The sequence below is a fragment of the Streptomyces sp. NPDC006687 genome, from assembly GCF_040636215.1.
GTDB lineage: Bacteria > Actinomycetota > Actinomycetes > Streptomycetales > Streptomycetaceae > Streptomyces.
Map to the genome: position 1 here is coordinate 1 of NZ_JBEYJJ010000023.1, position 57,671 is coordinate 57,671.

The 57,671-nt window shown below is 73.6% G+C and carries 46 protein-coding genes (1 of these 46 running past the window's edge); 25 read left to right on the forward strand and 21 right to left on the reverse strand.

The genetic code is table 11. The annotated features are described in order from the left end of the window. Window positions 1–167: 167 nt before the first annotated feature. The gene (locus tag ABZ716_RS22905; protein ID WP_358961295.1) at window positions 168–2,624 is read right to left on the reverse strand and encodes an HAD-IC family P-type ATPase; all 2,457 of its coding nucleotides are present in this window, start codon (window positions 2,622–2,624) and stop codon (window positions 168–170) included. 54 nt (window positions 2,625–2,678) lie between these two features. Beyond that, window positions 2,679–3,008 carry a DUF2530 domain-containing protein gene (locus ABZ716_RS22910; RefSeq protein ID WP_358961297.1) on the reverse strand — a complete coding sequence of 110 codons (330 nt, stop codon included), beginning with the start codon at window positions 3,006–3,008 and terminating at the stop codon, window positions 2,679–2,681. A 153-nt stretch (window positions 3,009–3,161) separates the two neighbouring features. Here ABZ716_RS22910 and ABZ716_RS22915 point away from each other — a divergent pair, with 153 nt between their 5' ends. Further along, window positions 3,162–4,589 carry an NCS2 family permease gene (locus tag ABZ716_RS22915; protein WP_358961300.1) on the forward strand — a complete coding sequence of 476 codons (1,428 nt, stop codon included), beginning with the start codon at window positions 3,162–3,164 and terminating at the stop codon, window positions 4,587–4,589. Here ABZ716_RS22915 and ABZ716_RS22920 read toward each other — a convergent pair. Beyond that, window positions 4,582–4,764: a ribbon-helix-helix protein, CopG family gene (locus ABZ716_RS22920; RefSeq protein ID WP_351892497.1), complete on the reverse strand. Its 183-nt coding sequence runs from the start codon at window positions 4,762–4,764 to the stop codon at window positions 4,582–4,584. The genes ABZ716_RS22915 and ABZ716_RS22920 overlap by 8 nt on opposite strands. 124 nt (window positions 4,765–4,888) lie before the next feature. On the opposite strand from ABZ716_RS22920, the gene ABZ716_RS22925 reads away from it, so the two are divergent. The 4 genes from ABZ716_RS22925 (at window position 4,889) to ABZ716_RS22940 (ending at window position 7,556) form a co-directional block, all read left to right on the forward strand. Further along, complete coding sequence (locus ABZ716_RS22925) at window positions 4,889–5,326, forward strand: MarR family transcriptional regulator (RefSeq protein ID WP_351892495.1); 438 nt, start codon at window positions 4,889–4,891, stop codon at window positions 5,324–5,326. Window positions 5,327–5,351: 25 nt separating this feature from the next. Next, entirely contained in the window at window positions 5,352–6,710 is a 1,359-nt protein-coding gene (locus ABZ716_RS22930) for an MFS transporter (RefSeq protein WP_358961302.1), read from the forward strand. A 97-nt stretch (window positions 6,711–6,807) separates the two neighbouring features. Then, a complete protein-coding gene (locus tag ABZ716_RS22935) occupies window positions 6,808–7,116 on the forward strand; it encodes a hypothetical protein (protein WP_358961304.1) in 309 nt (102 codons plus the stop codon). Next, window positions 7,113–7,556, forward strand: coding sequence for a hypothetical protein (locus ABZ716_RS22940; RefSeq protein WP_358961306.1), 444 nt, complete (start codon window positions 7,113–7,115; stop codon window positions 7,554–7,556). Before ABZ716_RS22935 ends, ABZ716_RS22940 begins: the two co-directional genes overlap by 4 nt. A 13-nt stretch (window positions 7,557–7,569) precedes the next feature. Here ABZ716_RS22940 and ABZ716_RS22945 read toward each other — a convergent pair whose 3' ends face one another. The 3 genes from ABZ716_RS22945 to serC all read right to left on the reverse strand — a co-directional run bounded on the left by ABZ716_RS22945 (window position 7,570) and on the right by serC (window position 12,612). Then, on the reverse strand, window positions 7,570–10,698 hold the full coding sequence (locus ABZ716_RS22945; RefSeq protein WP_358961309.1) for a molecular chaperone Hsp90: 3,129 nt from the start codon (window positions 10,696–10,698) through the stop codon (window positions 7,570–7,572). A gap of 96 nt (window positions 10,699–10,794) precedes the next feature. Further along, a complete protein-coding gene (locus ABZ716_RS22950) occupies window positions 10,795–11,220 on the reverse strand; it encodes a hypothetical protein (protein ID WP_358814051.1) in 426 nt (141 codons plus the stop codon). A 273-nt stretch (window positions 11,221–11,493) separates the two neighbouring features. Beyond that, a complete protein-coding gene (serC, locus tag ABZ716_RS22955; protein ID WP_358814050.1) occupies window positions 11,494–12,612 on the reverse strand; it encodes a phosphoserine transaminase in 1,119 nt (372 codons plus the stop codon). Window positions 12,613–12,798: 186 nt separating this feature from the next. Between serC and ABZ716_RS22960 the strand changes: the two genes are divergently transcribed. After that, a complete protein-coding gene (locus tag ABZ716_RS22960; protein ID WP_358961373.1) occupies window positions 12,799–15,816 on the forward strand; it encodes an FAD-linked oxidase C-terminal domain-containing protein in 3,018 nt (1,005 codons plus the stop codon). A gap of 47 nt (window positions 15,817–15,863) precedes the next feature. Next, a complete protein-coding gene (locus ABZ716_RS22965; protein WP_358961311.1) occupies window positions 15,864–16,787 on the forward strand; it encodes an EamA family transporter in 924 nt (307 codons plus the stop codon). An 18-nt stretch (window positions 16,788–16,805) separates the two neighbouring features. On the opposite strand, the gene ABZ716_RS22970 is transcribed toward ABZ716_RS22965, so the two are convergent. Further along, window positions 16,806–18,422, reverse strand: a complete 1,617-nt coding sequence (locus ABZ716_RS22970; RefSeq protein ID WP_358961314.1) for an alpha/beta fold hydrolase — start codon at window positions 18,420–18,422, stop codon at window positions 16,806–16,808. 342 nt (window positions 18,423–18,764) lie between these two features. On the opposite strand from ABZ716_RS22970, the gene ABZ716_RS22975 reads away from it, so the two are divergent. The 7 genes from ABZ716_RS22975 to ABZ716_RS23005 all read left to right on the forward strand — a co-directional run bounded on the left by ABZ716_RS22975 (window position 18,765) and on the right by ABZ716_RS23005 (window position 27,525). Continuing rightward, entirely contained in the window at window positions 18,765–19,565 is an 801-nt protein-coding gene (locus tag ABZ716_RS22975) for a TIGR03084 family metal-binding protein (protein WP_358961316.1), read from the forward strand. Next, a complete protein-coding gene (locus tag ABZ716_RS22980) occupies window positions 19,562–21,319 on the forward strand; it encodes an acyclic terpene utilization AtuA family protein (RefSeq protein WP_358961319.1) in 1,758 nt (585 codons plus the stop codon). Before ABZ716_RS22975 ends, ABZ716_RS22980 begins: the two co-directional genes overlap by 4 nt. After that, window positions 21,316–22,914, forward strand: a complete 1,599-nt coding sequence (locus ABZ716_RS22985; RefSeq protein ID WP_358961321.1) for a carboxyl transferase domain-containing protein — start codon at window positions 21,316–21,318, stop codon at window positions 22,912–22,914. Before ABZ716_RS22980 ends, ABZ716_RS22985 begins: the two co-directional genes overlap by 4 nt. An 8-nt stretch (window positions 22,915–22,922) precedes the next feature. Further along, on the forward strand, window positions 22,923–24,911 hold the full coding sequence (locus ABZ716_RS22990; protein ID WP_358961323.1) for a biotin carboxylase N-terminal domain-containing protein: 1,989 nt from the start codon (window positions 22,923–22,925) through the stop codon (window positions 24,909–24,911). Next, window positions 24,908–26,101, forward strand: a complete 1,194-nt coding sequence (locus ABZ716_RS22995) for an acyl-CoA dehydrogenase (protein ID WP_358961326.1) — start codon at window positions 24,908–24,910, stop codon at window positions 26,099–26,101. Before ABZ716_RS22990 ends, ABZ716_RS22995 begins: the two co-directional genes overlap by 4 nt. A gap of 102 nt (window positions 26,102–26,203) precedes the next feature. Further along, window positions 26,204–26,944, forward strand: coding sequence for an enoyl-CoA hydratase family protein (locus tag ABZ716_RS23000; protein ID WP_358961328.1), 741 nt, complete (start codon window positions 26,204–26,206; stop codon window positions 26,942–26,944). After that, window positions 26,932–27,525, forward strand: coding sequence for a TetR/AcrR family transcriptional regulator (locus tag ABZ716_RS23005; RefSeq protein WP_358961330.1), 594 nt, complete (start codon window positions 26,932–26,934; stop codon window positions 27,523–27,525). The genes ABZ716_RS23000 and ABZ716_RS23005 overlap by 13 nt, the downstream gene beginning before the upstream one ends. 115 nt (window positions 27,526–27,640) lie before the next feature. Here the strand turns inward: ABZ716_RS23005 and ABZ716_RS23010 are convergent, their stop codons facing one another. Continuing rightward, entirely contained in the window at window positions 27,641–28,747 is a 1,107-nt protein-coding gene (locus ABZ716_RS23010; protein ID WP_351891174.1) for a citrate synthase 2, read from the reverse strand. Window positions 28,748–28,985: 238 nt separating this feature from the next. Between ABZ716_RS23010 and pdxH the strand changes: the two genes are divergently transcribed. Together pdxH and ABZ716_RS23020 are read left to right on the forward strand one after the other, a co-directional pair. Beyond that, entirely contained in the window at window positions 28,986–29,609 is a 624-nt protein-coding gene (pdxH, locus tag ABZ716_RS23015) for a pyridoxamine 5'-phosphate oxidase (protein WP_351891199.1), read from the forward strand. Window positions 29,610–30,032: 423 nt separating this feature from the next. Next, window positions 30,033–31,343, forward strand: a complete 1,311-nt coding sequence (locus ABZ716_RS23020) for a PAS domain-containing protein (protein ID WP_358814040.1) — start codon at window positions 30,033–30,035, stop codon at window positions 31,341–31,343. 121 nt (window positions 31,344–31,464) lie between these two features. Here ABZ716_RS23020 and ABZ716_RS23025 read toward each other — a convergent pair whose 3' ends face one another. After that, entirely contained in the window at window positions 31,465–32,220 is a 756-nt protein-coding gene (locus ABZ716_RS23025; protein ID WP_351891170.1) for an SIS domain-containing protein, read from the reverse strand. Between the two features lie 270 nt (window positions 32,221–32,490). Between ABZ716_RS23025 and ABZ716_RS23030 the strand changes: the two genes are divergently transcribed. Both ABZ716_RS23030 and ABZ716_RS23035 read left to right on the forward strand, forming a co-directional pair. After that, entirely contained in the window at window positions 32,491–33,183 is a 693-nt protein-coding gene (locus ABZ716_RS23030) for a metal-dependent transcriptional regulator (RefSeq protein ID WP_351891168.1), read from the forward strand. Window positions 33,184–33,507: 324 nt separating this feature from the next. Beyond that, complete coding sequence (locus tag ABZ716_RS23035; protein WP_358961332.1) at window positions 33,508–34,431, forward strand: alpha/beta hydrolase; 924 nt, start codon at window positions 33,508–33,510, stop codon at window positions 34,429–34,431. A gap of 93 nt (window positions 34,432–34,524) precedes the next feature. Here ABZ716_RS23035 and ABZ716_RS23040 read toward each other — a convergent pair whose 3' ends face one another. The 9 genes from ABZ716_RS23040 to ABZ716_RS23080 all read right to left on the reverse strand — a co-directional run bounded on the left by ABZ716_RS23040 (window position 34,525) and on the right by ABZ716_RS23080 (window position 46,066). Then, the gene (locus ABZ716_RS23040) at window positions 34,525–35,433 is read right to left on the reverse strand and encodes a hypothetical protein (RefSeq protein ID WP_358961335.1); all 909 of its coding nucleotides are present in this window, start codon (window positions 35,431–35,433) and stop codon (window positions 34,525–34,527) included. 74 nt (window positions 35,434–35,507) lie between these two features. Beyond that, a complete protein-coding gene (locus ABZ716_RS23045) occupies window positions 35,508–36,572 on the reverse strand; it encodes a hypothetical protein (RefSeq protein WP_358961337.1) in 1,065 nt (354 codons plus the stop codon). A 78-nt stretch (window positions 36,573–36,650) separates the two neighbouring features. Beyond that, window positions 36,651–36,995, reverse strand: a complete 345-nt coding sequence (locus tag ABZ716_RS23050; RefSeq protein ID WP_358961339.1) for a hypothetical protein — start codon at window positions 36,993–36,995, stop codon at window positions 36,651–36,653. Between the two features lie 39 nt (window positions 36,996–37,034). Next, entirely contained in the window at window positions 37,035–41,633 is a 4,599-nt protein-coding gene (locus tag ABZ716_RS23055) for a putative T7SS-secreted protein (RefSeq protein WP_358961341.1), read from the reverse strand. Then, a complete protein-coding gene (locus ABZ716_RS23060; RefSeq protein WP_358961343.1) occupies window positions 41,630–42,214 on the reverse strand; it encodes a hypothetical protein in 585 nt (194 codons plus the stop codon). The genes ABZ716_RS23055 and ABZ716_RS23060 overlap by 4 nt, the downstream gene beginning before the upstream one ends. Further along, the gene (locus ABZ716_RS23065; RefSeq protein ID WP_358961346.1) at window positions 42,211–42,663 is read right to left on the reverse strand and encodes an SseB family protein; all 453 of its coding nucleotides are present in this window, start codon (window positions 42,661–42,663) and stop codon (window positions 42,211–42,213) included. The genes ABZ716_RS23060 and ABZ716_RS23065 overlap by 4 nt, the downstream gene beginning before the upstream one ends. Window positions 42,664–42,797: 134 nt before the next feature. Continuing rightward, window positions 42,798–44,402 carry a transporter gene (locus ABZ716_RS23070; RefSeq protein WP_358814032.1) on the reverse strand — a complete coding sequence of 535 codons (1,605 nt, stop codon included), beginning with the start codon at window positions 44,400–44,402 and terminating at the stop codon, window positions 42,798–42,800. Further along, complete coding sequence (locus ABZ716_RS23075) at window positions 44,399–45,256, reverse strand: ABC transporter ATP-binding protein (protein ID WP_358814031.1); 858 nt, start codon at window positions 45,254–45,256, stop codon at window positions 44,399–44,401. The genes ABZ716_RS23070 and ABZ716_RS23075 overlap by 4 nt, the downstream gene beginning before the upstream one ends. 132 nt (window positions 45,257–45,388) lie before the next feature. Then, a complete protein-coding gene (locus ABZ716_RS23080) occupies window positions 45,389–46,066 on the reverse strand; it encodes a bifunctional DNA primase/polymerase (protein ID WP_358814030.1) in 678 nt (225 codons plus the stop codon). A gap of 219 nt (window positions 46,067–46,285) precedes the next feature. Here ABZ716_RS23080 and ABZ716_RS23085 point away from each other — a divergent pair, with 219 nt between their 5' ends. Then, window positions 46,286–47,677 (forward strand): transcriptional regulator, encoded by a 1,392-nt coding sequence (locus tag ABZ716_RS23085; protein WP_358814029.1) that lies wholly within the window; start codon window positions 46,286–46,288, stop codon window positions 47,675–47,677. A gap of 90 nt (window positions 47,678–47,767) precedes the next feature. Further along, window positions 47,768–49,630 (forward strand): hypothetical protein, encoded by a 1,863-nt coding sequence (locus ABZ716_RS23090; protein ID WP_358961348.1) that lies wholly within the window; start codon window positions 47,768–47,770, stop codon window positions 49,628–49,630. Window positions 49,631–49,652: 22 nt separating this feature from the next. Here ABZ716_RS23090 and ABZ716_RS23095 read toward each other — a convergent pair whose 3' ends face one another. Beyond that, complete coding sequence (locus ABZ716_RS23095; RefSeq protein WP_358961350.1) at window positions 49,653–50,909, reverse strand: ABC transporter substrate-binding protein; 1,257 nt, start codon at window positions 50,907–50,909, stop codon at window positions 49,653–49,655. Window positions 50,910–51,227: 318 nt separating this feature from the next. Between ABZ716_RS23095 and ABZ716_RS23100 the strand changes: the two genes are divergently transcribed. Next, complete coding sequence (locus tag ABZ716_RS23100) at window positions 51,228–51,674, forward strand: hypothetical protein (RefSeq protein ID WP_351891197.1); 447 nt, start codon at window positions 51,228–51,230, stop codon at window positions 51,672–51,674. Window positions 51,675–51,700: 26 nt separating this feature from the next. Then, a complete protein-coding gene (purU, locus tag ABZ716_RS23105; protein WP_358814026.1) occupies window positions 51,701–52,579 on the forward strand; it encodes a formyltetrahydrofolate deformylase in 879 nt (292 codons plus the stop codon). Between the two features lie 88 nt (window positions 52,580–52,667). Here the strand turns inward: purU and ABZ716_RS23110 are convergent, their stop codons facing one another. Continuing rightward, window positions 52,668–53,183, reverse strand: a complete 516-nt coding sequence (locus ABZ716_RS23110; RefSeq protein ID WP_351891141.1) for an EF-hand domain-containing protein — start codon at window positions 53,181–53,183, stop codon at window positions 52,668–52,670. A 291-nt stretch (window positions 53,184–53,474) separates the two neighbouring features. Here ABZ716_RS23110 and ABZ716_RS23115 point away from each other — a divergent pair, with 291 nt between their 5' ends. Continuing rightward, on the forward strand, window positions 53,475–54,053 hold the full coding sequence (locus tag ABZ716_RS23115) for a sigma-70 family RNA polymerase sigma factor (protein ID WP_042816979.1): 579 nt from the start codon (window positions 53,475–53,477) through the stop codon (window positions 54,051–54,053). A gap of 32 nt (window positions 54,054–54,085) precedes the next feature. Continuing rightward, on the forward strand, window positions 54,086–55,306 hold the full coding sequence (locus ABZ716_RS23120) for a zf-HC2 domain-containing protein (RefSeq protein ID WP_358814061.1): 1,221 nt from the start codon (window positions 54,086–54,088) through the stop codon (window positions 55,304–55,306). A 31-nt stretch (window positions 55,307–55,337) separates the two neighbouring features. Here ABZ716_RS23120 and ABZ716_RS23125 read toward each other — a convergent pair whose 3' ends face one another. Beyond that, entirely contained in the window at window positions 55,338–56,930 is a 1,593-nt protein-coding gene (locus tag ABZ716_RS23125; protein ID WP_358961352.1) for an AMP-binding protein, read from the reverse strand. 144 nt (window positions 56,931–57,074) lie between these two features. On the opposite strand from ABZ716_RS23125, the gene ABZ716_RS23130 reads away from it, so the two are divergent. After that, on the forward strand, window positions 57,075–57,671 hold the 5' portion of the coding sequence (locus ABZ716_RS23130) for an amidohydrolase family protein (RefSeq protein ID WP_358814024.1). It continues 597 nt past the right edge of the window; 597 of the gene's 1,194 nt are visible here — the first part of the coding sequence; the start codon lies at window positions 57,075–57,077; its stop codon lies beyond the right edge, outside the window.

The following is a 57,671-nucleotide window of genomic DNA, read 5'->3' on the forward strand; positions in this document are numbered from 1 at the left end:
CTCAGGTTGGGCCGCTCGTTCGGCGTGAAGGTCGTAGCATCCCCGCCGGCGATTGAGGCGCGGGGTCCGGGGCGGAGCCCCTGGGGCACCTCCCAGCGGTAGTTGGGGGAGGAACGGGTGAAGGGCGGGGCGGGGAGTCGGCCCGCGCAGCGGCGCACGCCTCGGGGCTACGCCGGGAAGCGGCGGTCCACCCAGCGGAAGGCCACTTCGATCAGCGCCGCCGCCCCGGCCGCGATCGCGACGGCGATCCACGGCATCGTCACCCCCTCCAGCCGCAGCTGGAAGAAGTGCTGGAGCCACGGCACCGCCAGGACGACGAGGAAGGCGCCGCCCATCGCCGCCACCAGCGCCACCCGCCACCACGTGTACGGCCGCGCGATGATCGCCAGCACCCACAGCGAGGTCAGGAACAGCGTCAGCGTCGCCGCGCTGGTCTCCGAGGTCAGGGCGTCCGGGCCGGTGTAGTGCGCCCGCGCGACGAGGTACGAGGCGAAGGTGGCCACCGCCGCGACCGCCCCGCCGGGCAGGGCGTAGCGCATGACCCGCCTCACGAAGTGCGGCCGCGCCCGCTCCTTGTTGGGGGCCAGCGCCAGGAAGAACGCCGGGACGCCGATGGTGAGGGTGGACAGCAGGGTCAGGTGGCGGGGCAGGAAGGGGTACTCCACCTGGGAGCAGACCACCAGGATGGCCAGCAGCACCGAGTACACCGTCTTGACGAGGAACAGGGTCGCCACGCGCGTGATGTTGCCGATGACCCGGCGGCCCTCGGCGACCACCGACGGCAGGGTGGCGAAGCTGTTGTCGAGCAGGACGATCTGCGCCACCGCGCGGGTGGCCTCGGAGCCCGAACCCATGGAGACGCCGATGTCGGCGTCCTTGAGGGCGAGGACGTCGTTGACCCCGTCGCCGGTCATGGCGACCGTGTGGCCGCGGGACTGGAGGGCGCCGACCATGTCCCGCTTCTGCTGCGGGGTGACCCGGCCGAAGACGGCGTTGCCGTCGAGGACCTCGGCCATCGCGTCCCGTTCGGCGGGCAGGTGCCGGGCGTCGACGGTGTTCTCGGCGCCGGGCAGGCCCAGCTTCCCGGCGACCGCCCCGACGGAGACGGCGTTGTCACCGGAGATGACCTTCGCCTTGACGTCCTGGTCGTCGAAGTACCGCAGGGTGTCGGCGGCGTCGGGCCGCAGCCGCTGTTCGAGGACGACCAGGGCCGTGGGACGCACCCCGTCGGCCACCGCCGGGTCGTCCAGCTCACGGGCCGAGCGGGCCAGCAGCAGCACCCGTAGCCCCTGTTCGTTCAGGCCGTCGATCTCCTCCAGCGCCGGGTCCCCGCCGGGCAGGAGCACGTCGGGGGCGCCGAGCAGCCAGGTGGTGTGCTCGCCGTCGCCCTCGCTGAAGCTGGCGCCGCTGTACTTGCGGGCGGAGGAGAAGGGCAGCGACTCGGTGCAGCGCCAGTCGGCGCTGTCGGGGTAGGCGTCGACGATGGCCTGGAGGCTGGCGTTGGGCCGCGGGTCGGACTCGCCGAGGGCGCCGAGCACCTTTCCGACGTACTCCGGCTCCGCTCCGCCGAGCGGCCGGACCTCGGTGACGTCCATGCCGCCCTCGGTGAGGGTGCCCGTCTTGTCGAGGCAGACGACGTCCACGCGGGCGAGGCCCTCGATGGCGGGCAGCTCCTGGACGAGGCACTGCTTGCGGCCGAGCCGGACGACGCCGACGGCGAAGGCGACCGAGGTGAGCAGGACCAGGCCCTCGGGGATCATCGGGACGATACCGCCGACGGTGCGGGCGATGGCGCCCTTGAGGTCGTCGCCCTTCACGACGAGCTGGCTGATGATCAGGCCGATGGAGGTCGGGACCATCATCCAGGTGACGTACTTGAGGATCGTGGAGATGCCGCTGCGCAGCTCGGAGTGGACGAGGGTGAAGCGGGCCGCCTCCTCGGCGAGCTGGACGGCGTACGCCTCGCGGCCGACCTTCGTCGCGGTGAAGGCGCCGCCGCCGGCGACGACGAAGGAGCCGGACATCACCGGGTCGCCGGGCTTCTTCAGGACGGGGTCCGCCTCGCCGGTGAGGAGAGACTCGTCGATCTCCAGCCCCTCGGCCTCGCCGAGGACGCCGTCGACGACGACCTTGTCGCCGGGGCCGAGCTCGATGACGTCGGCCAGGACGATCTCGGTGGTGGAGACCTCGGCGGTGGTGCCGTCGCGCCGCACGCTCGGTTTGGCCTCGCCGATGACGGCGAGCCCGTCGAGGGTCTTCTTGGCGCGCAGTTCCTGGAGGATGCCGATGCCGGTGTTGGCGACGATCACGAAGCCGAAGAGGCTGTCCTGGATCGGCGCGACGATGAGCATGATCACCCACAGGACGCCGATGATGGCGTTGAAGCGGGTGAAGACGTTGGCGCGGACGATGTCTGCGGTGGAGCGCGAGGAGCGCAGCGGTACGTCGTTGACGTCGCCGCGCGCGACGCGCTCGGCGACCTCGGCGGTGCTCAGACCGCCCGGACGGAAGCGGGGGGCGGGCGGTTTCACGGGGTGGACGGGGTCCAGCTCGGCTCCCGCGTCGATGGCGGCGGCCCCGGGCCGGTCGGGCCCGTCCTGGTCGGTCCTCACCCACTGCGTCATGTTTTCGACGGTAAAGGGCGAGCCCGCACTTCACCCGCCGAGCGGGGGCGGGTCCTACTCCGGCCGCTGGTCCCGCGCGGCGCGCCGGCCCGGTTCCGCCTGTCCGGCCTGCCCGGCCTGCCCGGCCTGCCCGGCCTGCCCGGCCGCGTGGCGCTTGAGGGCGGCGTCGCGGCCGCGGACGTACCAGATGCCGATCAGGCCGAGCCCGCCGCCGGCCGCACAGGTCCACAGCCACCACAGCAGTTCCCGGTCGGCGAACCACCCGTAGAAGGGCAGCTGGACCACGAACATGGCGAACCAGAGGATCGTTCCGCCGGTGATGGTGGCGACAACCGGCCCCTCCAGGGGCTCGGGCGCCTCGTGCCTAGGGGTCCACTTCGCCATGCCGACCAGTCTAGGCGGCCGTCCAGGGGGCCCGGATTCCGTGTCTACGCGCGGAGATGGACTGCCCTCCGTTCATGTGTTCATACTGAAACGGTTTGCCTACGGCCGGATTCCTTCGTAGGAACCGCTAATTCGACCCAGTTTGAGGACCGCATGACCACCTCGGCACCCCCCGCGGCCCCCGCCGGCGGCCTCGACCGCTTCTTCAAGATCTCGGAACGCGGCTCGACCGTGGCCCGCGAGGTCCGGGGCGGCTTCGCGACCTTCTTCGCGATGGCCTACATCATCGTGCTGAACCCGATCATCCTCGGCAGCGCCAGGGACATGTACGGGCACCAGCTCGACGGCGGCCAGCTGGTCACCGCCACCGTCCTGACGGCCGCCTTCTCCACCCTCCTCATGGGTGTCATCGGCAACGTCCCGATCGCCCTGGCCGCCGGCCTCGGCGTGAACACGGTCGTCGCCCTCCAGCTCGCCCCGCGGATGAGCTGGCCCGACGCCATGGGCATGGTGGTCCTGGCCGGCTTCGTGGTGATGCTGCTGGTCGCCACCGGCCTGCGCGAGCGCGTCATGAACGCCGTCCCGACGGGCCTGCGCAAGGGCATCGCGATCGGCATCGGCCTGTTCATCATGCTGATCGGCCTGGTGGACTCCGGCTTCGTCAGCCGTATCCCGGACGCCGCGCACACCACCGTCCCGCTCCAGCTCGGCAGCAACGGCCACCTGCACGGCTGGCCTGTGCTGATCTTCATCGTGGGCGTGCTGCTCACCCTCGCGCTGCTGATCCGCAAGACGCCCGGCGCGATCCTGATCTCCATCGTCGCGATGACGGTCGTCGCGGTCGTGGTGCAGCTGGTCGCCGACCTGCCGGACCTCGCCTGGGGCCTGACCGTCCCGCAATGGCCCGGCAACCCCGTGTCCGCCCCCGACTTCGGGCTGGTCGGGCAGGTCAGCCTCTTCGGCGGCTTCGGCAAGGTCGGGGTGCTCACCGGCGTCCTGTTCGTCTTCACCGTGCTGCTGTCCTGCTTCTTCGACGCGATGGGCACCATCCTCGGCGTCGGTGACGAGGCCAAGCTGACCCGGCCGGACGGCACCTTCCCCGGCATCAACCGGGTCCTGCTGATCGACGGCCTCGCCGTCGCCTCCGGCGGCGCCACCTCGTCCTCCGCCACCACCTGCTTCGTCGAGTCCACGGCGGGCGTCGGCGAGGGCGCCCGTACGGGCCTGGCCAACGTGGTCACCGGCGGACTCTTCGCCGTCTCGCTCTTCCTGACCCCGCTCGCCACGATGGTCCCCTCGCAGGCCGCCACTCCCGCGCTCGTCGCGGTCGGCTTCCTGATCCTGGCCGGCTCGGTGCGCGACATCGACTGGAGCGACTTCACCATCGCCGTCCCGGCCTTCATCGCCATGGTGATGATGCCGTTCACCTACTCGATCACCAACGGCATCGGCATGGGCTTCGTGAGCTTCTGCGTGCTGCGCCTGGCCACGGGCCGGGGACGCGGGGTCCCGGCCGCGATGTACGTGGTCGCGGCGGTCTTCGTCTTCTACTACGCGATGCCGGCGCTGGGGCTCACGTAAGCCCGTAGAACTTCTCCGTCTCGTCGACGGCGGCCTTGAACCGCTCGTCGAAGTCATCGCGAATGAGCGTCCGGACGACATAGTCCTGGACGCTCATTCCGCGTTTGGCGGCATGGTGTCTCAGCCGCTCCAGCAGGTCCCCGTCTATGCGCATGCTCAGCACATGTGTCCCCATGGCGACAGGGTCGGGCCACAGGGGGCGCCGTCGCGTCGCTTTCCGAGCCGCTCTCACCCGTACGAGTGATCCGGCCGGACGGAACGCGGGTTCGTTAGTCACAGTAATGAGTTATGCTAAATACATGCCTGACCTCTCCCATGGCGACGACGCTGCCGCCGTGAACGACCTCCGCTCCGCCGTCATGCGGCTGGGCCGGCGCCTGAAGCACCAGCGCGTCGACGAATCGCTGAGCCCGACCGAGATGTCGGTGCTCGGCACCCTCGCCCGCTGCGGCCACGCCACCCCCGGTGAGCTCGCCCGCAAGGAGCACGTCCAGCCGCCGTCGATGACGCGCATCGTCGCGTTGCTGGAGGCCAAGGGACTGGTCAGGCTGGAACCGCACCCCGAGGACCGCCGGCAGAAGGTGGTCAGCCAGACGGAGGAGGCCGAAGCGATGCTCGAAGAGAGCCGCCGCAAGCGCAACGCCTTCCTGGCCGGGCTCGCGGCCGAGCTCACCGAGGACGAATGGGCCAAGCTCCGCGCCGCCGCCCCCGTCCTGGAGAAGCTCGCGCACCTGTAGGAACGACGCCAGGAGGCGAACGCTTTTGCGTACCGGAACCGGAGGGGACTCCGCACCCGGCCATCTACCCACCCCCCAGACCCCGAGCGGGAACAGAGGACCGGGCCCCCGCTCGCACTCGATGTTCAGCTCACTGAAGATCCGGAACTACCGGCTCTTCGCCGCAGGCCAGGCCGTCTCGAACACGGGCACCTGGATGCAGCGCATCGCGCAGGACTGGCTGGTCCTGTCGCTGACGGGCTCCGCGTCCGCCGTGGGCGTGACCATCGCCCTGCAGTTCCTGCCGATGCTGCTCTTCGGCCTCTACGGAGGTGTCCTCGCGGACCGGCTGCCCAAGCGGCCGCTGCTGATCGCCACGCAGGCCGCGATGGGCCTGACCGGCATCGCGCTCGCCGCGCTCACCCTGGCCGGGAACGTCCAGGTGTGGCACGTCTACCTCGCCGCGTTCCTGCTCGGCCTGGTCACCGTCGTGGACAACCCGGCCCGGCAGACCTTCGTCTCCGAGATGGTCGGCCCGGCGCAGGTCGCCAACGCCGTCAGCCTGAACTCCGCCAACCTCCAGTCCGCGCGGCTGGTCGGCCCGGCGATCGCCGGTGTGCTGATCACCGCCGTCGGCTCCGGCTGGGCCTTCCTGCTGAACGGGCTTTCGTTCGCGGCGCCGATCGCCGCGCTGCTGATGATGCGCACCCGGGAGCTGTACCCGGTGCGGCCGCAGCCGCGCGCCAAGGGGCAGCTGCGGGAGGGCCTGCGCTACGTCGCCGGCCGGCCCGAGCTGGTCTGGCCGATCGTCCTCGTCGGCTTCATCGGCACCTTCGGCTTCAACTTCCCGATCTGGCTGTCGGCCTTCGTCGACGACGTCTTCCACGGGGACGCGGGCACGTACGGGGTGTTCAACACCCTGATCGCCGCCGGCTCCCTGGCCGGAGCCCTGCTCGCCGCCCGCCGCGGCAGCACCCGGCTGCGGCTGCTGGTGGCGGCGGCGGTGCTGTTCTCCGTCCTGCTGCTGGTGACGGCGTTCGCCCCCGGCTTCTGGCTGTTCGCGGCGCTGCTGGTGCCCGTCGGGATGTTCGGGCTGACGGTCAACGTCGTGGCGAACTCCAGCGTCCAGATGGCCACCGATCCCGCGATGCGGGGACGGGTGATGGCCCTGTACATGATGGTCTTCACCGGCGGCACCCCGGTGGGCGCCCCGCTGGTCGGCTGGATCACGGACACCTACGGGGCCCGGCTCGGCATGGCCGCGGGCGGCCTTGTCTCCCTGGCCGCCGCGGTGGCCGTCGGCCTGATCCTGCGCCGCGTCGGCAACCTCCGCCTGCGCCTGGACCGCCGCGGTCTGACCTTCGTCCCGGCGACGGCGCCGCGCGAGCTGGCCCGGGCGGCGTGACCGCCCCGCGCCCCGGCCGGGCGGTCCGCCCGGCCGGCGGCGGGTGCACCCTTCTGGGTGATGGCGCGGGCCGGGGGGAAGTGGGCATACTCGCGGTATGGCAACCAAGAAGGTCACCATCACCTTGCCCGACGAGGTGCTGGAGTACATCAAGGCGTCCGTGGACGAGCGCGGGGTCTCCGCGTACGTCACCGCGGCCGTGGAGAACCAGGTCCGGATCGACAAGCTGGGCGAGCTGAACGCCCTCCTGCAGGAGGAGTACGGCGAGCTCACCGAGGAAGAACTGCGCGCCGCCGACGCCTGGCTCGACGAGATGGACGCCAAGCACGACGCCATGAACGCCAAGCCCGACGCGCTGAGACAGGAAGGCGAGGTCACCCGGAACGAGGGGAAGGCAGCCGCATGACGCCGCGCCCCACCCCCCGGACCCTCTTGCGCACCAGGGTGTTCGTCCTCGATTCCGAGGCGCTGTCGAAGACCGTGCGCGGCGACCGGGTCATGCTGGCCCGCCTGCACAAGGCATGGCGGGCCAAGACGCCGATTCTCACCTCGGCCCTCACGACCCTCGAGGCGTGGGATCCGCATCAGGCCAAGGCGGCACGCCTCTGGGACTGGGCGATGTCGAAGATCGAAGTCGTGCACACCGATGACACGGCCATCGATGCGGCCCGCTCCCTGCTGAAGGACGCGGGCCTGCACGGCCACAAGTACGCCATCGACGCGGTCCTGGCCGCCGTCGCCCTCCGCGAGGCGGGGCGCGGCAACCAGGTGACCGTCCTGACTTCGGACGTCGACGATCTGGAACGCCTCCTGGCGGGCCACCGTATCGTCGTCGAGGCCGTCTAGGCCCCCCAACCCTCTAGTCGAACCACCTGTCCCGTGCGAGTTCCGCCGTGCGGGACGGGTCCTCCAGGAGGGCCGCCACCTCGAAGCGACGGGGCCACTGGGCGGCCGACCAGGCCAGGCCCGCCGCGACGCCCTCCAGGGTGGCCGCGTGCAGGACGCCGTCCGGGGTGAGGCGCCAGTCCAGTTCGGTGCCGCCCGCCACCAGTTCCTCGTGCTCCACGTACGTCTCCGGCGTGGCGGGGCCCAGCAGGGAGCGGACCGGCTCCGGGACCTCGTGGACCTCGCCCGGCGTGGTCACCTCCGCCGGGACCGTCTCCGACAGCCGCCGCACCTGGAGCAGCTCCGCCAGGTCCGCCGCCCGCGAGGGGGCCACCGGCAGCAGCGGCAGGCCCCGCGTCAGCGGCAGCAGGTCGGGGGCGTCGCAGACGACCGCCTCCGCCGCGTCCACCACGACCACCTCCCCGTCCACCACCGCCCGCAGCTCGTCCGGGAGCGTCACCTGCTCCGGGTCCAGGCCGGCCAGCGCCCCGTACAGCCCGTGCAGCTGCTGCCCCGACACCTCCCGGTCCGGGTCGGCGAGGCGGCCCAGCAGCTCGGCCGCGCCGCCCGGCTCCTCCAGCAGCGCGCGCACCGAGGTGCGTACGCCCAGGGCGCGCAGCACCTGCTCGTCCTCGAAGCCCGTCGCGTCCGCCGGCGTGTACAGGCCCGCCAGCAGCGGGTCCCCGCCCGCCGCGCGCAGCCCCGCCGGGCGGCGGCCGTCGAGCACCGGGTGGTCGCGCAGCCACCAGGCGGTGTACGGGCGAACCGAGCGGGTGGTGCCGTCCGGGAGCAGCACCCGTACCGGCTGGGTCAGCGCGTCCCGCAGCGGGGGCTGCGCGAGCATCGCCAGGGCCTGGGGCCAGCGGTCGTCGTCGACGAGGTCGAGGTCCCGTACGGCGATCAGCTCGGTGGCCACCGGCGGCACGGGGGAGTCGGGCAGCTGGTCGAGGAGGTCCTCGCACCACACGTCGACGGCGTCCAGCAGCCCCACGTCGTCCGGCTCGGCGTAGTCCCCCTCGCGGGGCTCCAGCTCGTCGGGGTCCAGGACCACGTCGGTGGCGCGGACCAGCTGGAAGGTGGTCAGCACCCCGCAGGCGGCCAGCGTCTCCTCGTCCCAGCGGGCGGCCAGCTCGGGGTCCAGGTACGGGATCTCGTCCTCGCGCACCACGGAGGCCAGCGGGCTGCCGGCGAGGAGCAGTTCCCCGGCCGGGGCCGGCTCGCCGTCCTCGTCGGGCAGGGCCAGGGCGCCCAGCCAGGGCTCGTCGCCGGGGGCCAGGCCGGCGTCGCGGACCAGGGTCAGGACGATCTCGGCGAGCTCGTCGGCGTCGGGGGCGTCGGAGTCCTCGTCCCAGATCTCGCCCGCGTCCAGCGAGGCGGCCACCGCCGCCCGGATCTGCGGGGTGGTCAGGACGGCGCGGGCGGTGGCGGGCAGGGCGCCCAGCTTCTCCAGCAGGGGGTGCGCGGCGTCGGGGTGGGCCACCTTCAGCCCGAGCCGGGCCAGCTCCGCGGGGGTGTCGGCGCCGGGCAGCAGGATGTGGCGCGGGCCGATGGCGGTCCGGCCGTCGGCGAGCGGTACGGGCAGCCCCGAGAGCCGGTCGGGGTCCACTCCGGCCAGGGTGTCGTAGAGGCTGTGCCACCACTGCGGGGTGCGTTCGATGCCCGCGATCCGCTCGATGGCCTCGCCGAGCGGGAGCCGGCCCACGCCCAGGGTGCGCAGCTCGGGCCGGCGCTCCAGCCCGGCGGGCAGCAGCGTCGGGAGGACCTCCGCGAGGACCCGTACGGTGTCGGCTCCGGCGCCCTCGACCACCTCGGCCTCGAAGGGGCGCAGCCGGGTCAGCTCCTCGGACGGGGCGGCGGGGGCGAGGAAGCCGGTGCGGGGGAGCCGCTGGAGGACGGCGGCGCGCAGGGCGCCGTCGAGTTCGCCCCTGCCGAGCGGTCCGGGGACGAGGTCCACCAGGGCCGGGGTCACCGGCTCCCAGGAGGCGAGGAGCCCGGCGTAGGCGTCGGCGGCGCGCTCCACGAGGAAGTCGGTGAGCGGGCCAGGCGCGTGGTGGCGGCGGGAGGTGTCCATCGGCAGGGAGGCGATGAGCAGGGCCGGGATGCCGAGGGGCTCGTCGGTGGGGGTCGGGGCGTGGACGACGGGTGCGGTGCGGGGGCGCTGGGGGGCGCCGTCGGTGTCGACGGGGACGGCCCAGGTGACGCTCCAGGCGGGCCGCAGCCGTTCCTCGACGGGCCGGCCGGCGAGGAGGGCCCGGTCGAGCGGGCCGTTCGCGCGGGCGGTGCGCCAGCGGTGGGTGCCGGAGGCGGAGTCCTCGATGACGGTGTAGGGGCCGTCGGTGTGCCGGTAGAGGGTGCGGGTGCCGCTGGAGGGGGTGTCCACGACGACCTCGGTCAGCCCGGGCAGGGTGAGCAGGAGGGCGTCGTCGACGCCGTGCAGCAGGCGTTCGGCGAGGTCGGCGGCGGCGGCGTCGCGCAGCGGGAGGACGACGACGGTGTCGTACCCCTCGGGGGCGGTGCCCTCGGCGGGCAGCGGCAGGCGCAGCAGCGGGACGTGGCCGTCGCGGCGGCGCAGTTCGTCGCCGAGGCCGGGGCTGAAGTGGGCGGCCTCGGCGGCCATTTCGCGGGCCTCGGCCAGGGACCAGCGCACGCCGCCGTGCCGGCCGAGCACCGCCGGTTCGTCGGAGACGGCCAGGACGGCGGCGAAGCCGACGCCGAACCGGCCGACGGTGTCGGCGGAGGAGGCGCCCTCGCGCTTGGCGGAGGCGCGCAGGGTGCTCAGCGACTCCACGCCCGTGGCGTCCAGCGGGGCACCGGTGTTGGCGACGGCCAGCACGCCGTGGCCGGCGCTGCCGGGGACGGCGGGGTGCAGCGTGAGCCGCAGCCGGCCGGGGACGCGGCCGCGGGCGGCGGCGTCGGAGGCGTTCTGCGCCAGCTCGACCACGAGCCGGTCGCGGTAGCCGCCGAGCGCCAGGTCCTCCTCGGCGTTGGCGTCCTCCCGGAACCGGGCGGGTCCGGCGGCCCACGCGTCGAGCACCGCCCTCCGCAGCCGGGTGGTGCTGAAGGGGTCCAAGCCGCTCTGGGCCGCCGTCACTCGCACGTTCACGCCGCTGCCTCCACTGTGCTGCTTTCACGTCCTGCTGCGAAGGTATCGCGTGAACGGGCGGGCCCCGCCCGTGAGGTGCGCGAACCCGGTCGGGCGTCAGCTCCGGGGAGTGGGCGCGGGGGTGACGGCGGTGGTCTGCACGGTGAGCCGGGCACGGGCCTGGAGGGGGGCGCCGTCGGGGCCGGAGGCGGTGAGGGTGACGGCGTAGCCGCCGTCCTTGACGGTGGCCACGGTGGCGGTACCGGTCCAGGTGGCGGTGGAGTCCGGGGCGGGGCGGAGCGTGAGGGGGCGCAGGGCGGACGAGGACACCGTCAGGTTCCTGGAGCCGGCCGGGGCGGTCACGGTGACGCTGACGGCGTCGCCGGGCTGCACGGGCGAGCTGGGCACCCTCAGGGACGCCCGGGCGGCGGCGGGCGCGGGTGCGGGGGTCGCGGCGAAGGCGGTGGTGGCGGTGGCGGCGCCGCCCGCGAGGGCCAGCGTCGAGGCGAGGGCTATCGCCGGGAGGGTGCGTACGGTGCGCATGGGGTCTCCTCGTGAAGGACGGCCGGGGTTTCCAGCACACCAGACATGAGGGACATTCCGCCCGCTGGGTGGTGTTCGCTGCCCAGCCCCGGGGAGCCCGCCGCCGAAGGTCCCGTCCCGTGAAGACGCAGGTGGCAGGCGGGCCCAGGATGATCCGTTTGCTTCCTCTTTGCCCCGATTTTGGGGTCCAAGGTCCCCCGCCGGAACGCCAGGAGCCCCCGGCACCTCCACGGCGCCGGGGGCTCCCCGCGTCTCAGCGGACCGCCACCGCGGTCAGAGGCGCTCGATCACGTAGTCCACGCACGCCGTCAGCGCCTGCACGTCCGCCGGGTCGATCGCCGGGAACATCGCGATGCGGAGCTGGTTGCGGCCGAGCTTGCGGTACGGCTCGGTGTCCACGATGCCGTTGGCGCGCAGCACCTTCGCCACCGCCGCCGCGTCGACCGCGTCGTCGAAGTCGATCGTGCCGATGACCGCCGAGCGCTTGCCGGCGTCCTGGACGAACGGGCTGGCGTACTTCGACGCCTCCGCCCAGCCGTACAGGTTGCGTGCGCTGGCCGCCGTGCGGGAGGTGGTGAACTCCAGGCCGCCCTGGCCGTTCATCCACTCCAGCTGCTGGTTCAGCAGGAAGAGGGTGGCCAGCGCCGGGGTGTTGTACGTCTGGTTCTTCAGCGAGTTGTCGATAGCCGTCGGCAGCGAGAAGAACTCCGGGATGTGCCGGCCCGACGCGTGCACGCGCGCGGCGCGCTCCAGGGCCGCCGGGGAGAACGCCGCCAGCCACAGGCCGCCGTCCGAGGCGAAGGACTTCTGCGGGGCGAAGTAGTAGACGTCGGTCTCGGTGATGTCCACCGGGAGTCCGCCCGCGCCCGAGGTCGCGTCCACCAGGACCAGGGACCCGGCGTCGGCGCCCGCGACGCGCTTGATGGGCGCCGCGACACCCGTCGAGGTCTCGTTGTGGGTGTACGCGTACACGTCCACCCCCGCCTCCGCCACCGGCTCGGGGTGCGTGCCCGGCTCGGAGGAGATGACGGACGGCTCGTCCAGCCACGGCGCGAGCTTCGCGGCCTTGGCGAACTTGGACGAGAACTCGCCGAAGGTCAGGTGCTGGGACTTCCGCTCGATGAGACCGGCGGTCGCGATGTCCCAGAAGGCGGTGGAGCCGCCGTTGCCCAGGATCACCTCGTAGCCCTCGGGGAGGGAGAAGAGGTCCCGGAGGCCCTCGCGCACCGAGCCGACCAGGTTCTTGACCGGGGCCTGGCGGTGGGAGGTGCCGAGCAGGGAGGTACCGGTGGCGGCGAGGGCGTCCAGCGCCTCGGTCCGCACCTTGGAGGGGCCCGCGCCGAAGCGTCCGTCGGCGGGCTTGATGTCAGCGGGAATCTGGATCTCAGCCACGAGCGGAGCGTATCGGGTCCCGGACCGCGTGTCGGAGGCGCGTCCACCGGGTGAGACACGGGCGGGTGATGCGGGGGTGGTGGGAGGGTGGGTGCCGTGACGTCTCCAGGAGAGCTTGAGCGGATCTTGCGGGCCGAGCTGCGCGGCGAGGTGGACTTCGGTGCCGCCGCACGGGCCCTGGTCACCATGGACGCCTCGAACTACCGGCGGGTACCCGTCGGCGTGGTCGCCCCCCGGGACGCCGGCGACGTGGCGGCGGCGCTGCGGGTCTGCGCGGAGGCCGGCGTGCCGGTCGTGCCGCGCGGCGGCGGTACCTCCATCGCCGGGCAGGCGACGGGGACCGGGGTGGTCCTCGACCTCACCCGGCACATGAACGCCCTGGTGTCGGTGGACCCGGCCGCCCGCACGGCCGTCGTCCAGCCCGGGCTGGTCCTCGACCGGCTCCGGGAGGCGGTGCGCCCGTACGGGCTGACCTTCGGCCCCGACCCGTCCACGCACTCCCGCTGCACCCTCGGCGGGATGATCGGCAACAACGCCTGCGGGGCGCACTCCGTGGCCTGGGGGACCACCGCCGACAACGTGGCCGCGCTGTCGGTGACGGCGTACGGGGGCGCGGCGTACCGGCTCGCGGACGGCTGGGCCGGGGCCCCCGAGGGGCTGCGGGAGCTGGTGGCGGGGAACCTGGCGGTGCTGCGGACGGGGATGGGCGGCGGCTTCTCCCGCCGTATCTCCGGCTACGGCGGCCTCGACGCCCTGCTCCCCGAACGGGGTACCCGGCTCGCTCGGGCCTTCTGCGGGAGCGAGGGCACCCTCGGGGTGGTCACGGAGGCGGTGGTGCGCCTGGTGGAGCTCCCGCCCGCCCCCGCCCTCGCGGTGCTCGGCTACCCCGACGAGAGCGCGGCCGCCGACGCCGCGGCGGGGCTGCTGCCCCACGGTCCGCTCACGGTGGAGGGCATGGCCCGGGACCTGGTCGGGGACGCGGCCGGACTGCCCCGGGGCGGGGCCTGGCTGTTCGTCGAGACCCGGGACGAGGGGGCGGCGCGCTGCCTCGTACGGGCCGCCGACGCGCTCGACGCGGTGGTGGTCGCGGACCCGGCGGGGCAGCGGGCGCTGTGGCGGATCCGCGAGGACGCCGCCGGCACCGCGACCCGGCTGCCCGGGGGTGCGATGGCCTGGCCCGGCTGGGAGGACTGCGCGGTCCCGCCGGCCCGGCTGGGCGCCTACCTGCGGGAGTTCCGCGCCCTGCTCGCCCGGTACGGGCTGCGGGGGACCCCGTACGGGCACTTCGGGGAGGGCTGCGTCCACGTCCGCATCGACTTCGACCTCGTCTCGGCCGCGGGTGTGGCCCGCTTCCGCTCCTTCTCCGGCGACCTGGCCGACCTGGTCGTCTCCCACGGGGGCTCCCTGTCGGGGGAGCACGGGGACGGCCAGGCCAGGGCGGAGCTGCTGCCGCGCATGTACGGCCCGGAGGTGATCGGGCTCTTCCGCGCCTACAAGGACCTGTGGGACCCGGCGGGCGGCATGAACCCCGGGATGCTGGTCCGCCCGGCCCGCCTGGACGAGAACCTCCGCTTCGCCGTCCTGCCGCCCTCCGCCCCCCTGGCACCGGAGGTCGCCCGCTGCGTCGGCGTCGCCAAGTGCCGCTCGGTGGACACGGGCGGGGCGGGGGTGATGTGCCCGTCGTACCGGGCGACGGGGGAGGAACGGCACTCCACGCGGGGCCGGGCACGGCTGCTGCACGAGATGCTCGCGGGGGAGATCGTCCGCGACGGGTGGCGCTCGCGGGAGGTGGCCGAGGCGCTCGACCTCTGCCTGGGCTGCAAGGGGTGCCTCAGCGACTGCCCGGTGGGGGTGGACATGGCCGCGTACAAGTCGGAGTTCCTCCACCACCACTGGCGCGGCCGCCTGCGCCCCCTCTCCCACTACCTCCTGGGCGGCCTCCCGGCGTGGCTGCGCCTGATCGCCGCGCTGCGGCTGTCCCGGCCGGCCAACGCGGCGGGGCGGCTGCTGCGGGTCCCGGGCCTGGCCCGGGAACGGAAGCTCCCCCCGGTGGCGAGGACGCCCTTCACCCGCTGGTGGGCCCGCCACGGGTCGCGTGCGGTGTCCGGGTCTGCGGTGCCGCCTGGGGTGTCCGGGTCCGTGGTGCCGCCTGGGGTGTCCGGGTCTGCGGTGCCGCCTGGGGTGTCCGGGTCTGCGGTGTCGCCTGGGGTGTCCGGGCCTGCGGTGTCGCCTGGGACGTCCGGGCCCACCGTGCCGCCCACGGCGTCCGGGTCTGCCGTGCCGCCTGCGGCGTCCGGGCGCACTGTGCCGGCCACGCCCTCCGGGTCCTCGGTGCCGCCCGCGGCGTCCGGGTCTGCCGTGCCGCCCGTGCCCGCGCCGCAGGCTGGTGGTGTGGCGGCCGGTGGGCCGGGGCCTGCCTTCGCACCGGGGTCCCGGGCGAGGGGTTCCGCCGGTCCGGCGGCCTCGCCCCTGCCGCAGTCCTCGCCGGTGGTGACGCTGTGGCCCGATACGTTCACCAACCACCTGGCTCCCGGCACCGCCCGGGCGGCCGTCCGCGTCCTCGCCGCCGCCGGTCTGCGCGTCACGGTCCCCGCCGGGCAGCCGTGCTGCGCCCTCACGTACCTCTCCACCGGCCGGCTCACCCGGGCCCGCGCGGTGCTGCGTCGCACCCTCGACGTCCTCGGCGACCCCGAAGGTCCCGTCCTCGTCCTGGAACCCAGCTGCGCCGCGGCCCTCCGCTCCGACCTCCCCGCCCTCCTCCCCGACGACCCCCGCGCCCACCGCCTCGCGGCAGCGGTCCGCACCTTCGCCGAGACCCTGGAGCAGTACGCCCCCCACTGGACTCCGCCCCGTCTGGACCGGCCCGTCGTGGGCCAGACCCACTGCCACCAGCACGCCGTCCTCGGCGACGCCGCCGACCGGCGGCTGCGCGAGCGCGCCGGGCTCACCGGGGAGCTCAGCGGCGGCTGCTGCGGCCTCGCCGGAAACTTCGGCTTCGAGCCGGGCCACCACGCCGTCTCCGTCGCCTGCGCGGAAGAACAGCTGCTGCCCTCCCTGCGCGCCGCCGCGCCCGCCGCCGCCGTCCTCGCCGACGGCTACTCCTGCCGCACGCAGATCGCCCAGCTTTCCGGCCACCGCGCCCGCCACCTGGCGGAACTCCTCGCGGCGGCGCTCCCCCCGGAACCGCACCGGGATCCGATGTAAGCCAGGACACGCAGGCACGGCCCTTACCGACCCCTTAACCTGGATAAATGCCCGCACCTTCCCCCTCCCTGACGCAAACCGCCGCCCCGGCCCGGCCGTCCGCCTCCCTCCGGCCCCGCAAGGGCAGCCGCTTCGGCCCCGTGGCCCTCGTCGTCTCGGCCGGGGTCTCGGTGCAGTTCGGCGCCGCCCTGGCGGTCATGGTCATGCCGAGGGTGGGCGCGGCCGGGGTCGTCACGCTGCGCCTGGCGGCCGCCGCCCTGGTGCTCCTGGCCCTCTGCCGGCCCACGGTACGGGGCTACACCCGCGCGGACTGGGGCACGGTCGTCGCCTTCGGCGTGGCCATGGCGGGCATGAACGGCCTCTTCTACCAGGCCATCGACCGCATCCCCCTGGGCCCCGCCGTCACCCTGGAGGTCCTCGGCCCGCTGGCCCTCTCGGTCCTGGTCTCCCGCCGCCTGGTCAACCTCCTCTGGGCCGGCCTGGCCCTGGGCGGCGTCGTCCTCCTCTCCGGCCACGGCAGCGGCGGCTTCGGCTTCGGCGCGCTGGACCCGCTCGGCGCCGCCTTCGCGGTGGGCGCGGGCGCGATGTGGGCGGCGTACATCGTCTTCAGCGCCCGCACCGGCCGCCGCTTCCCCCAGGCGGACGGCCTGGCCCTGGCGATGGCGGTCGCCGCGGTCATCTCGCTGCCCCTCGGCGCGGTCCAGGCCGGCTCCGCCCTCCTGGTCCCGGGCACCCTGGCCCTCGGCCTGGGCGTGGCGGTCCTCTCCTCGGTGCTCCCCTACACCCTGGAACTCCTCGCCCTGCGCCGCCTCCCGGCCCCCACGTTCGCGATCCTGATGAGCCTGGAACCGGCGATCGCCGCCGCGGCCGGCTTCCTGGTCCTCCACCAGGCCATGTCCCCGCTGGACGCCCTGGCGATAGCCCTGGTCATCGCGGCGAGCATGGGCGCGGTCCGGGCCCAGAAGCCCTGACCGGCACCCCGTACGCGCTCACGCCAGCGGCAGGTCCAGGTACGACGGGACCGGTTCCGGCGAGGTGAAGGAGAGGGTGGCCCGGGGGAGGTTGGCGTCGGCGTAGAAGGGGTCGTGGGCGGCCAGGGCCAGCAGCGGGCGGTGGCCCGGGGGGAGGTCGTACGCGGTGGGGTGGAGGTCGAGGTCCGCGCTGATCAGGCTGTCCGGCGGGGAGTCGAGGTCGCTGAACGGGGCGTGCGTGATCAGACGGGCCGAGCCGTCCGGGGCGAGGTCCAGGAGGTACGCGACGAAGGTGGAGCCGGAGTTCGCGGCCCGGTAGGTGACGCGCAGGCGCGGGGTGCCGCGCAGGCGGGTGGTGGCCGTCGTGGCGGGGGCGGTCCAAACGGCCGTCGCCGCGCCGTCCGTGGCGGCGGCGTCCGGGTAGCGCCTCGGCAGGCCCGCCAGCTCGGCGGCCCCGGAACGGGCGACGGCCTCGGCGACCGTCACCGGCGTCTCCACCCCACACACCACGCCCGCCGCCCAGCCGGGGTCGGGCGCGTCGGCCAGTTCGCCGGTGCCGGTGAGGTGCAGGCGGCGGACCCGGCGGGTGGGGACGGGCCAGGTGGGGGCGGGTTCGAGGGTCCGGCTCCACATCACCTCGGAGAGCACCTCGCCCTCCTCGTCCACGCCGTTGTCCTCGCCCAGGAGATGGCGGTCGAACCAGCGGTGGGCGTCGGTCCAGATCCGGTTGGGCAGCCCGGGCAGGCCGGCCATCTCGGGGCCGCCGTGGTCGCCGATGGACAGGTCGATCCGCCGGGGCCCGCGGAGCTCCTGGAACATCCGCAGCACCTGGCCGGCCGGGAAGAGCGTCTCGTGCCAGGCGTGCGCGAGGAAGACCGCCACCTGCCGCCGCCCCAGCTCCTTGACCTGCGTGAACGGTGAGCGCTGCTCCTCCCAGGCCACGCTCTGCGGGGTGTCCCGGCCGGCGAGGACGGCCTCCAGCGCGTCCTGCGCCGGCCGGTTGAGCCGGGCCCGGGGGGAGGCGGTGAGCAGGGCGTGGACGGCGGCGGTGCGGCGGGTGCGGTTCTCGCGGAGCACCGCCCCGAGGTCGCACCAGCCGCTGAGCGCCGCCACCGCGTCCACCCGGGCGTCGTGCGCGGCGACGAGCTGGGCGATGCCGGCGCCGTACGAGACGCCGAGGAAACCGATCCGGGTGACGGGTCCGGCGGCGCGCTCCAGCAGGTGGTCCAGGGCGTGGCGGCCGTCGGTGACGTCGAAGGGCCCGGCCAGGTCGGCGTGGCCCTCAGAGGCGGCGAACCCGCGCGGGCTGTAGGCGAGGACGTCGTAGCCGCGCAGCGCGAGGCGGGACGCCTGGACGGCGTACGCGGGCCAGCCCAGGTCCGTCCACGGCGCGGGCATCACCACCGCCGGCCGGGGGGCGGAGCCGGTGTGCCGCCAGAGCGCGGCGTCGAGGAGGTCGCCGTCGGCGCCGGCCACCTTGCCCCGGCTGAAGACGGCGGCGGCCCGTACGGCCTGGACCTCGGCGGCGCGGGCGGGGGGCAGTCCGGTGCCCTCACCGGTTTCGAGGGCGGCGGCGAAGGCGGTGAGGGCGGTCGCGTCAAGTTCGGGATAGAGGCAGTGGGCAGCAGGGTGCACGTCGGATCATCCTCGTCGTCTCGTCGGCTCGGGGCATGGACGGTTCGGATGCGGGGGGAGGTCGGGCGGGCGTGCGGGCGTGCGGCGGCGGACTCAGTATCGGCGTGGTGCGCGGGGCGTGTTCGGGAGCCGGGGGCGTACGGCCGGAATCGCCCGGGGGGCGGCGGCCCGCCCCGGGGCCGTGGGCCTCGGGGAAGGCGCGGATCGGCCCAAGTTCCGCGTGGGGAAGGTGCTTTGGGCAGTGGCGGGAATCCGGCGGGGGCGGAGGAAAATCATGCAAGCACGCTTGATTGTTTCCCGGGCTGCTGCCAGGCTTCCCCCACGCCGAGAGGGGAGCACGCCGTGCCCGAGCCGTCCGTCGTCGCCGTCTTCGCCGATCTCCGTGAGGAGGGCCGGGAACTCGACTGCCTGGTGGGGGAGTTGCCGGACCCACAGTGGGCGCGGCCGACGCCTGCCGAGGGGTGGGACGTCGCCCGTCAGATCGCGCACCTGCACTGGACCGACCGCGCCGCGCTGCTCGCCCTCACGGACGCCGAGGGGTTCGCGCAGGAGGTCGAGGCGGCCCTCAAGGCGCCGGACTCCTTCGTCGACGACGGCGCCGAGGAGGGGGCCCGGCTGGCGCCCGCCGAGCTGCTCGCCCGGTGGCGGGCCGGCCGCGAGGCGCTGGACCGCGCCCTGGCGGCCGCCTCGCCGGACGTCCGGTTCCCCTGGTACGGGCCGCCGATGAAGGCCGCTTCGATGGCCGGGGCCCGCCTGATGGAGACCTGGGCCCACGGCCAGGACGTCGCCGACGCGCTCGGCGTGCGCCGGGCCCCGACCGCCCGGCTGCGGCACGTCGCGCGGCTCGGGGTACGGGCGCGCGACTACGCGTACGCCGTGCGGGGACTGCCCGCCCCCGAAGGGGAGTTCCGGGTGGAGCTGACCGCTGCGGACGGGTCCGGGGTGTGGGCGTACGGGCCGGCGGACGCCCCGCAACGGGTCACGGGCCCGGCGCTGGACTTCTGCCTGCTGGTCACCCAGCGCGCCCACCGCGCCGACCTGGACCTCACGGCCGTGGGCCCCGACGCCGACCGCTGGCTGGACATCGCCCAGGCGTTCGCCGGCCCGGCCGGCCAGGGCCGCGCGCCCCGGGGGACGCGGTGACGGCCCGGCGTCCGCTGCGCATCGGCAATGCCTCCGGCTTCTACGGCGACCGGTTCGGCGCGGTGCGCGAGATGCTGACCGGGGGGCCGCTGGACGTCCTGACCGGCGACTACCTCGCCGAGCTGACGATGCTGATCCTGGGCCGCGACCGCCTGAAGGACCCCGGCCTCGGCTACGCCAAGACCTTCCTGCGGCAGCTGGAGGAGGGGCTCGGACTCGCGCACGAGCGGCGCGTACGGATCGTCACGAACGCGGGCGGGCTGAACCCGGCCGGGCTGGCGGACGCGGTGCGCGCGCTGGCGCGGAAGGTGGGGGTGCCCGTCCGCGTCGCACACGTCGAGGGGGACGACCTGATGCGGCCCGGGTCCGCGGGGTCCGCGGCGCAGGGGCCGGGGGTGCCGGCCGGGGCGCTGACCGCCAACGCCTACCTCGGCGGCGCCGGGATCACAGCCTGCCTGCGGGCCGGCGCGGACGTGGTCGTCACCGGCCGGGTCACCGACGCGGCGCTGGTGAGCGGGCCCGCCGCGTGGTGGTTCGGCTGGGGGCCCGAGGAGTACGACCGGCTGGCGGGGGCGGTGGTCGCGGGGCACGTCCTGGAGTGCGGTACCCAGGCCACCGGCGGCAACTACGCCTTCTTCACCGCCCACGACGTGCGCCGGCCCGCCTTCCCGCTGGCGGAGGTCCGCGAGGACGGCTCGGCGGTCATCACCAAGCACCCCGGCACGGGCGGGCTGGTCTCCCCGGGCACGGTCACCGCGCAGCTGCTGTACGAGACCCAGGGCGCGCGGTACCTGGGCCCCGACGTCACCGCCCGCCTGGACACGGTCCGGCTGACCCCGGACGGCACGGACCGGGTACGGATCAGCGGGACGGTGGGCGAGCCGCCGCCGGACACCCTCAAGGTGGGCGTCACCCGGGTCGGGGGCTGGCGCAACGAGGTCGTGTTCGTGCTGACCGGCCTGGACGTCGAGGCGAAGGCGGCGCTGGTGCGCGAGCAGCTGGCGGACGCCCTGGACGGGGTGGCGGAGGCCACGTGGACCCTGGCCCGCACCGACCGCGCGGACGCCGACACGCAGGAGACGGCCGGCGCGCTGCTCCGCCTGGTGGTCCGCGACCCCTCGCCGGAGCGGGTGGGCCGGCAGCTGACGTCGGCGGCCGTGGAGCTGGCCCTGGCGAGCTACCCGGGCTTCCACATCACGGCCCCGCCGGGCGCGGCCCAGCCGTACGGGGTGTTCACCTCCACCCTGGCCCCGGCGGGCTCGGTCCCCCACGTGGCGGTCCTCCCGGACGGGACCCGCCAGGAGATCGCCCCCGCACCCACCACGGCAGGCCCGCCCGCCCCGCCGCCCCCCTCACCGCGCCCCGCAGCGGTGACGGACCCGGGCGACGGGCCCACCCTCACCCCGGCCCCCCTCGGGCTGCTCGCCGGGGCCCGGTCCGGGGACAAGGGGGGTGACGCCAACATCGGGGTCTGGGTCGAGAGCGACGCCGCCTGGGAGTGGCTCCGCGACACCCTCACCGTCGACGCCCTCCAGACCCTGCTCCCCGAGACCGCCCCCCTCTCCGTGGCCCGCCACGAGCTGCCGAACCTGCGGGCGCTGAACTTCACCATCGCCGGGCTCCTCGGCGACGGGGTCGCCTCCGGCCACCGGTTCGACCCCCAGGCCAAGGCGCTCGGCGAATGGCTGCGCTCCCGCCACGTGCCCGTTCCGGCCCACCTGCTGCCGTCCGCCCCGGAGGGGATCCGTCCATGACCCGTCTCGGTACCGCCGTCGACCCCCTCGCCCCCGAGCACGCCCAGGCCCGTACCGCCGCACTGGAGCGGCTCGACGCGCTCGCCGCCGAGCACGCCAGGGCACTGGCCGGCGGAGGGGAGAAGTACACCGCCCGCCACCGCGCCCGCGGCAAGCTGCTCCCCCGGGAACGGATCGAGCTGCTCCTCGACCCCGACACCCCGTTCCTCGAACTGTCCCCGCTCGCCGCCTGGGGCAGCGACCACCCCGTCGGCGCCTCGATGGTCACCGGCATCGGCACCGTCGAGGGCGTCGAGTGCCTGATCACCGCCAACGACCCCACCGTGCGCGGCGGCGCCAGCAACCCGTGGACCCTCAAGAAGGCCCTGCGGGCCAACGAGATCGCCTTGCAGAACCGGCTCCCCTGCATCAGCCTCGTGGAGTCCGGAGGCGCCGACCTGCCCTCCCAGAAGGAGATATTCATCCCCGGCGGGGCGGTCTTCCGCGACCTCACCCGCCTCTCCGCCGCCGGTGTCCCCACCGTCGCCGTCGTCTTCGGCAACTCCACCGCAGGCGGCGCGTACATCCCCGGGATGTCCGACCACACCGTCATGATCAAGGACCGCTCCAAGGTGTTCCTGGGCGGCCCGCCCCTGGTCAAAATGGCCACCGGCGAGGAGAGCGACGACGAGTCCCTCGGCGGAGCCGACATGCACGCCCGCGTCTCCGGCCTCGCCGACCACTACGCCCTGGACGAGTACGACGCCCTCCGCCAGGCCCGCCGCATCGTGGCCCGGCTCAACCACCGCAAGCCGTACCCCGAACCGCCCCGCGCCGCCGAGCCGCTGTACGACGCGGAGGAGCTCCTCGGCATCGTCCCGCCCGACCTGAAGACCCCTTTCGACCCGCGCGAGGTCATCGCCCGGATCGTCGACGCCTCCGACTTCGACGAGTTCAAGCCCCTCTACGGTCCCAGCCTCGTCACCGGCTGGGCCACCCTCCACGGCTACCCGGTCGGCATCCTCGCCAACGCCCAGGGCGTGCTGTTCAGCGCCGAGTCGCAGAAGGCCGCCCAGTTCATCCAGCTCGCCAACCAGCGCGACATCCCGCTCCTCTTCCTCCACAACACCACCGGCTACATGGTCGGCAAGGAGTACGAGCAGGGCGGCATCGTCAAACACGGCTCGATGATGATCAACGCGGTGTCCAACTCCCGGGTACCGCACCTGTCCGTCCTCATCGGGGCCAGCTACGGCGCCGGCCACTACGGCATGTGCGGCCGCGCCTACGAGCCCCGGTTCCTCTTCGCCTGGCCCAGCGCGAAGTCGGCCGTCATGGGGCCGCAGCAGCTCGCCGGGGTGCTCTCGATCGTGGCCCGCCAGTCCGCCGCCGCGAAGGGACAGCCCTACGACGAGGAGGCCGACGCCGGGATGCGGGCCTTCGTGGAGGCGCAGATCGAGTCCGAGTCCCTGCCGATGTTCCTGTCCGGGCGGCTCTACGACGACGGAGTCATCGACCCGCGCGACACCCGTACCGTTCTCGGCCTGTGCCTGTCGGCCGTCCACAACGCCCCCGTCGAGGGCGCCCGTGGCGGCTTCGGCGTCTTCCGGATGTGAGCCCGCCCATGACGAACACGACGCACACGACGCACACGACGCACACGACGCACATCGCGAACGTGACGAGCCCGGTCAGCTCGCTCCTCGTCGCCAACCGGGGCGAGATCGCCGTACGGATCTTCCGCACGGCCCGCGCCCTGGGGCTGGCCACGGTCGCCGTCCACTCCGACCCCGATGCCGACGCCCTGCACGTCCGTACGGCCGACACGGCCGTACGCCTGCCGGGGGCCGCCCCCGCGGACACCTACCTGCGCGCCGACCTGCTGATCGAGGCGGCCCGCGCGGCGGGCGCGGACGCCGTCCACCCCGGGTACGGCTTCCTCTCCGAGAACGCGGACTTCGCCCGCCGCGTCCAGGCCGCCGGACTCCTCTGGATCGGCCCGCCGCCCGCCGCCATCGAGGCCATGGCCTCCAAGACCCGGGCCAAGGACCTCATGCGGGCCGCCGGGGTGCCGCTATTGGAGCCCGTCGACCCCGCCACGGCCACCGCCGCGGACCTGCCCCTGCTGCTGAAGGCCGCGGCGGGCGGCGGCGGGCGCGGGATGCGGGTCGTACGCGACCTGGACTCCCTGAAGGAGAACCTGGACGCGGCCAGCGCCGAGGCGCTGTCAGCGTTCGGCGACGGAGAGGTCTTCGCCGAACCGTACGTCGAGCGCGGCCGGCACGTGGAGGTGCAGGTCCTCGCCGACGCCCACGGCACCGTCTGGGCGCTGGGCACCCGCGACTGCTCCCTCCAGCGGCGCCACCAGAAGGTCATCGAGGAGGCTCCCGCCCCGGACCTGCCCGAGGAGCTCCGCGGCCGCCTGCACGCCGCCGCGGTGGCCGCCGCCCGGGCGGTGTCCTACCAGGGGGCGGGCACGGTCGAGTTCCTCATCGGCTCCGACGGGCGCCCGTACTTCCTGGAGATGAACACCCGCCTCCAGGTGGAACACCCCGTCACCGAAGCCGTCTTCGGACTCGACCTCGTCGCCCTCCAGCTGCGCGTCGCCGAGGGCGAACCCCTCCCGCCCGCCCCGCCCGAGCCCTCGGGCCACGCCGTGGAGGCCCGCCTCTACGCCGAGGACCCCGCCCTCGACTGGCGCCCGCAGACCGGGATGCTGCACACCCTCGACTTCCCGGAACACGTCCGCGTCGACACCGGGTTCACCGCCGGCGACACCGTCTCCGTCCACTACGACGCCATGCTCGCCAAGGTCGTCGCCCACGCCCCGACCCGCGCCGAGGCCGTCCGCGTCCTCGCCGGCGCCCTCGCCCGGGCCCGGATCCACGGGCCGGCCACCAACCGGGAGCTCCTCGTACGCTCCCTGTGCCACCCGGAGTTCACCGCCGCGCGGCTCGACACCGGCTTCTACGACCGCCACCTCGCCGCCCTCACCGAAGACACCGCCGACCCCGAACTGGCCTGCCTGGCAGCGGCCCTCGCCGAAGCGGCTCCGGCCCCCGGCGCCCCGCTCGCCTCCCGCCTCGGCGGCTGGCGCAACCTCCGCTCCCAGCCGCAGACCCGCCGCTACACCGTCTCCGGTACCACGTACGAGGTCCAGTACCAGCCGGTCGAACGGCCCGGTGTCCGCGTGCTGGCCGCCACGCCCGCCCTCGTCACCCTCGAAGTCGACGGCGTCCGGCGGATGTTCCACGTGAAACACGAATCGAACACCCTCTACGTGGACTCTCCCCCTGCCTTCGGCGGGGGGACCCCCGCCCTCGGCTCCCACACCCTGACCCGCGTCCCCCGGTTCCCCGACCCTCAGGACCGCACCGAACCGGGCTCCCTGCTCGCCCCCATGCCCGGCACCGTCGTCCGCGTCGCCGACGGCCTCGCCCCCGGCAGCGCCGTCACCGCCGGGCAGCCCCTGCTCTGGCTGGAGGCCATGAAGATGGAGCACCGCATCCTCGCCCCCGCCTCCGGCACGCTCACCGCGCTCCACGCCGCCACCGGCCAACAGGTCGAGTTCGGCGCCCTGCTCGCCGTAGTCCAGGAGGAAACGCCGTCATGAGCCCCGCCGTCACCGAATCCGAAGAGCACCAGGCCCTGCGCGCCGCCGTCGCCGCACTCGGACAGCGCTACGGCCGCGACTACCTCGCCCGCCTCGCCCGCGAGGGCGGCCACCCCGACGCGCTGTGGGCCGACGCCGGCAAGCTCGGCTACCTCGGGGTGAACCTTCCCGAGGAGTACGGGGGCGGGGGCGGCGGGATCGCCGAACTCTCCCTGGTCCTGGAGGAACTGGGCGCCGCCGGCTGCCCCCTGCTGATGATGGTGGTCTCCCCGGCCATCTGCGGCACGGTCATCGCCCGCTTCGGCACCGAGGCCCAGAAGCGGGCCTGGCTCCCCGGACTCGCCGACGGCAGCCGCACGATGGCCTTCGGCATCACCGAACCCGACGCCGGCTCCAACTCCCACCGCATCACCACCACCGCCCGGCGCGAGGGGACCGACTGGGTCCTCACGGGCCGCAAGGTGTTCATCTCCGGCGTGGACATCGCCGACGCCACCCTGATCGTCGGCCGTACGGAGGACGCCCGCACGGGCCGGCTCAAGCCCTGCCTGTTCATCGTCCCGCGCGAGACCCCCGGCTTCTCCCGCTCACTGATCGACATGGAGCTCCAGGCGGCGGAGAAGCAGTTCGAGCTGGTCCTGGACGAGGTACGGCTCCCCGCCGAAGCGCTGGTCGGCGGGGGTCCCTCCTACGCCGGAGGCGTAGGGGGAGAGGACGCGGGGCTGCTCCAGCTCTTCGCCGGTCTCAACCCCGAGCGGATCATGACGGCCGCCTTCGCCATCGGGATGGGCCGCTACGCGCTGGGCCGTGCCGTGGACTACGCCCGCACCCGTCAGGTGTGGCAGGAGCCGATCGGCGCCCACCAGGCCGTCGCGCACCCCCTCGCCGTGGCGCACATCGAGCTGGAACTGGCGCGGCTGATGATGCAAAAGGCCGCGCGGCTCTATGACGCGGGCGACGACCTGGGGGCCGGCGAGGCGGCGAACATGGCGAAGTACGCGGCGGGGGAGGCGTGCGTCAAGGCGGTGGACCAGGCCGTCCACACCCTCGGCGGCAACGGCCTCACCCGCGAGTACGGCCTCGCCTCCCTGATCACGGCGGCCCGGGTCGCCCGGATCGCCCCGGTCAGCCGGGAGATGATCCTCAACTTCGTCTCCCACCAGACCCTCGGCCTCCCGAAGTCCTACTGACCGCCTCCACCCCCGCACCCGCCCCGGGTGAGGCCGCGTACCCTCCCCGAGGGAGCCGGGCGGGAGGACGGCACCCCGCCACCAGACCCCTCCGGAGGAGACATGGCCCCACTCGTGCACGCCGCCCGGGCGACCGGCATCACCACCCTCACCCTCGACTCCCCGGCCAACCGCAACGCGCTCTCCGCCCAGCTCGTCGGAGAGCTGCGGGCCGCCCTCGCGGCGGCGGCCGGGGACGCCGGCACCCGGGCGGTGGTCCTCACCCACACCGGCAACACCTTCTGCGCGGGCGCCGACCTGAAGTCCCCCTGCGACCCCGCCGACTTCCTCGCCCTGCTGCGGGAGATCACCGTCCTCCCCAAGCCGGTCGTCGCCCGCGTCACCGGACACGTCCGCGCGGGCGGCCTCGGCCTGCTCGGCGCCTGCGACATCGCCGCCGCCGGGCCGCGGTCCTCGTACGCCTTCACCGAGACCCACCTCGGCCTCGCCCCCGCCGTGATCTCGATGACCCTGCTGCCCCGCCTCGACCCCCGCGCGGCCTCCCGCTACTTCCTCACCGCCGAACCCTTCGACGCCGCCGAGGCCACCCGCATAGGGCTGCTCACCCTCCACACCGACGGCGATCCGGACACCGCGCTCGCACCCGTCCTCGACGGGCTGCGCAAAGCCTCCCCGCAGGCCCTCGCGGAGACCAAGGCGATGGTCACCGCAGGCGTACGGGAAGCCCTGGACCGGGACGGCGACCGGCTGACGGAACTCTCCGCCCGGCTGTTCGCCTCCGCCGAGGCCCGCGAGGGCATCACCGCACGCTTCGAACGCCGGGACCCGTCATGGGCCCGCTGACCGGCACCCTGCCCAAGCAGGCCCGGAGCCGGGTCACCCGCCGGCACCTCCTGGAGGCGGCCGTGTCCTGCCTCGCGGAGCACGGCTGGGCGGGGTCCACCGTCGCCGTCGTCGCCGAACGCGCCGGGGTCTCGCGCGGCGCGGCCCAGCACCACTTCCCGACCCGCGAGGCCCTCTTCACGGCCGCCGTCGAGTACGTCGCCGAGGAGCGCTCCACCGCCCTGCGCGAGCTCTTCCAGGCCGCGCCGGCCCCCCGGCCGGCGGTCGTGGAGGCCCTGGTCGACCTCTACACCGGCGCCCTGTTCCGGGCCGCGCTCCAGCTGTGGGTCGCCGCCTCCAACGAGGAGCAGCTGCGCCCGCAGGTGACGGAGCTGGAGGCCAGGGTGGGCCGGGAGACCCACCGCATCGCCGTCGAGCTGCTGGGTGCGGACGAGTCGGTGCCGGGCGTACGGGAGACCGTGCAGGGCCTGCTCGACATGGCGCGGGGCCTGGGCCTGGCGAACGTCCTGACCGACGACACCGCCCGCCGGGACCGGGTCGTCGCCCAGTGGTCGAGGATCCTCGACGCCGCCCTGGGCTGACGCCCCACGCGCGAGGCGCCGCACCCCGCGAAGGATGCGGCGCCCCCGACGGCACCACGGCACCACGGCACCGCGGCACCACGGCACTCGGCACCCCGGCACTCCGGGACGACCGTCAGGCCGTGGACGCGATGTCCGCGTAGCCCTCGATGTCGCGCGGGTCGCGCCGCCCGGGCCCGATGTAGCGGGCCGAGGGGCGCACCAGGCGGCCCGTGCGCTTCTGTTCCAGGATGTGCGCGGACCAGCCCGCCGTACGGGCGCAGCTGAACATCGACGTGAACATGTGCGCCGGGACCTCCGCGAAGTCCAGCATGATCGCGGCCCAGAACTCGACGTTCGTCGCGAGCACCCGGTCGGGGCGGCGGGCGTGCAGCTCCTCCAGCGCGGCCTTCTCCAGCGCGGCGGCCACCTCGTAGCGCGGGGCGTCGAGCTCCTTGGCGGTGCGCCGCAGGACGCGGGCGCGCGGGTCCTCGGCGCGGTACACACGGTGCCCGAAGCCCATGAGCCGCTCGCCCTTGTCGAGGGCCTTCTTCACGTACGCCACGGCGTCACCGGTGCGCTCGATCTCCTCGATCATGCCGAGGACGCGCGAGGGCGCACCCCCGTGCAGCGGCCCGGACATGGCGCCGACGGCCCCCGACAGGGCGGCGGCGACGTCCGCGCCCGTCGAGGCGATGACGCGCGCGGTGAAGGTGGAGGCGTTCATGCCGTGCTCGGCGGCCGAGGTCCAGTAGGCGTCCACGGCCTTGACGTGCTTGGGGTCGGGCTCGCCCCGCCAGCGGATCATGAACCGCTCGACCACGGACTCGGCCTTGTCGATCTCCCGCTGCGGAACCATCGGCAGGCCCTGGCCGCGGGCGGACTGGGCGACGTACGAGAGCGCCATGACGGCGGCCCGCGCGAGGTCGTCGCGGGCGGTGCGCTCGTCGATGTCGAGGAGCGGTTTGAGGCCCCACACGGGCGCGAGCATGGCGAGCGCGGACTGCACGTCGACGCGGATGTCACCGGAGTGGACGGGGATCGGGAAGGGCTCGGCGGCGGGCAGGCCCGGGTTGAAGGCACCGTCGACCAGCAGGCCCCAGACGTTCCCGAAGGAGACGTGGCCGACGAGGTCTTCGATGTCCACCCCCCGGTAGCGGAGCGCTCCGCCCTCCTTGTCGGGCTCGGCGATCTCCGTCTCGAACGCGACGACCCCTTCGAGTCCGGGTACGAAGTCGGACATCAGGCGGCTCCTCAGATAGTGCGAACACGCGCGGCTCCCGGCGTGATTCGCGGTCCGGCGCGGTCATCACCGTTGATGCCCGGCACGGCCGATGGTCATCCGTGCGGGAACCCTCGGACCGGCCCCAAGATTTTGTCCGTTCGGCCGGACCTTCGGAAGCGTGACATACGGCACACCCGTCGGCGGGTCGCTGCGGCAGGATGACCGTGTGACCGATCAGGACATTGACCCCGCCGCCATGCGCATGCAGTACCGCTCCGAGATCGTCGACGAGGCGGGTCTCGCCGAGGACCCGATGGCGCAGTTCGCCCGGTGGTTCCAGGAGGCCGCCGACTCGCACCTCTTCGAGCCGAACGCGATGGTCGTCTCGACCGCCGGGGCCGGCTGCCGCCCCAGCTCCCGCACCGTCCTGCTCAAGCAGTTCGACTCGCGCGGCTTCGTCTTCTTCACCAACTACGGCTCCCGCAAGGCGCGGGAGATCGAGGAGAACCCGTACGTCTCGCTGCTGTTCCCCTGGCACCCCATCGCCCGGCAGGTGATCGTGACGGGCCGGGCGGTCCGGGTCGGCCGCGACGAGACGGCCGCCTACTTCCGGTCCCGGCCGCACGGCTCGCAGCTGGGCGCCTGGGCGAGCGAGCAGTCCCGGGTGATCGCCTCGCGCGCCGAGCTGGACCGCCGCTACGCGGAGCTGGCGGCGCGCTACCCGGAGGGGACGCAGGTGCCGGTGCCGCCGGAGTGGGGCGGGCTGCGGGTGGCGCCCGACGCGCTGGAGTTCTGGCAGGGGCACGAGAACCGGCTCCACGACCGGCTGCGGTACGTCCTCGACGGGGGCGCGTGGCGGATCGAGCGGCTCTGCCCGTGAGGTGAGACCCGTGAGGTGAGAGGGGGGGGAGAACGCAGGCGACCCGCGGGCTCGGGTTCCTCTCCTGCAGTGAGAGGAGCCGGCCGGACGTGCCGGCGAGCCGCGGGTCGGGTGACTGCTGGGGATTGGCGCCGGGCGAACTCCGCCGCGGCACCGCACTGGGTGCGCTGCTGACGACGGGCCCTTAGCCCGCAGCCACCTCACGCGTCCGGTTTCCGTACATTTCGGGAACCACCTCCCTTCTCGTGTACGGCAGAGCCTAGGCCGCCTCCGCGCGGGCCTCAACCCATTTATCGCCCCTGTTTCCACCCCCTCCCGGGCGGGACATTCCGGGATGATTCGGGGAAGCGGGTGTGGCCTGGGTCACGTTCCAGTTCAATGATCTGACGTGCCGCACACGCGAACACCTGCAGGGGGTGCCAGGTGAGTGCTTCCGGACGTGGTGAGACCACCGACGATCTGCTCGCAGCGCTGCTCGACGGGATGGACGCCGCCCTGTGCGCGTTCGACTCCGACGGCGTGATCACGCACTGGAACCGCGAGGCCGAGCGGATCCTCGGCTGGAGCGCCGCCGAGGCGGTGGGCCGGCGGGGCTTCGCGGGCTGGGCGGTGCGGGCCGCCGACGCCGACGAGGTGCAGGACCGGCTGATGTCGGCGCAGGACGCGCCGGGCCGGCACGTGCACGAGTTCCCCTTACTGACCAAGCAGGGCGGACGGATCCTCGTACGGACCCAGTCCGCCGGGGTGCCGGGCGCCGACGGGAAACCGGCCGGGGTCTACTGCGCCTTCAGCGAGGTCCACGCACAGATCGACCTGGAACGCTCCATCGCCCTCAGCGAGGCCCTCATGGAGGACGCCTCCTGGGGCGTCGTCCTGGTGGACGTGGACCTGCGCCCGGCGGTGGTCAACGCGCACGCCGCCCGCGCCTTCGGCTCCGGGCGCACGACGCTGCTCGGGCGGCCCCTGGGCGATCTGCTGTGCCAGGGCGTCGAGGAGCTGGAGGGGGCGCTCCAGCACGTACTGGCCGAGGGGGCGCCGCCGGGGCCGGTGGAGCTGTGGGTGACCGTGCGGACCCCGGAGGGGGAGCGCAGGCGCTGCTGGCGGTGCGGGTTCCTGCGGCTGGCCTCGCCGCTCGCGGAGGAGCCGGTGCCGCTGGGGGTGGGGTGGCTGTTCCAGGACGTCACCGAGGCCCGGCAGGCGGAGCTGGACAACGGGCAGACGCGGTTCCGCTCCCACCAGCTGCACCGGGCCGGCCGGGCCGCCGCCGAGTGCGCGGACCCGGCGGAGGCGGCGGCCGTACGGCTGGACTTCGCGCTGGCCGGCTTCGCGGAGCACGCGCTGGTCGACGTACTGGCGGCGGACGGGCGGCGGCTGGTCCGCGCGGCGGTGTCCGCGTCGGGGCTGGCCCTGGCCCTCCCGGGACCGGGCGCGATCCCCGTCCGGTACGAGCCCGCCCATCCGGCGTTCCAGGCGCTGGACCGCATCGGCCCGGTCCGCGCCAGTGCGCCGGGGGAGCCGGGCAGCGAGGCGGCGCAGGAGTGGGCCCGGGCCCGCCAGTGGCCGGCGGGGGCCGCGCACGCCCTGTGCACGGTCCTGCGCAGCCGCGGCCGCACCCTGGGCGTCCTCACCTTCGTCCGCGGCCCGTCCCGCAGCGCGTTCGACCGCGCGGACGCCTCGTACGCGGAGGAGGTGGCCGCCCGGGTCGCCTCCGACCTGGACCTGGCCGACTCCTGATCCCCCCGTCCGGGGCGCGAGGCGCCGGCCGGGCCGCGCCTCGGTGCACCCGGCCCGCGCTGCGGGAACGGTCCCGTTCGCGGGACGGTCCCGTTCGCGGCCCGGGTCCGGGGCGGCCCGGTCAGTGCCGGAAGAAGATCCGGTCCCGGTACTCGCGCATCACGCGCCCGTTCCACTCGTGCCCGCCGTCGACGTTCCCCGAGCGCAGCAGGGGCGGCTCCAGCCCGCGCGCGGCCAGTTCCCCCGCCGCGGCCGCCATCACCGCCTGCATGATCGCGCTGGTCACCACCGTCGAGGCGGGGGCGAACGGAGCGTCGATGCCGTCCGCCGTCAGCTCCGCGTCACCGACCGCGATCTTGCTGTCCAGGACGACGTCGCAGTGGTCCTTCAGGAAGGTCCCCGACACGTGCCGCGACTTCGTCTCCGTCGCGTACGCCACCGACGTCACACCGATCACCTTCAGCCCCAGCGCCCGCGCGTTCATCGCCATCTCGACCGGCAGTGCATTGCGCCCGGAGAGGGAGATGACGACCAGCACATCCCCGTCGGAGGCCGGGCTGCTGTCCAGAACCGCCCCGGCGAGCCCGTCGACCCGCTCCAACGCGCTGCCCAGGGTGGCCGGCATGACGTCCACCCCGGCCGTGCCCGGCACCGCGAGGAAGTTCATCAGGGCCAGCCCGCCGGCCCGGTAGACCACGTCCTGCGCGGGCAGCGAGGAGTGGCCCGCGCCGAAGGCGAACAGCCGGCGCCCGGCCGCGACGGCCTCGGCGATCAGGGTCCCGGCCTCGGCGATCCGCGCGCCTTCCTCGTCGCGCACCCGCTCCAGCAGGCCGATGGCGGCGTCGAAGAACTGCCCGGCCAGCTTGCTCTCGCTCATACGCCGAAGGCCCTTCCAGGTGGGGGTGGGGTGGATGCGTCGTCGGTGGTCCGCCGCTCACCGTGCGGTCTGGACCAAGGACGTGTCAATACGGGCGTCAATCCCGGGCCCGGCGCCCCGCCCACCAGCCGTACCCCCCTCCTCGGGCGGCGTGCTCCGGGGCTGGGGGCGGATGTCCCGTACATGCCTTGACGTCAGGCGCGGGACGGTTGTCGGCCCGATGCGTCAGAATTGGGGACAGGGCCAGCGCACGCAATCCGAGGGGCACGAATGTCCGGACTGATCGATACCACGGAGATGTATCTCCGCACCATCCTCGAGCTGGAAGAGGAAGGCGTGGTCCCCATGCGCGCCCGGATCGCCGAGCGGCTGGACCAGAGCGGCCCGACGGTGAGCCAGACGGTGGCGCGCATGGAGCGCGACGGGCTGGTGGCGGTCGCCAGCGACCGGCATCTGGAGCTGACCGAAGAGGGCCGCAAGCTCGCCACGCGCGTGATGCGCAAGCACCGCCTCGCGGAATGCCTGCTCGTCGACGTCATCGGGCTGGAGTGGGAGCAGGTCCACGCCGAGGCGTGCCGCTGGGAGCACGTGATGAGTGAGGCGGTGGAGCGGCGGGTGCTGGAGCTGCTGCGCCACCCGACCGAGTCCCCGTACGGCAACCCGATCCCGGGCCTGGAGGAGCTGGGCGAGAAGGCCGAGGCCGACCCGTTCATCGAGGACGGCATGGTCAGCCTGTCGGAGCTCGACCCGGGCACCGAGGGCAAGACGGTGATCATCCGCCGGATCGGTGAGCCGATCCAGACCGATGCCCAGCTGATGTACACGCTGCGGCGCGCGGGCGTGCAGCCCGGCGCGGTGGTGAGCGTGACGGAGTCCCCGGGCGGGGTGCTGGTCGGCAGCGGTGGCGAGGCCGCCGAGCTGGACTCGGACATCGCCTCGCACGTGTTCGTCGCCAAGCGCTGACGCGGCGGAGCCCGCGCGGGCGGTTGACGCCGCTGCGCGGGCCGCGCCGGCCACGCAGTCGTACGCCCTGGAAGACGAGTGGTCCCGGCGCCTCGCGGCGCCGGGACCGTCCTCCCCTGGCTGACCTGGAGCCCCGAGCTCTCAAGGTCATCCCCTTCGGACCGTCTTCCCCGAGCGGCCCGCCTCCCTGTTGAAAGGATCTCCATCGGCAGGGGCGGCCAATCCTTGAGCAAGGTCACTCGAAAGAGCGGTGTTGTCGGCGAGACGCCCGTTTTCGAATGCGGGTTCGATAGTCTGGCCGGGAGCGAAGGGGGTGCATCCTCGGTGGTTCAGCGCATCGATGTCACTGCGGCCGACGGCGTCCGACTGGCCGCCTGGGAGTTCCGCGAACCGCCCGCCCAGCCGCGGCAACCGGCGGTCCTGTTACTGCACGGCCTGATGGGCCGGGCCCTCCACTGGGCCGGCACCGCGAGCTGGCTCGGCGAACACCGCCGCGTGGTGGCCCTGGACCAGCGCGGGCACGGCCAGAGCGAGCACCCGGCGGCGCGCGGCGCCGCCCCGGGCGACCCCTCCCGCGTCCCGGCCCAGACCCGGGCCCCCGTCCCCGCCCCCACCCTCGGCCGTGAGGCGTTCGTCGCCGATGCCGAGGCGGTCGTGGAGCAGCTCGGCCTCGGCCCCGTCGTCGTCATCGGCCACTCCATGGGTGCCCTCACCGGCTGGCAGCTCGCCGCCCGCCGCCCGGACCTCGTCCAGGCCCTGGTCATCTGCGACATGCGGGCCTCCGCGCTCGGCGAGGCATCACAGCAGGAGTGGGAGGAGTGGTTCCGCCGCTGGCCGCTGCCCTTCCCCACCCAGGACGCCGCCCGCCGCTGGTTCGGCGAGGACGACCCGCGCGTGGAGCGCCCCGACCCCGGACGCGGCGCCTTCTTCGCCGAGGTCATGCACCAGGCCCCGGACGGCTGGCGCCCCCTGTTCTCCCGCCGTCAGATGCTGACGGCCCGCGAGACCTGGGTGTACGACGCCCACTGGGAGGAGCTCGCCAAGGTCCGCTGCCCCACCCTCGTCGTCCGCGGCCTGGACGGCGAACTGGGCCGTGCGGAGGCCCAGGAGATGGTCCGCGTCCTGCCGGCCGGCCAGTACGCCGAGATCCCGGACGCCGGCCACTACGTCCACTACGCCCAGCCGGCCGCCCTGCGCGCGGTCCTGGAACCCTTCCTGGAGGCAGTCGCGGGTCTGGCCTCGCGTTGACGCCTCACCCATGGGGGTGGACCTGACATACGGCGCCCGTCCCGCACGGCCCCGTTCCGCGGGCCCGCCCCACCCGGCAAGGTCCTCTCCCTCTCAGACCTCGAACCGCACCCAGGAGTCCCCGGCCCGCAGCCACAGCACACCGTCCCGACCCTGCCCGCACCCCAGCCACACCGGCCCGGGCATCCGCAGGCGCTCCTGACCGGTGACCGTCCATGCCCCGCCGGTGAGTTCGGCGCGGGTCAGGGTGAGGGTGGGCTTGCCGTGGTCCCGGTGGCTGAGCAGGGCCCGGGGGCCGCGCACGGCGAGCCCGTCGAGCTTCCTGACGGGGCTCGGGTACGTGGTGACGTCTCCGTCAGCCGGCGTGATCCGGCTGAGGTAGGTGCCTTCGTGGCTGTACCAGGCCAGCCAGACCGCCTGCTTCTCGGTGGCCCCGGTCAGCCCTTCGAGGGGGTACGAGGGCAGCCGGCCGCCCGGAGCCCAGCGGGCGGCTCCCTTGCCGCTCCAGCCCGCCAGACCGTCACCGGACTCCGGGTGCTGCCCGTAGACGCCCTCATCCCCGTACGCGGTCCAGATGCCCCCGTGCCGGTCGGTGACCAGCGCCGGAATGTCGTCACCGACGCAGAACGAGCGCTCACGGCTGCCGTCGGCGGTGTACACCACGGCATTGGGCTCCCAGCTGCCGTCCTTCGCCTGCCGGGAGCGCCCCTTCACCAGCAGGAACCGGTTCCCCGGCAGCACCGCGAAGTGGCTGACGCCCGCCTCCACCCCGTACAGCGGGACACGTTGCTGAACCATCCCCTCCCCGGACAGGAACACCACCTCGGCGTCACACGCCGCCGCCACCCGCCACACCCCGTAGGACCACGTCAGGAACCGCTCCCGCACCAGCAGGACGGCGATCCCGCCCTCCCCCCGGGCACCCCACAACACCGCCCGCCACCCGGCCCGCACATCCGCCGGGCCCACACTCCACACCACACGCACCAGCGCACCACCCACAGCAACTCCCCACCCCGGCCTGACCCCCCACCTTCCACCAAGCCGGCCCGCGCAGGGCATTTCCGTGGGCACGGCTACACCGCAGCCGCACTCCAGCGGTTGAGGGTGTCCGTCCTGCCGTCATAGGTCAGCCAGGTGCCGTCGCCGAGCGGGCGTACGTAGCCGGCGACGGGGCCGTGCGGGTAGCCGACCCGGCCCCGTATCCCCAGGGTGTGGGCATCGAGCAGCCAATGCCCCGCCCGGTCCGGGTCCTCCTCGTCGTCGCCGGTCGCGGCGATGACGGTGCCGGCGTCGACGAAACCGCAGCCGTAGTCCCAGAAGGACGGTTCCTGGTCCTGGTCCGGGTCCTCGTCCTGCGACCCCGGCTCGGCTATGGCGAGGGGGTCACCGTCCAGGGCGTGCAGGCGCAGGTCGGAGCCGTAGTGCTCGATGGTGAGGAAGCCGCCGTGCCCCGGGTGGACGTCGGCCAGGATCCGGTCCTGGGTCTCGTTGAGGTCCCAGTGGACCAGCTTCTCGCCGTCCCAGCGGGCCCAGTACAGCAGGATGCCGTCCTGGCCCATGCCGATGGACAGGCCCATGTGGATGCCGTCCGGGTGGGAGACGTGGCACGAGCCGGCCGCCGCGCTGTCCAGCGGCAGCCGGGCCAGCTCCCGCCCGTCGGCGGCGTCCAGGACGGCCCAGTGCTCCTGCTCGCCGTGCACGACGTGCGCCCAGACGGTCCGGCCGTCGTCCGCCACCCGGCAGGACCCGTGCTCCAGCCCCCGGCACACCTGCTGCTCGTCCCCGCTGTGCGGGTGGCCCAATTCCGGTCCCCAGCACCCGTGCCGGTACTCCCAGAGCACCTCCCCGCCGCTCCCCACGGCCCGTACGGCCCGCTGCCCGGAGAACACGGCGAACGCCCCGTCGGGACTCACGGAGTGCACCCCCCGGTCCCACCCCTCCCACGGCAACGGGAAGACACCGACCGGCGCCACCTCCCCGGCGAAGAGCTCATCGAGGTCGTAGACCTCCAGCTCCCGCCCGTTCCGCAACAGCGCCCGCCGCCCCCCGTCCTGCCGGCTCTCGAAGGCAAACCCATTGACGAGCGCGCCCCCACCCGGCAAACGCACCGAGTCGCGCAGCTCAGCGTTGATCGACATACGACGAACCTAACGGCACCCACTGACACCCGAGGCCAGACCTAAAGGCGCTGGTCAGATCAGCCCGGCCCTGCGACCTCAGCAGATCAGGGTGCGCTCCGAGATGGACACGTGCGGAAAGATCTGGATCTCAAGGTTTCCGACGGTGTCCTGGGTGCTGAAATCAATGACCAGCCGTGACCACTCGGCGCTGTCGTCGATGCGGAGCAGCGTCGCTCCTTCGCGGAAGGTGTTGAAATGTCCGCTCCCTGTAGCGGGAAGCCACGAGACTGCGACTGAACGGCCGATGACGTCGTAGGAGAATTCTAGTTCCCCCTCGACGACGTCGGAGAAATTCAACCTGTACTGCCACTCCCCAGAGAGGGTTGCGTCAACGCCGAACGTGTTGAGGAATTCCTGCGGGTCTGGTGTGGCGAAAGTCATGACGTCTCCGGTGTGGATTCCGCTGGAAAGTGGGCGTGCTTAGTTCTGGTCAATAATGTTGGTCCACCACTTTCCCCCCTTGAAGATGACCGAAGTGAGTCGAGGGGTCCCGTCCGACGTCAGCTGCCAGCTCGCTTCCACCTCACGCATGCCCCATGGGCCTGTGATGACGGAGTGTGTCGTGCCGAAGGTGCCCCACTGGTTTGTTTCGATGTTCTCGAAGCCGTTCTTCGTTGCCTCCGTAAGGTGTTGTCGGACGTATTCGCGTGAGGCGGGCGTGTCATGGAAACCTATGCTTCTGAGTTGATCGGCGTTCTGATTGGCCCTCGGCGTGTTGTGTCCGTCCGCCTTTATGTCCTTGTTGAAGAGATAGTCGAGCTTCCCTTCGGATATGGCGGGGCACCCCTCCGGAGAAAGCCCTATGGGATCCGACCAGCTATGCGGATTGGTGACGTACGTGGCCGGGTTCGGGGCCGGGGGCAGGCCCAGGGGGTCCGGGGTGAGGTAGCGGGCTGTTTCTGGGTCGTAGGTGCGGAAGTAGTTGTGGTGGAGGCCGGATTCGGGGTCGTAGTACTGGCCCGGGAAGCGGAGGGGGGTGTAGGCCGTGGCGTCCCGGTTCCAGGTTGTGGGGCCCCACAGGGTGGTGCGGGTGTGCCACGCCGTGGTGCCGTCCTCGGCCAGCAGGTGGGTCGGGGTGCCGATGAGGTCGGTGACGATCGCGAAGAAGCGGTCGTCCGCCCCGGACTGGTCGAGGTGCTCGGTCTGGGTGACGGGGTGGAGGCCCTGGTGGGTCCAGGTCAAGGTGACCCGGCCGGTGGTCTCCTCGCAGAGCGTCGTGCCGTCCCAGGTGAAGAGGGTCTCCTCGGCCACCGTGCCGGTGGGGGACAGGCGCTGTTTGGACGTGCGGCGGCCCAAGGGGTCGTAGGTGTAGCGCCAGCGGGTGCCGTCCGGGGTGGTGAGCCCGGTCAGGCGGTCCTCCGCGTTCCACTCGTAGTGCCAGGTGTCCGGCTTGCGGGAGAGCCGGGTCTTCTGGCGCAGGGTGACGCGGCCCAGTGCGTCGTGTTCGTAGCGGACCGAGCCCGCCCGGGTGATGCGGGTACCCGTGTACGTGCGGGGGCCCTGGGCTTCCGCACCCGGGTGGTGGTCGGGCCAGGAGGCGGTGGTCTGGTTGCCGGCCTCGTCGTACGCGTAGCGCTCCGACCAGTTCGCGGCGTCCACGGCCGTGACGCGTGCGGCCGCGTCCAGGGTGAAGGCGCGTGGTCCGGTGAGGGAGTCGTCGATGCCGGTCAGGTAGCCGTCCGCGCGGTAGGTGTACCCGCGCCGCTGGAGGGTCCGGCCGTGCCGGCCGGTCACCTGCTGGACGGTCCGGCGGCCCATCTCGTCGTACTCGTGGGAGAGGGCCAGCGCCGGGCCGAGGGTGCGGGTCAGCTCCCGGCCCGCCGCGTCGCGCTCGAAGGCCAGGGTGCGGCCCGCCGTGGTGAGGGAGGTGCGGCGGCCCGCCGCGTCGTACGTCCAGTGGGATACGGAGCCGGACGGGGTCGTGCGGGTGGTGCGGCGGCCCACGGTGTCGTACGCGTAGGTGAGGGTGCGGCCGTTCACCGTCTCCGAGAGGAGCCGGCCGGTGGCAGCGTCCCGGCGCCAGGTGGCGGTCGCGTCGGGTGAGGTCGCCGCCGCCAGGGCGTCGAAGGCGTCGTACGCGTAGGTGGTGACCAGGCCCGCCGCGTTCCTGAGGACCGTCTGGCCGAGCGTGTTGTGCGTGAAGGCCGTGGTCTCGCCGAGGGCGTTGGTACGGGACACGAGTCGCCCCGCGGCGTCGTACGCGTAGGTGAGGGTGCGCCCGTCGAAGTCGGTTTCCGAGGCGAGGTGGCCCGCCGGGTCGTAGACGTACTGCCAGGTGAGGCCCTGGGGGTTGGTGACGCGGGTGAGGCGCAGCTGGGTGTCGTGGTCGAAGGTGTAGCGGGCGCCGTCCGGGCCGGTGCGGGCGGTCAGGAGGTCGAAGTCGCCGTACTCGCGGACCGTGACCCCGCCCACCGGGTCCGTGTGGGTCAGGCAGTTGCCCTCGCCGTCGTACGTCCACCTCTCCTCGGTCCCGTCCGGGTTGCGGCGGTGGAGGAGGCGGCCTTCGGTGCTCCAGGTGAGGAGTGTGGTGTGGCCCAGGGGGTCCGTCACGGCGGTCGGGCGGCCGAAGGCGTCGCGGCGGTAGCGGGTGGTCGCGCCCAGCGGGTCGGTCGTCTCCTGGACCAGGCCGGCCCCGTCGCAGCGGACCGTGGTCGTGTGCCCGAGCGCGTCCGTCACCGAGGAGAGGTGGCCGCGGGCGTCGTAGGCGTAGCGGGTGGTCGTGCCGTCCGGGGCGGTGCTGGAGGTGCGGTTGCCGGTGGCGTCGTACGTGGCGAGGGAGGTGAGGCCGTCCGGGTGGGTCACCTTCACCGGCAGGCCGAGGGGGTTGTACTCGGCCCGTATCCCGCGGCCGTCCGGGCGGACCACGCTCGTCAGGCGGCCGGCTTCGTCGTAGGTGAAGCGGGTCGTGTGGCCGAGGGGGTCCGTGCGGGTCAGGAGACGGTTGAAGGCGTCGTACGCGGACCGGGTCGTCGCGCCCGTCGGGTCCGTCTCGGCGGTGACCTGGGCCCGGTCGTTGATCAGGAAGCGGGTGGTGTGTCCGAGGGAGTCGGTGAGGGTGGTGACGCCCTCCTCGTACGCGAACCGGACGTTCAGGTGGCCGTTGGCGCCGCACTGGGCGACGCAGCGGTCCCGCTCGTCGTAGACGTAGTCGAAGTGGCGGTCGTTGGTGTCGGTCCAGGAGGTGATCCGGCCGAGGCCGTCGTAGCCGAAGCGCAGGGGCCGCCCGGAGGAGTTGGTGACCGAGGTGAGGTGGCCGTCCGTGTAGCCGTACTGGAGGACCCTTGTGCCGTCGGCGAGGGAAAGGGCCGTGACCCGGCCTTCGGAGCAGGTGAGGCGGACCTCGTGGCCGGCGCTGTGGGTGAGGGCTGCCGGGGCGCCGGAGGCGTCGTAGCCGAAGGTGATCCAGGCGCCGGAGCGGTCTTCGAGCTGGATGAGGAGACCGTCGTCGGCGAAGTGGCGGACCTGGCCCGACTCCGGGTCGGTGACCGTGTACCCGCCGTCCGCGTCGAGGGTCAGCGGCCAGCGCTGCCCATGGGACGGAAGGACGGGAATCCCCGGCTCGGCGGGGTGCGGGTAGGCGAGCAGGCTTCCGTCCTCGCGGACGAGGATGACGCCTTCCGCGTCACGTTCCAGGCGCTGGTCGACCGTCGAGGCCCACGTCGGGCCGAACCAGCGGCCCGTCCGGTACGAGGACTCGAAGGTGCGGGTGAAGACGAGGGGCAGCGAACCGGGCAGGGCCAGGTCGGTCTGGGGCAGGACCATGCGGCCCGTCGCCACGTCGACCGGATCCTCGCGGCACACCCGTTCGTTCTGGGACCGGGCGGAAGCTTCCGGCTCCGCCCGCTGCGCCGCCCGGGCCTCCTTGGCCGCCGCGCTCTCCGCGGCCTCCTCCGCCAGACGGGTCCCGGCGCGCGTCCCCGCCTTGGCGGCCCCTCCGAAGCCCTCGGTGCCGACGAGTTCGGGCAGCAGGCGCCCGGCGCCCTCGGCGAAGTCGTTCCGGAAGGGCTCGATGAGGGCGCCGGCGACGCGGTCGGGGTGGGCGGGGGCGGAGACCAGGCCCGCCAGCGTCATGCTGGTGTTCTGCTGGTACTCGGCGGGGTGGGTCAGGTTGTAGGTGTCGTACGGGGTGATGCCGCGGAGGAAGTTGAGCACTCCTGCGGTGCCCTTGACGACTCCGCCACTGAAATGGTCGAGCTCCACGGAGGCGGCGACCCCGTGGTCGAGGAGGGCGGCCTGGACCTGGCGGCGGGGCGGCGGCTGGGCGGGGGCGTGCTCCAGCGCGGCCGTCAGCGCGGTACCGGCACTGCCGGCGACCTCGTCGCGCTGGCGGCGGGCCTCCGTGAGGATCTCCTGGGCCCGCTGGGCATCGGCGACGCCCACGCCGTCGGGTTTCACGGGCACCGGACCGGGGTTCTTGCCGGACAGGGCGACGGCGTTGTAGCCGTCCACGGCCTTGGCATAGGCGTCGGCGGCGTCCTGGTGGGCCTTGACCGCCTTCTTGTAGAGCTCGACGGCCTGCTGGGCCTCCTTCTGTGCCCACTCCACGGTGTCGGCGTACCGGGTGAGCGCGTCGGCCGCCTTCTGGCACGCCTCGGCGGCGTGCAGCCACTGGGGCGGATGGACGGCGAACCTCTCGCTGAAGGCGTCGGCCGCGGCCCCCTTCCATTGGCCGGCGTCCAGCGCCTTCATGCCCTGGCCCACCCGGTCGAAGGCCGCCTGGAAGTCCTTCAGGTGCGCCGCCGACGCACGGATGTCGGCCGGTGATCCGTGGACCAGCTCATTGGCCTGCTCCGTCTGCCCCAGCTGCTGCTCTGCGACGGAAGCCCCGAGATGCGACGCGACCGAGTCGCCGAAGTCCTCGACCTCGTCGGCCCAGCCGTCCTTGCCGACCTGGTGCAGGAGACCGCCCACCTCGTCGGTGGCCTGGTCGACGGCTTCCCCGGCGGTCTTCTTCGCGGACTTCCAGGTGCGCTCCAGCCCGTCCAGACCCTTGTCGGCCAGTGACCCCCAGTCCGTCACCGGTGCTCACCGTCCGCCCGGTGTTCCCGGTGGACCTCCGCGGACTTCTCGGTGTCGGGGCGTGGGGCGATGTCCTCCCAGGTCTGCTTCCACGCCGCGTCGGTCTTCTGCGCCGACTCGACGACGGAAGCCGCGCTGTAGTCGGCGTCCCGGAGGTTGGTGTAGGGGTTGGTGGCGAGGATCTGATCCCAGTCCCTGCCGGTGACGTCCTGCTCCGAAGCGTAGGGGCTGCCGCCGAGAACTGCGTTGGCCAGGACCTTGAAGCCGCCCTCCACGTACTGGTCCCGCTCGTACACGAGCCCGGCCGACAGGCCCACGTTGTACGCGAACGTGTTCGCCTCCTGGACCAGGGAGCGCACGCCCCAGGCCCACCGCTCGCAGAAGGTGTCCAGCGTCGCGGTCAGGCCGTCGTGTCCGCTCTGCAAGCTGGTGAGCTTCAGCTCCGTGAAGCCGTCGCCCATGCCCGCCATTCCCACCGAGCCGAGTTCCCTCAGCTCCGCCAGGGCGTCCGTGATGCCCTGGGCGATCTGCCCCAGTGCCCTCTTCGACACGTCGAGCTCGTCCTGCCCCCCTCCGGTCATGCCGCCACTCCGCCGTCCAGTGCGGCGGCGTCCGGCACGATGCCGCGTACGGGCGGGAACACCGTCCCGTCGGGCCCTGCCGCGTCCAGCGCGACCCCGCAGGGGAAGTCCAGCGCCGGTATCACGTCGTCCAGCAGCCGCGCCCCGAGGACCCGGTGGAACTCCCATTCCCGCCCGGCCTCACCGCGGGCGAACGCGAACCGGGCCAGCGTCTCCTCGTCCGAGAACGCGCAGATCCAGTCCAGCCCCCCGAGCCGGGAGGTCCACAGCCCGCCCCGCTCGTCGAACGGCACCAGCACCATCCGGCCGCGGAACTGCGCCAGCCGCCCCGGGAACTCCGCCGGCCGGTTCCGGGCTGCGGGTTCCGCCGCCGGAACGGGCGCGGCGTCCGGGGTGGTCTTCCTGGCCGCCTCCGCCCGCAGTTGGCGCCATTCCTCGTCGAAGCCCATCCGCAACTCCCCCCGGATCCCCGCCGATCGAACGCACTTTTGCATGGTCGGGCGGCCGGGGCCAAATGCCGTCCATGCCGGGGTGTGCCGATCTGGTCAGGCCCGGGGGGCACCCGGGGGCGGGCTTGCGGCGGTCAGCCCTTGCTGACCGCCGCCAGGATCTCCGGGAGTTTGCGGGAGACCGTGGTCGACGCCAGGCGGAGGCCCGCCCAGGTCGCCAGGGCGGCCCAGGCGACGCCGAGGGGGAGGATCAGGAGGGGGAGGTAGCCGGGGACGGTGGCGAAGGTGGTGTAGATCGTCAGGGCGATCACCGGGGAGCAGATCACCGCCGAGGTGAGCATGCCGCCGAAGATGCCCAGCCACGCCAGGCCCCCCTGGCCCGGGGCCACGTTCTTGAACGCGCCCTCCGTCGGGATGGAGTACGGGAAGTGCGCCGAAGCCAGCGCGCCCGTGCACAGCATCGAGCCCAGCAGGGCCAGCGCCAGCCCCAGCGCGGCCGGGTAGCGCTCCCAGTTGCCGACCAGCGCGGCGGTGACCGTCGTGACGAGGACGGTGTACGGGACGGTGACCAGCGCCAGCGCGGCGGCGCGGGCCCGCAGCTCCACGAACGCGTCGCGCGGGGAGGAGATGGTCTGGGCGACCATCCAGAAGGCGGAGGTGTCCTGCCCGAACTGGTTGTACATCTGCACGCCGAGCATCCCCGCACCGAAGCAGGCGAGGTAGAGGGAGCCGGTGCCCTGGAGGGCGTTGAAGACGGGGACGATCATGCCGACCGCCAGCGCCGACACCCACGCCGACTTCGTCTTGGGGTCGCGCACCACGTAGCGCAGCGTGCGCTGCATCGCCGCGCCCGTGCGGCCGGCGGGCAGGAAGGACCAGAAGCCGCCGGTGCCGCGGTCCTTCTCCGGTTCGGCGGCCGCGAGGGTGGAGCCGTCCGGGGTGACCATCAGCCGGGTCAGGCTGCGCTCCCAGAACCACAGGAGACCGGCGAGGGCGGCCAGGGTCAGCGCCAGCTGGGCGGCCGCCTCGGCGTACGCGCCCTTGCCCGCCGAGTCCACCATGCCGACCGCCGTCGCCGGCGGCAGCCACCGGACGACCGCCTCGACCGGCTCCAGCGCCGTCAGCCCGCCCTGCTGCGCCAGGCGCTGGCTGGCGAAGTTGACCAGCTGGGCCCCGATCGCGATCAGCAGGCCGCTGAGGACGGCGAGGTCACGGCCCTTGCGGCTGGTCAGCAGCCGGACGTTCGCCGTGGCCACCGCCCGGGCGAGGGCCACGCAGCCGAGCAGCAGCAGCGGCGCGCCGAGCACGGCCGCCACGACGCCCGCCGCGCCGTGCGCCACCGCGGCCACCGAGCCGGCGGCCAGGCAGAGCGTGAACAGCGGGCCGGTGCCGACCAGCGAGGAGGCCAGGAGGGCCCGTACCAGCGGACGCGGGCGCAGCGGCAGCATCACCAGCCGGCTCGGGTCGAGGGTCTCGTCCCCGCTGGGGAAGAACAGCGGCATGACCGTCCAGCCGAGCGCCAGGACCGCGGCGAGCAGGACGACGACCGTGCCGGCGTGCGCGTGGCCGTGCAGCAGGGTCAGGCCCAGGGTGGCGAAGGCGGAGAAGGCCAGCGAGAGGACCAGGCTGACGATCCAGACGGCCTTGCGCTTGGAGGACCCCTTCAGCCCGTTGCGCATCAGCGAGAGCTTGAGGCGGACGAACAGGGGGGTGAGGGGGGTGGCGGCCGCGGTGCTCATCGGGCGCCGCCGAGCCAGTCGAGGGAGTCGCCGGCGGCGTGGTCGCGGGCGCCGACGAGTTCCAGGAAGGCGTTCTGCAGGGAGGGCGCGGAACCCCGTACGTCGGCCAGCGGGCCGGCCGCGCGGATGTGGCCGGCCGCCATGACGGCGACCCAGTCGCAGAGCGACTCGACGAGCTCCATCACGTGGGAGGAGAAGACGACGGTGGCACCGGACGCGGTGTAACGTTCCAGCACCCCGCGGATGGTCTGCGCCGACACCGGGTCGACGCCCTCGAACGGCTCGTCCAGGAAAAGGACTTCGGGGTTGTGCAGCAGGGCGGCCGCCAGGCCGATCTTCTTGCGCATGCCCGTCGAGTAGTCGACGACCAGCTTGTGCTGCGAGCCCGCGAGGTCGAGGACGTCCAGCAGCTGCGTGGCCCGCTTGTCGGTCTCCTCACCCGGCAGCCCGCGCATCCGGCCCATGTAGCCGAGGAGTTCACGGCCCGAGAGGCGCTCGAACAGGCGCAGGCCCTCGGGCAGCACCCCGATGCGCTTCTTGACCTCGACGGGGTCGGCCCACACGTCGTGCCCGGCGACCGTCACCCGGCCCATGTCCGGGCGCAGCAGCCCCGTCACCATCGACAGCGTGGTGGTCTTGCCGGCCCCGTTCGGGCCGACGAGGCCGATGAAGCGGCCGGCCGGCAGCTCCAGGTCGATCCCCCCGACGGCGACCTGATCGCCGAACCGCTTCCACAGTCCTTCTATCCGCACGGCCGCGGCGGCCGCGGTGACCGGCGCGGGTCGCGCGCCGTCCGTCCCGCCCGTAGCGCCGTCGCTCCCGTAACCGCCCGCCGCATAACCCTGGTCCGGCATGCGCCTGCCTCTCGTTCTCATCCCCGTGGTCGTACGTTCCTCACCATAGGAGGACGGGAAGAGGGCGCGGCAGTTACGAATGTCATGAACCCGCGGGTATGTACGTCAGAGGAGAGGCCGCTCCGCAGGCCGCTACGCCCTGCGCCCCCGGGCGGCCGCCGCCTCGCTGCCGCACGCGTACGCGAGGGCGTCGATCAGCTCCTCCGTGTCCGGCAGCCACCGGTTCGCCGGCGTGGGCTTACGGGCCCACTGCACCGGCCCCTTGCCGCCGTAGCGGGTCGGCGGCGCCGCCACGTACTCGCCCTCGCCGCGCGCCGTCAGGTCGATCGCGTGCGGCAGCCAGCCCAGCTTGCGCACCAGGTCCGCCACCTTCGCCCCCGCGCCCGGCAGCACGAAGAACAGCATCCGGTGGTCGGGGGTGAGGGCGACCGGGCCGAGGGTGCGCTGCATCCGGTCCAGCCGGGCCAGCGCGAGGAAGCCGGCGGAGTCCGGCACCTCCAGGACGTCGAAGGTGCGGCCCGTCGGCAGCAGGATGGACGCGGACGGGTGCTTGCCCCAGATCCGCCGCACCCCGACGGCACTGCCCGAGGCCAGGGAGCGCCAGTCCTTCACCGCCGGATGGGCGCCGGGGGCGGGGCAGTCGGCGACCCCGCAGGAGCACACCTCGCGGCCGTCGCCCGGCTCCAGCCAGGTGCCGGCGAAGACGTCCCAGTGCCGCTCCTCGACGTACCGCACGGCATGGTCGAGCAGCAGCTCGCCGCGCTGCTGGGGGATGGGGGCGGTCTCCGTGACTGCGATGGTCTCTTCCACGTCCAGCACAACTCCCGCCGTCACCGGGGGTTACGGGGATAAACGCGCCGGGCGGCGGTGCATCGATCCTGCACGCGGGGCGCACGGATGCATGTCCGGGGGCGCGTAGGAGGCCGGGGCGCTGCCGGTGGGTAACGACACGTCGCAGAGAGGAAGATTCTCCGCACTTCAGGCGGGAAGTGATCATTCCAGCGATCACCCGCGTCTCAGGGGGTTCTCATGGCAGCACGGCCTCTCGTCGCCCGCCAGCCGAACGAACGGCTGCAGGCGCTCATCCAGGAAGCCGGGTGCTCCAACGCCGGGCTTGCCCGGCGCGTCAACATGTGCGGGGCCGAGCACGGCCTCGATCTCCGCTACGACAAGACCTCCGTGGCCCGCTGGCTGCGCGGCCAGCAGCCGCGCGGCCGGGCGCCCGGCATCATCGCCGAGGCACTGGGGCGCAAACTCGGCCGGACCGTCACCATCGACGAGATCGGCATGGCCAACGGCAAGAACCTCGCCTCCGGGGTCGGCCTCCAGTTCTCCCCGACCGTCGTCGGCGCCATCGAGCAGGTCTGCGAGCTGTGGCGCAGCGACGTCGGACGCCGCGACTTCCTCTCCGGGTCGAGCGTGGCCGCCTCCGCGCTCGTCGAGCCCAGCCGGGACTGGCTGATCACCGGGGCGGATCCGCAGGTGGCGCGCAGCGGCGGCGCGCGCGTCGGGATGTCCGACGTGGAGGCCGTACGGGCCACGACGGCCGCCCTGACCGACCTCGACCACCGCTTCGGCAGCGGGCACGTGCGGCCCGTGGTCGTGCACTACCTCAACTCCGTGGTGTCCGGGCTGATCGGCGGCTCCTACCGGGAGCCGGTCGGCCGGGCCCTGTTCGCGGCGGTGGCCCGCCTCACCGAACTCGCCGGGTACATGGCGGTGGACACCGGCCAGCCGGGGCTCGCCCAGCGGTACTACATCCAGGCGCTGCGGCTCGCGCAGGCGGCGGGGGACCGGGCGTACGGGGGGTACGTGCTGGCCGCGTCGATGAGCCACCTCGCGGCCGAGCTGGGCAACCCGAGAGAGATCGCGCAGCTGGCGCGCTCCGCGCAGGAGGGCACGCGCGGGCAGGTCACCCCGAGGGTGGAGGCGATGTTCTACGCGGCGGAGGCACGCGGGCACGCCCTGCTCGGCGACGCCCGCGCCACGGCGGTGCTGTCGGGCCGGGCGGTCACGGCCCTGGAGCGGGCCGAGCCGGAGTCGGGCGACGACCCGGTGTGGATCCGCCACTTCGACCGGGCCTATCTGGCGGACGAGCTCGCGCACTGCCACCGCGACCTCGGCCAGGCCGACGCGGCGGGCAGGCGGGCGGAGGAGGCGCTGCGGGGGCTTCCCGCGACGAAGGCCCGGCGGCGGGCGATCGGCCTGCTGCTGCTGGCTTCGGCGCAGGTGCAGCAGCGGGAGGTGGAGCAGGCGTGCCAGACGGCGGCGAAGGCCGCCGAACTGCTGGGGACGCTGCGCTCGCGGCGGGGGGCGGAGTACCTGGACGACTTCCGGGCACGGCTGGAGCCGTACCGGGAGGAGCCTGCGGTGCGCGAGTTCGGGGCGAGGCTGGAGGTGCAGGAGGTCCAGGTGGCCTGACGCCGGCGCGCCGTGACCGGGTAGCGTGACCCGACGGCTGCGCGGGTTCCCCCGGAGCGCGGACGTCGGAGCAGGCGAGAAGGAGTCCCGGTGACGGAGAACGGACAAGGGGGCGTCCCCCAGCCCGGGACGCCGCAGCCCGGACAGCCGTGGGCGGCCCCCGGGTACGGGTACCCGCCCGCGCAGGACCCGTACGGCGCGGGGCAGCAGCCGCAGGCGTACGAGGGCACGGCGGCGCCGCAGCAGGCGTACGGGGAGCAGCAGCAGGGCGGGCCCGGCCGGCCGGACTACGCCGCGCAGCCGGAGCCGGGCCCATGGGGGCACCCGCCGACGCAGTACCTCCCCCCGGTCCCGGGCGGCCCGCCGGCGGACGCCGCCACCCAGTACATGCCCCCCGTGCCCCAGGGGACCCCCGCCACCCCGTACGCCCCACCCGCCCCGGCGGGCCCGGGCACCCCGGGCGCCCACGTGGCGGACGCGGCCACGCAGTACATGCCGCCGGTGCCGGGCGGCCCGGGCGGCGGGATGGCCGATGCGGCCACCCAGTACATCCCGGCGACGCCCGGCGGTGACACCGGCGATGCCGCCACCCAGTACATTCCGCCGGTCCCGGCCGGGCCGGGGGGTGGGGTGGCCGACGCCGCGACGCAGTACCTCCGGCCGGTCCCGGCTGGGCCCGGTGGTGGTGCCGGTGATGCGGCCACGCAGTACATTCCGCCGGTCCCGGCCGGGCCCGGTGGTGGGGTGGCCGACGCCGCGACGCAGTATCTCCGGCCGGTTCCGGCCGGGCCGGGTGGTGACGCGGGTGATGCCGCGACGCAGTATCTGCGGCCGGTTCCGCCCGCGCCCGGTGGTGGTGCGGGTGATGCCGCCACGCAGTACATCCCGCCCGTTCCGGCTGGTTCGGGTGGTGGGGTGGCTGATGCCGCGACGCAGTACCTCCGGCCGGTTCCGGCCGCGCCCGGTGGTGGTGCCGGTGATGCCGCCACGCAGTACATCCCGCCGGTCCCGGCCGGGCCGGGTGGTGGGGTGGCCGACGCCGCGACGCAGTACATACCGCCGGTGCCCGCCGGCCCCGGGGGTGGGGTGGCCGAGGCTGCCACGCAGTACATTCCGCCCGTGCCCGCCGAAGGGGGCGGCGGGGCCGCCGTCGAGGGGTTTGACGGGCTGTTCCGGGACGAGGGCCGGGAGGCGGCGCCCGGGCCGGGGCGGCGGAGGGCGCCTGTGGCGGTGCCGCAGCAGCGGGTCGGGGGGCGGCCGCCGGCGCAGCCGCAGCCGCAGCCGCAGTACCAGGCCCCGCCCCCGCCCCCGCCCGCGCGGCGGGTTCCGCCCGCGGTGATCGCCGCCGCCGTGTTCGGGCTGGCCGTGGCCGGGCTCGGGGTGGGGGCGCTGCTCGGCGACGGCAAGGCGCAGAACAACGACCCCGCCGCCGCGCCCCCGAAGTCCGACGGGTCGAACGCCGCCGACGCGCCCGGCGGAACCGCGCCCGTGGACCCGGCGCGCCCGCAGGCCGTCCAGCTGGACAAGCTGCTCGCAGACGCCAACGACAGCCGGACCACGGTGATCCGCGCCGTGGACGACATCAAGGACTGCAAGAACCTCGGCCAGGCGGCCCAGGACCTCCGCGACGCCGCCCGTCAGCGCAAGGAGCTGATCACCCGGCTCTCGGACCTCAAGACGGACCTGCTGCCCAACCACGCCCGCCTCTCGGCCGCCCTCACCAAGGCGTGGAACGCCTCGGCGGACGCCGACACCAGCTACGCGGACTGGGCGGACGACGCCGGCCACGACAAGGGCGGCTGCAAGGACGGCAAGGCCAAGCCCACCGACGACGCCGCCGACGGCAACAAGTCGAGCGAGGAGGCCACCAAGGCGAAGGAGTCGGCGGCGACCCTGTGGAACACGATCGCCGCCCAGCACGGGCTCACCCGGCGCGACAAGACCCAGCTCTGACGGCAGGGGGGGCCACGAAGCCCTACGCCGACCGCGGGGCCGACTCCAGCACCGAGGTCATGTCCACGTCCTGCTCGCCGAGCTGGGCGACGAGCCGGCCCTGCTGGACGACCTGGAAGCTGACCCGGCCGTTGACCAGCCGCGGGAACCCGGCCACCGCCCGCATGTCCTCGTAGCGCCAGCTCAGCTGAGGGGTGAGGTTGCCGGTGGAGACGCCCGAGGAGGCGTTGAGCATCCGGGCCAGCTTGCGGCCCGTGATCTGCTCGTCCGCCGAGAACTTCTGCACGACCTGGTTGAGCACCGTGTACGCGATCCAGGTGGTCTGGGCCCCGCTGTCGTCGGCCTCGACGGTGTTGTCGCCGAAGGCGTCGTCGCTGATCACCTTGCGCATCGGCGCCCACAGCGGGTCGGTCGACACCGGGTACCAGCTGGTGACGTAGGCGCCCTCGAAGGGGCTCTCCTTGCCGCCGGTGCGGTCGACCAGGGCCTGGCTGACGCTGCCGAGGACGGAGGAGATCTGCGGGTTCCTGTGGAGGGCGGAGTCCGCGCGGCGGAAGGCGTCGAAGAAGGTCTCGGTGCGCTCGCCGAGCACGGCCGTGACGCAGCTCTTGGCCGACGACGACGAGGGCGCCGCCCCCTTCGCGCTGCCGGAGGCGGCGGCGGAGGGGCCGGTGCCCGCCGTCGCCCTGGCCGTCCCGCCGCCGCTCGCCGCGCCCCCGCCCCCGCCCGGGCTCACGTCGGCCAGGGCCTCGCGGGCCTGCGGCATCAGGTCGGCGGCGTCCTCGGCCGCCCGGATGTCGGACGCCTCCGGGCTGTTGTTGGCCTTCAGCCCCGCGTTCAGCAGCACCGGCATGGTGTCCCCCGCGAGGGTGTCCGGGCGGACCAGGGACACCTGGGAGCAGGCCCGGCCGAGCTGGTGGCCGGCGCCGGCGAGCAGCGCGGGCTGGCCGCCGTTGACCGGGTAGGACAGGGTGCTCTGGAACTCCTCCGGGGAGACCCCGTAGCCGCCGATGAAGGGGATCCCCTCGGCCTCCAGCGGCGCCATGAAGGCGCGCCCGTACTGGCTGTACGAGCCGACGACGGCCACCGCCTTCTTGGTGACGGCCTCGCGGGCGCAGTCGGCGGCGCCGGTCGCGGTGTTCTTCTCGTTGCAGGTCAGGACGCGCAGTTTGCGGCCCTTGATGCCACCGTTGGCGTTGACCCAGCGTTCGTACGCCTTGGCCATGCCGGGCATACCGGGCATGTTGGTGGCCTTGGTTCCCATCGGAGCGAACGTCATGACCGTGAGGGTGTCCCCGGAATCCCCCCGGTCCCCGGGGAGCACCCCACACGCGGTGGTGAGACACGCACCGGTCGCTGCGGCAACGAGCAGTCGGGTCACGGTGGTTGCGCGTCGGCATGTGGTCATGTCCCCCGACCCTTCCGCCACCGGGGTAACTCAGTGCTGAGGTGTACACAACATCGGGTGACGGCGAGGTGAACGCCCGGGGGCGGACGGGTGCCTGAAGATCGCACGTGGGGGGAACGTACGATCGAAAGCGTGACATTCGCCCAAGGTTCGACGAACTCTTCCCGCCGCGGCGGCCGCTCCTCCACCATGGGCGGCATGCCCCTCAACGACATGCCGTGGTGGCGCTGGCGCAGCAACGTGCGCTCGGCGCTGCACATGCTTTCCGACCCCGCGTTCCACCAGGAGGTCTGGCTCGCCGGCGTCGAAGGGTACGGGGACGTCACCGACGCCGTGTACCGGCTCGTCGAGGACACCTGGCTCGACAGCTGGTCGGCGGACAAGTACATCGGCACGATCTTCCGCGACGCGCAGGAGGCGGCCCTGGTCGACCTCGCCGTGCTCCGCGTGCTGCGGATCCTGCACCAGGTCGGCCCGGACGCGCCCGTGAGCGCGTACCTGGAACACCAGGCGTGGCCCGACGCGGTGCGGGCGGCCCGCGAGGCGCACGTACGGATGTCCCTCGCGGACGGCGAGGACCCCGCCCAGCCGCCGAGCTCCGTGGAAGCGCTGAGGATGCTGACGCGCGCGGGGTGACAGGCGGTGTGAAAGGCTATGGGGTCATGAGCGACCCGCAGCCTGGGGCCCAGCCCCTGCCCCAGTACGTCCTGACCGTGTCCTGCCCCGACAAGCAGGGCATCGTGCACGCCGTGTCCAGTTACCTGTTCATGACCGGCTGCAACATCGTGGACAGCCAGCAGTTCGGAGACCGCGAGACCGGGCTCTTCTTCATGCGGGTGCACTTCGAGGCCGAGCCGGAGGTGACGCTGGAGAAGCTGCGCGCCAGCTTCGCCGCCATCGGCGACAGCTTCCGGATGGACTGGCAGATCCACCGCTCCGACGAGCGCATGCGGATCGTGCTGATGGTGTCGAAGTTCGGCCACTGCCTGAACGACCTGCTGTTCCGCGCCCGGATCGGGGCGCTGCCGGTGGAGATCGTGGCGGTGGTCTCGAACCACACCGACTTCGCCGAGCTGGTCCGCTCCTACGACATCCCGTTCGTGCACATCCCCGTCACGAAGGACACCAAGGCGGAGGCCGAGGCGCGGCTGCTGGAGCTGGTGCGGGCGGAGAAGGTCGAGCTCGTGGTGCTGGCGCGCTACATGCAGGTGCTGTCGGACACCCTGTGCAAGGAGCTGAGCGGGCGCATCATCAACATCCACCACTCCTTCCTGCCGAGCTTCAAGGGCGCCAAGCCGTACCACCAGGCGCATGCGCGGGGTGTGAAGCTGATCGGTGCGACCGCGCACTACGTGACGGCGGACCTCGACGAGGGGCCGATCATCGAGCAGGAGGTCGAGCGGGTCGGGCACGAGGTCACGCCGGACCAGCTGGTCGCGGTCGGGCGGGACGTGGAGTGCCAGGCGCTGGCGCGGGCCGTAAAGTGGCACAGCGAGCACCGGGTTCTCCTGAACGGGTCCCGGACGGTCGTCTTCGCGTAGCCCCGCGGGGGGTCTGGAGGCGCTGCCCCCAGGCCCCCGTGCCTCAAACGCCGGCGGGGCCGGGTGGGGCGGGGCTGGAGGTGGGGCCTCAGGCGTCCGGGTCGACGCCGCAGTAGGCGGCGAAGGCCGTCAGGATGTCGGGTTCCGCGATGCGGCCGTCGCCGTCCGTGTCGAGGGACGCGGCCACCTGGACCGCCAGGTCCGGGGCGGTGCCCAGGACGCGCAGGACGCGGGCTGCCGTCGCCGGGGTCGCGCCGGAGCCGTCCTCGTCCGCCACCGCGACCACCGCCGCCAGGAACGGCCGGGCGATCTCTGCGAACCGCTGCGGGTTGTCCCGCAGCCGCTTCGCCGCCCCGGTGACGAACTCCTCGCGGGACACCCGCTGGTCCCCGTCCACGTCGGCGATCCCGGCCATGCCCTGCCAGAACGCCTCGGCGCCGTTGAAGACGGCCTGCCCCTTGTCCGAGCGGGCGGCGACGCCGAATTCGGCCAGGACCGCCCTGGCCGCCGTACTGAAGTCCTCGCGGTCGATGTAGCCGGATCCGTCCTGGTCGAACGTGGCGAACCGGGAGGCGACCTTGCGCTCGTACTCTGCGCTGTCCATATGCGGCGTTCCGCCTTCACATGTGCGTCGGGGTGCACTTGAGGTGCAGATCAAGTCAGGCAGGAGCGTACGGCCTCGATGGCCTGCGCGTTAAGCCGAGCGGTCAACGAGGTGGCCGCATCGAACCCGCGCACGGGGAGCGCGGCGGGGCGCGTACGCGTGTACGGGAGGTGGAGGGGGCGGACGGCCGCTAGCACGCGGGGTGCGCGTACGGGGGAGGTTCCCCCAAAACGGGCTCGCTCCGAGCGGTGGCGACTACATTTGACGGGTCGATACACGGCTGGAGGCACCATGGCGAAGGACGTTCCACCGCGCTGGGACCGCCGCATGCAGCAGCGTCTCGCCCGTGGTGAGGCCGCCGCGCTCGGAGAGCTCTACGACCGGTTCGCCTCGCTCGTGCACAGCCTCGCCCACCGGGTGCTCGGCGACGAGAAGGCCGCGGACCGCATCACCCGCGAGGTCTTCGGCTACATCTGGGAGAACCCCGACGCCTACGACCCCAAACAGGGCTCCATGCGCTCCTGGGTCGCCCGGATCACCCAGGGCCAGGCCGTCGCCCGGCTGCGCCAGGCCGAACTGGGCCGCGGCTCCCGCGAGGAACTCGAACAGAAGGTGCGCAGCGCCAACGCCGCCGCCCGCGCCGACTACATCGTCACCTCCATGCCCGCGCCGCTGCGGGCCGCCCTGGAACTCGCCTACTTCAAGCGCCGCGACTACCGGCAGGCAGCCGCCGACCTGCAGATCAGCGAGGACGAGGCGCGGCGCCGGCTACGGCTCGGGCTCCAGCTGCTGTCGACCGCCAACGTCCTCCCCAGGGAGGACACCGCCCCGCCCGGATACGGCCCCCGCGGATACGGAACCACCCGATGACCGGACCCACCGACGACACCCCCGCCGAGGGCATGCCCGGAGACGACGTTCCCGACGGCCTCCACGAGACCGCGGCCGGCGTTCCCGTACGGATACCGGGTCCCCGCGCGGCCGGTGACGACCTCCGCGCGCCCGAGGTACTGCCGTCGGCGCCGCCCTCGCACGCCGTACTGAAGTCCCTGCTCGGCGCGTGGGCGCTGGCCGCCTGTTCCGCCGAGGAGACCCAGGCCGTCGAGGACCACCTCACCGAGTGCGCGCCCTGCGCCGAGGAGGCGCTGCGGCTGCGCGACGCCGTCGGGCTGCTGCACCCGGAGGAGAGCCTCGACCTGAAGCCGCTGCTGCGCTCGCGGGTGCTGGAGGACTGCCTGGGCAAGCGGCCCGCGCGCATCCCCGTGCCGGCGTGGGCGAGCCCGTACGACACGGAGACCGCGCGGCTGGACGCCCTGCTGCGGGACTTCGGGGAGTCGGAGTGGGACACCCCGGTGCGGCTCAAATGGTTCGAGGAGGAACGCCGGCGCAGCCACAGCACCACGGTGGCGGGGGTGATCGGGCATCTGCTCACGGTGGACGGGCTGGTCGCCACCGCGCTGGGCCTGGACGACCCGCTCGGCCCGCAGGCGCCGCCGGGCGGCCCGACCGGCCGCACCGAGCACTTCTGGAGCTCCGCCCGCGCCCCCGTGAACCGCAAGGTCCGCGAACCCTGGCGGGAACAGGGGCACACCCTGGTCCGCACGGTCTCCTTCGCGGGCCGGGGCGTGGCCGAACTGTCCGTGGACTACGGGGGTTTCGCTCTGCCGCTCGGGGACGCCTTCCTGGAGCGGGCCTTCGAGTGCTGGGTGCACGCCTGGGACATCGCGGAGGCGGTGTCCTACCCGTACGAGCCGCCGTCCGGCCCGCATCTGCACCGCATGATCGACCTCGCGGCACGGCTGCTGCCCGTTGCCCTGGCCGGCCGCCGCCGCTCGGGCCTGGCGGCCCCGGCGCGCGGGCTGGTCGCGGCGGGGGCACCGGGGCGCACCCTGCACCTGGAGATCGAGGGAGCGGGCGGGGGTGGCTGGGACATCGCCCTGGACTCCCCGGCGGCGAAACCCTCGCGGGAGCACACGGTGGCGGAGGTCGCGCTGGACGGCCTGGAGTTCTGCCAGCTGGCCGCCGGGCACATCTCGCCGGAGGACGCGGCGGTCGGCCAGACCGGCGACCGCGAGGCGATCCGGGACGTCCTCTTCGCGGCGGCGTCGCTGAGCCGTCTGTAGGGGCGGCGTCCCGGGATCAGGCGGACCGGGATCAGGCGTACCGCTCGCGCAGCCGGTACTTGAGGACCTTGCGCAGGGCCTCGTTGCGGGGCAGGGCGTCGACGAGCTCCAGCTGTTCGGGGAGCTTGTACGGGGACAGGCCCTGGGCGCGGAGGTACGCCGTCACCTGGGGCAGGGTCAGCGGCGCGGCGCCCGCCGGCTGCTCGACCACGGCGCAGACGCGTTCGCCGCGCTCCTCGTCCGGCAGGCCGATGACGGCGGCGTCGCCGACGCCCGGGAGCTGGTGGAGGAGGTCCTCGATCTCCTTCGCCGAGATGTTCTCGCCCTTGCGGATGATCACGTCCTTGCTGCGGCCGGTGAGGACCAGGTGGCCGGAGGGGGTGAGGTGGCCGAGGTCGCCGGTGATCAGGTAGCCGTGGGCGTCGAAGACCTCCCCGGTGTCCTTCTGGCCGAGGTAGCCCTGGCAGACCGCCTCGCCCCGCAGCCGGACCTCGCCGTCGGTGCCGGCGGGCAGGGGAGTGCCGTCGGGGGTGGTGATGCGGATGGACATGCCCTCCGGGGGGCGGCCCTCGGTGGTGGCGAGGTTCTCCGGGGTGTCGTCCGGGGAGCCCATGGTGATCATCGGGACCTCGGTCATGCCGTAGCCATGGGTGAGCTGGCAGCCCAGTTCGCGGACCACCGCGTGGTAGACCTCCGGCGGTTTGGGGGCTCCGCCGCCCGCGAGCAGGCGCAGGCTGGGGATGAGGGGCGTGCCGGGGTCCTTGCGCTGCTCGGTGAGGAACAGGGAGTAGAAGGCGGTGGATCCGCCGGCGATGGTGACGCCGTGGCGCCGGTAGCCGTCGAGGGCGTCCGGCAGTGCGAACTTCTCGAAGAGGACCGCCGGAAACCCGTACAGCAGCAGCATCACGGTGTAGTCGGGCCCGGCGATGTGCGCGTACGGGAAGGCCATCGAGCCGACGTCGGACGGGGTCAGGCGCAGGGCGAAGGCCAGGCAGGAGCCGCCCGCGATCAGGGAGCGGTCGGTGTGCAGGACGCCCTTGGGGTCGGAGGTGGTCCCGGAGGTCCAGTAGATCCAGCGGACGGAGGTCCCGTCGGCGGGCGGCGGGGGCAGGAGGGCCGGGTCGCCCTCGGGGAGGTCCGCGTACGCCTCGAAGACCCCGCGCGCGCCGAGGCGGGCGGCCATCGCGGTGTGGTCGAAGCCGCGCCAGGTGCCGGGGACGGCGAAGTGCTCGGCGCCCGAGGCGCGCAGGGCGAAGGCCACCTCGCGGTCGCGGTAAAACGGGATCACGGGCGACTGCACGGCGCCGATGCGGGCGAGGGCGGCCGACAGCACGACCGTCTCGATGCGGGTCGGCAACTGCCAGGCGACGACGCTCCCGGGGCGTACGCCCCGGGCGTAGAGGCCGGCGGCGACGCGTTCGGCGCGGTCGCGCAGGGCGCCGAAGGTCAGGGTGCGGTCGTCGGCGGGGTCCTCGGCGGCCTCGATGAGGGCGGGGGCGGCGGGGGTGAGCCGTGCGCGGCGCGCGACCAGCTCCCAGAGGGTCCGCGACCGGCTGAGCTCGACCGCGAGGGCGTCGGCGCCGGGCGCCCGGCCCGAGGTGCTCCTGCTGTCCGGCGTCGTCATCACGGGCCTCCCCCTGGGCGCGCCGGCGCCCTCGTCAGCTGACGGTGAGTCAGATCAAGCGCAGAGCGTAGGGCCCCGGCGCTTGTCGGTCCAGGGGTGGCGGCCCTACCTTGTTTCTGACGATCCATCAGATTGGGAGCCCGCATGGCACTGGAACTGCCTCGGATCATCAGCGTCGACGACCATGTGATCGAGCCCGCTCACCTCTTCGACGTATGGCTGCCCGCGAAGTACCGCGACCGCGGCCCCCGCCCCCTCACCGCCGGCATCGGCGAGCTGGAGTACACCGGCGGCAAGTACGTGATCTCCATGGACCCCGACGGGCCCCCGGCCGACTGGTGGATCTACGAGGACCTGAAGTTCCCGTACAAGCGCAACATCGCCGCCGTCGGCTTCGACCGCGACGACATGACCCTGGAGGGGATCACCCGCGAGGAGATGCGCCGAGGCTGCTGGGACCCCAGGGCACGGCTCCTCGACATGGACCTCAACCACGTCGAGGCGTCCCTGTGCTTCCCCACCTTCCCCCGCTTCTGCGGGCAGACCTTCGCCGAGGCGCACGACAAGGAGGTCGCCCTGGCCTGCGTGCGCGCCTACAACGACTGGATGGTCGAGGAGTGGTGCGGCGACAGCGGCGGCCGGCTGATCCCGCTGTGCATCATCCCGCTGTGGGACATCGGCCTCGCCGTCGCCGAGATCCGCCGCAACGCCGCCCGCGGGGTCCGTGCCGTGACCTTCTCC

Bases quoted from the DNA above. Each gene is read 5' to 3' on its own strand.
- ABZ716_RS22905 (WP_358961295.1), bottom strand. From the start codon at position 2,624: ATGACGCAGTGGGTGAGGACCGACCAGGACGGGCCCGACCGGCCCGGG.
- ABZ716_RS22910 (WP_358961297.1), bottom strand. From the start codon at position 3,008: ATGGCGAAGTGGACCCCTAGGCACGAGGCGCCCGAGCCCCTGGAGGGG.
- ABZ716_RS22915 (WP_358961300.1), top strand. From the start codon at position 3,162: ATGACCACCTCGGCACCCCCCGCGGCCCCCGCCGGCGGCCTCGACCGC.
- ABZ716_RS22920 (WP_351892497.1), bottom strand. From the start codon at position 4,764: ATGGGGACACATGTGCTGAGCATGCGCATAGACGGGGACCTGCTGGAG.
- ABZ716_RS22925 (WP_351892495.1), top strand. From the start codon at position 4,889: ATGCCTGACCTCTCCCATGGCGACGACGCTGCCGCCGTGAACGACCTC.
- ABZ716_RS22935 (WP_358961304.1), top strand. From the start codon at position 6,808: ATGGCAACCAAGAAGGTCACCATCACCTTGCCCGACGAGGTGCTGGAG.
- ABZ716_RS22940 (WP_358961306.1), top strand. From the start codon at position 7,113: ATGACGCCGCGCCCCACCCCCCGGACCCTCTTGCGCACCAGGGTGTTC.
- ABZ716_RS22950 (WP_358814051.1), bottom strand. From the start codon at position 11,220: ATGCGCACCGTACGCACCCTCCCGGCGATAGCCCTCGCCTCGACGCTG.
- ABZ716_RS22960 (WP_358961373.1), top strand. From the start codon at position 12,799: ATGGACGCCTCGAACTACCGGCGGGTACCCGTCGGCGTGGTCGCCCCC.
- ABZ716_RS22965 (WP_358961311.1), top strand. From the start codon at position 15,864: ATGCCCGCACCTTCCCCCTCCCTGACGCAAACCGCCGCCCCGGCCCGG.
- ABZ716_RS22985 (WP_358961321.1), top strand. From the start codon at position 21,316: ATGACCCGTCTCGGTACCGCCGTCGACCCCCTCGCCCCCGAGCACGCC.
- ABZ716_RS22990 (WP_358961323.1), top strand. From the start codon at position 22,923: ATGACGAACACGACGCACACGACGCACACGACGCACACGACGCACATC.
- ABZ716_RS22995 (WP_358961326.1), top strand. From the start codon at position 24,908: ATGAGCCCCGCCGTCACCGAATCCGAAGAGCACCAGGCCCTGCGCGCC.
- ABZ716_RS23000 (WP_358961328.1), top strand. From the start codon at position 26,204: ATGGCCCCACTCGTGCACGCCGCCCGGGCGACCGGCATCACCACCCTC.
- ABZ716_RS23005 (WP_358961330.1), top strand. From the start codon at position 26,932: ATGGGCCCGCTGACCGGCACCCTGCCCAAGCAGGCCCGGAGCCGGGTC.
- ABZ716_RS23010 (WP_351891174.1), bottom strand. From the start codon at position 28,747: ATGTCCGACTTCGTACCCGGACTCGAAGGGGTCGTCGCGTTCGAGACG.
- pdxH (WP_351891199.1), top strand. From the start codon at position 28,986: ATGCGCATGCAGTACCGCTCCGAGATCGTCGACGAGGCGGGTCTCGCC.
- ABZ716_RS23025 (WP_351891170.1), bottom strand. From the start codon at position 32,220: ATGAGCGAGAGCAAGCTGGCCGGGCAGTTCTTCGACGCCGCCATCGGC.
- ABZ716_RS23030 (WP_351891168.1), top strand. From the start codon at position 32,491: ATGTCCGGACTGATCGATACCACGGAGATGTATCTCCGCACCATCCTC.
- ABZ716_RS23045 (WP_358961337.1), bottom strand. From the start codon at position 36,572: ATGTCGATCAACGCTGAGCTGCGCGACTCGGTGCGTTTGCCGGGTGGG.
- ABZ716_RS23050 (WP_358961339.1), bottom strand. From the start codon at position 36,995: ATGACTTTCGCCACACCAGACCCGCAGGAATTCCTCAACACGTTCGGC.
- ABZ716_RS23060 (WP_358961343.1), bottom strand. From the start codon at position 42,214: ATGACCGGAGGGGGGCAGGACGAGCTCGACGTGTCGAAGAGGGCACTG.
- ABZ716_RS23065 (WP_358961346.1), bottom strand. From the start codon at position 42,663: ATGGGCTTCGACGAGGAATGGCGCCAACTGCGGGCGGAGGCGGCCAGG.
- ABZ716_RS23070 (WP_358814032.1), bottom strand. From the start codon at position 44,402: ATGAGCACCGCGGCCGCCACCCCCCTCACCCCCCTGTTCGTCCGCCTC.
- ABZ716_RS23075 (WP_358814031.1), bottom strand. From the start codon at position 45,256: ATGCCGGACCAGGGTTATGCGGCGGGCGGTTACGGGAGCGACGGCGCT.
- ABZ716_RS23085 (WP_358814029.1), top strand. From the start codon at position 46,286: ATGGCAGCACGGCCTCTCGTCGCCCGCCAGCCGAACGAACGGCTGCAG.
- ABZ716_RS23095 (WP_358961350.1), bottom strand. From the start codon at position 50,909: ATGACGTTCGCTCCGATGGGAACCAAGGCCACCAACATGCCCGGTATG.
- ABZ716_RS23100 (WP_351891197.1), top strand. From the start codon at position 51,228: ATGGGCGGCATGCCCCTCAACGACATGCCGTGGTGGCGCTGGCGCAGC.
- purU (WP_358814026.1), top strand. From the start codon at position 51,701: ATGAGCGACCCGCAGCCTGGGGCCCAGCCCCTGCCCCAGTACGTCCTG.
- ABZ716_RS23110 (WP_351891141.1), bottom strand. From the start codon at position 53,183: ATGGACAGCGCAGAGTACGAGCGCAAGGTCGCCTCCCGGTTCGCCACG.
- ABZ716_RS23115 (WP_042816979.1), top strand. From the start codon at position 53,475: ATGGCGAAGGACGTTCCACCGCGCTGGGACCGCCGCATGCAGCAGCGT.
- ABZ716_RS23120 (WP_358814061.1), top strand. From the start codon at position 54,086: ATGCCCGGAGACGACGTTCCCGACGGCCTCCACGAGACCGCGGCCGGC.
- ABZ716_RS23125 (WP_358961352.1), bottom strand. From the start codon at position 56,930: ATGACGACGCCGGACAGCAGGAGCACCTCGGGCCGGGCGCCCGGCGCC.